Here is a 56448-nt window from a genome sequence, read left to right on the forward strand (position 1 = left end):
TTCTCAAATGGGCCCTGTTGTTCTTCGTGATCTCGGTTGTCGCCGGCATTCTCGGTTTCACCGGAGTCTCGGCGGCTTCGGCCGACATCGCGCGCATCCTGTTCTACATCTTCCTCGTGATCTTCCTGGTGCTGCTGATCCTCGGGCTCACAGTGTTCAGGGTATAGCGCCTCAGGCGGCCATGCATGGCCGTTCCGGGATGGTGCCGCGCACCAGACCCGGAACGGCCAGACGCGGAGGTGGTCAGGCGGCGACTTCCTCGATCCTGACCTTGTCGGGATAGAACGCCAGATAGCCGGAGATCTCGGTCATGGCCGGGAACGGCGTCTCGTAGCTCCAGATCGCGTTGTCCAGCGTCTTGCCGTTGGCGAGGATGCTGAAATAGCTGGCGTCGCCCTTGTAGGGGCAGTGGGTCACCCGCTCGGTGCGCTGGAGCAGATCCATTTTCGCGTCCGTCCGCGGGACGTATTGGACAGCCGGGTAGCTCGCTTCTTTCAAGGTCAGCGCCTTGGTGGTGTCGGCGATGACCATGCCGTCGGCGAAGACGCGCACCCGCTTTGGATTCGCGGTAATGGTGATCGGATGATCCGGTCCCGGAAGTTTCATGATCGATCGGCCTCCAAACGCCGCAGGGTGTTATGCTGTGGCAGGCACAAGGTCGCCACAGCCGGTCATTCGCCGCGTGCAATGCGGCGTGCTCGGCCTGTCAGGCCGCGCCCAAGATATAGTCGCTCAGGAGGTGACCCCGGAAGCGGTTCGCGCTAAAATTTCGCCATCACGGTCGCGCGAGAGGGCCTTGATTCGATCTGCTCAATCGGCACGAATGGGGCCACCATTGAGCGGCGCAAGCTTTGAGGAGACAGACCGGGATGCCGATGGACGCCCACGATATCGAAGCCATGATCAAGGCTGCGATCCCCGACGCCGAGGTGACGATCCGTGATCTTGCCGGCGATGGCGACCATTACGCTGCCACCGTCATTTCCGAATCCTTTCGGGGCAAGTCTCGCGTCCAGCAGCACCAGATCGTCTACCAGTCGCTGCGCGGCCAGATGGGCGGCGTCCTGCACGCGCTGGCACTACAGACTGGCGTGCCGGAGCAGCATTGATCGACCCGATCAGGCCGCCGCGCCAGCATGTACCTGAGGGAGGAGAGATGGCGGCCGAGAATTCGACCGGGGCGCTTTTCCGGGTGCTGCGGTCGAACGAGCAAAGCCGTGTCACCTCCGTCGAACTGTTCTTCGATCTCGTCTTCGTCTACGCGGTGACGCAGATTTCCCATTTTCTGCTCAGCCGTTTTACGCCGGTCGGAGCGGTGCAGACGGGATTGCTGTTTCTCGCGGTGTGGTGGGTGTGGGTCTACACCGCCTGGGTCACCAACTGGCTGGACCCGGCAAAAGCCCCCGTTCGCCTGCTGCTGTTCGGCATGATGTTGGCTGGCCTCGTCCTGTCGATGGCCATGCCGCGGGCGTTCGACGACCGGGGGCTGTGGTTTGCCAGCGCTTATGCGGCGATGCAGGTCGGCCGCACCCTGTTCTGGGCGCTGGCGACTCCAGCGCCGCGCCGTAGCGCACGGGCGAACGCAATCCGCATCCTGTGCTGGCTCAGCACGTCCGCCATATTCTGGCTCCTTGGCGCTTTCGCCCACGGCGATCAGAGGCTGCTGCTCTGGGGTGTTGCGATCGCCATCGAATACGTCTCGCCTTCGGTTCGTTTCTGGATCCCCGGCCTTGGCGCCTCCACCATGGAGGACTGGACCGTCGACGGCGGCCACATTGCTGAGCGCTGCGCCGGCTTCATCCTCATTGCGCTGGGCGAGACCATCGTCATGACCGGGGCGACGTTTGCGGACATCGATTGGACCGAGGCCAGCGTTGCCGCCTTCTTCTGCGCCTTTGTGGGCTGCGTCTCCATGTGGGGGATCTATTTCAACCGTGGAGCCGAGGCCGGCTCCGAGTTGATCTCACGCTCGAGCGAGTCCGGGCGCATTGCGCGTTCTGCATACACCTATCTGCATATGCCGATCGTGGCCGGGATCATCCTGACGGCCGTGTCCGACGAGATTGTCCTCAAGCATCCGACGGGGCATTCAGACCTCAACACGGTCGCAACGACGATCGGCGGCCCGTTCGTCTTCCTGCTCGGGACCATCCTGTTCAAGCGCGAGATCCGTGGAATTCTGCAGCTATCCCACGGCGTCGCCTTGATCGCGTTGATCGGGTTGGGATGGTTCGCGCCCGGGCTGTCGCCGCTAGCACTTTCAGCGCTGACCAGCGCGCTGTTGGCGATCGTTGCGGTCTGGGAGACGCTGTCGCTTCGGTCCAAGCCGGAGCCTCATGCCTCCGCGACCAGCGCTTGAACCGAGAACATCTTCGCCGCATCCGTCCAAACGCTCCGTACCGTCCAGCTCGAGCTGCGCGCCAGCGCAGCAAAGCGCTCGATGCTGTATTTGTAGCTGTTCTCGGTATGAATGCTTTCGCCTGCCCGGAAGTGAAGGCTGGTGCCGAGCAGCCGCACGGTCTGCGGCTTCTTGGCGATCAGATGCATCTCGATCCGATGCTGTTCGCGGTTATAGATGGCGCGGTGGACAAAGGCCGACACATCGAAATTGCCGCCGAGCTCGCGGTTGGCGCGGACCAGCAGATTGAGGTTGAAGCGGGCTGTGACGCCGGCTGCGTCGTTATAGGCGGCGTGCAGGACGCGCTCGTCCTTTTCCAGATCGACGCCGACGATCATCAGCGCGCCCACGCCAAGGATCTCGCGCGCCGAGCGCAGGAAGCGGTAGGCCTCATGGGGCTCGAAATTTCCGATGGTGGAGCCCGGGAAGAAGCCGACCTTCGGAAGGTCCTTGATCGCGTCGGGCAGCTTGAACGACGTGGTGAAATCCGCAGTTACCGGATGTACGGTGAGGGCCGGAAAGTCCTGCCGGAGAGCTTCGGCTTGCGCGTTCAGGAATTCGCCGGAAATATCGACGGGAACGTAAGCTGAAAAGGTGCAGCTTTGCAGCAGCAGCCGGACCTTGGTCGTGGCGCCGGCGCCAAATTCGATCAGCGCCGCCTTCTCAGGGATGATCGCCGCGATATCAGCCCCGCGATCGCGCAGGATGCCGAGTTCGGTGCGGGTCGGATAATATTCCGGCAGCCGCGTGATCTGCTCGAACAGCTCCGAGCCGGCGGCGTCGTAGAAATATTTGGGCGACAGCCGCTTGGGTTGGTCTGAAAGGCCGACAACGACATCGCGCGCAAATGCCGAGGTCTGCTCGTCCGGCAGATGAGCGTTGGCCAAGGCAGACATGTGCAAACTCATGGATACTCTCCTCAACGCGCAGTCGGACGCGCTGTGATGGAAAATCGAGACGGGAAGAAGACGGCGATCCTCAGGCGTAGTCGGCGAGCCGCAGCCCCGTGAATTGCCAGCGGTGGTGCGGATAAAAGAAGTTGCGATAGCTAAGACGGCTATGGCCAGCCGGAGTCGCAAGCGAGGAGCCGCGCAACACCAGCTGATTGACCATGAACTTGCCGTTGTACTCGCCGAGCGCGCCTTCAATGGCGCGGTAGCCGGGATAGGGCGCATAGGCGCTGCGGGTCCATTGCCAGACGATGCCGAAAGCATCGTTGAGCTGGTTGGCGCGCGCGGCAACCTCCCATTCCATCTCTGTCGGCAGATGCCTGCCGCTCCAGCGGGCGAAGGCGTCGGCCTCGTAGTAGCTGACGTGGCAGACCGGCGCGTCGGGATCAACCGGCCGGAGACCGCCGAGCGTCATGATCTTCCATTCGCCCTCGACTTTGTACCAATGGCCGGGCGCCTGCCAGCCTTCCTTGGCGACGGTGGCAAAGCCGTCCATGAGCCACAGCGTCGCGGTCTCGTAGCCGCCACTGTCCATGAAGGCGAGCCACTCGGCATTGGTGACGAGATTGCGCGCGAGTTTGACCGGGCCGACCAAGGTGCGGTGTGCGGGCTTTTCATTGTCGAAATGGAAGCTGTCGTCGGCATGACCGATGGTGTGGATGCCTTCAGGCAGGACTGCCCATTCCTCGGCACTTCGGTGCGACGGCGGAAGCCGCCAATGGATGTCATAGGCCGGCGCGACCGGGTTTTGCGCAAAGGCATGCAGGATGTCGGTGAGCATCAATTCCTGATGCTGCTGCTCATGGTTCAAGCCGACCTCGATCAGCGGCGCGACAGCCGCCAGTGTCGGCGCATCGGCTTCGCTCAGGAAGTCGACCACGGCGGCATCGACGTGGTGGCGATAGGCACTGATCTCCTCCACCCCAGGCCGGGTGATGAGGCCGCGCGCGCCACGGGTATGGCGCGGGCCGGCGCTGACGTAATAGGAGTTGAACAGGAATGCATAGTCGGGATGGAAGGGCTGGTAGCCTGGGCAATGCGCGGCCAGCAGAAACTGCTCGAAGAACCAGGTCGTATGGGCGCGGTGCCATTTGGCCGGGCTCGCGTCGGGCATTGACTGGACCACCTGGTCCTCGGCGCTCAAGGGTGCTGCGCGGGCTTCGGTCTCGCCGCGGACCGCCAGATAGGCCTCAACAAGATTTTGGACGAAGGACTCGGAGCCGGGCGCGGGCGGGGCAGCAATCGACGAACGCGCGGTCGCGGCGGAGGCTGGACTGGTCACGAGGGTCTCCGTTTGGGTGGAGAAAACGTTGCTCCCGGGAACAAGTTCCTGGCAGTCCGTCCTAGATGGGGGCTTGGTTGCAGGATAAAACCCTCGAATCCGCTATTATATTGTTACCATCAGCCTATCGATTTCGGCCCGCCCTTTGCATGCCAGCTCCGCGGCATTTTACTTTGGCGAAACAACCATTTGAGCTACATATAGATTCAGTGACGGTTGGCCGGGGACCGAGCCCGTCCGAGACGACCCAGCGGCAGGGGCCGCCAGGCGCCCCAAAGGAAGCGAAGATGAGCATCGAGCAATTCATTGACAATGAAGTGAAATCGAACGACGTCGTGCTGTTCATGAAAGGCACGCCGCAGTTTCCGCAGTGCGGCTTCTCGGGCCAAGTGGTGCAGATACTCGACCATGTCGGGGTCGGCTATAAGGGCCTGAACGTGCTGGAGTCTTCCGAACTCCGCAACGGCATCAAGACCTATTCGAACTGGCCGACCATCCCCCAGCTCTATGTGAAGGGTGAGTTCGTCGGCGGCTGCGACATCGTCCGCGAGATGTTCCAGACCGGCGAACTGCAGCAGCTGTTTGCCGACAAGGGCATCCCGGCGGCGGCCTCCGCCTGAGCTTTCCGGTCCGCAAGCTCGGCGCGACCCGATTCGAGATCGTCGTCGCCGACATCACGCGCTTGCGCGTTGATGCCATCGTCAACGCGGCCAACACCTCGCTGCTCGGCGGCGGCGGGGTGGATGGTGCAATCCACCGCGCGGCCGGCCCTGAATTGGTGATGGAATGCCGCCAGCTGCACGGCTGCAAGACCGGCGATGCCAAGATCACGAAGGGTTACCGCTTGCCGGCCGCCCACGTCATCCACACCGTTGGGCCGGTCTGGCAAGGCGGCGAGCGTGGCGAGGACGGATTGCTGGCCTCCTGCTATCGCCGCTCCATCGAATTGTGCCACGATCGATCCCTCGCTTCGGTGGCGTTCCCTGCGATCTCCACCGGCGTCTATCGCTTTCCGGCCGCCCGCGCTGCCGGCATCGCAGTCCACACGACACTCGAAGCGATCGAGCCCGAGACCTCGCTGGAGTACATTGTATTCTGCTGCTTTTCGGAAGAGAGCGCTCGCCTGCATGATCAGGCGTTCGGTGAGGCGGTCGCCAGCGGCGCGCGCTGAGTTGCGCCGGTAGGATCGCCCCAATGGCGAACGGAGCATCCATGATCGAGCGGCTGGCGTCCCAATGCCTGGTGCTATGTGCGATCATCGCATTCAGCATTGGAGCTGCGTACGCAGACAATTCGTCCGCGACAACGGCGCGGCATTTCGATGCTCAGCGGCTGGAGAAGGTTGAGGACTATTTTCGTCGCGAGGTTGCGGCCGGCCATATTCCTGGCGCGGTGGTACTGATCCAGCAGCATGGTCGACCGGTGCTGCTGCAGAGCATCGGCGTACGCGACGTCGCCACGGGCGCGGCGATGACGCCGGATACGATCTTCCGCATCTATTCAATGTCGAAGCCGATCACATCCGTAGCTGTGATGATGCTGGTCGACGACGGGCGTCTCAAGCTCGGTGATGACGTGGCGAAATACATTCCGGCGTTCGCGGAGGTGAAAGTCGCGGACATGGCGCGCGACGGCAAGACCGTGCAGTCGCTGCAACCTCTGGCACGCCCGATCACCATCGAGGATCTGCTGCGTCATACCTCCGGCATCACCTACGGCTTCTATGGCGAGACCGCCGTGCGCAAGCTCTATGCGACCTCGAACCTGTTCGACGACGATATCGATAACGCGACGTTTGCGAATCGCTTGGCGAAGCTGCCGCTGGCCGAGCAGCCGGGCACGGTGTGGGACTACGGCCATTCCGTGGATGTGCTTGGCCGTGTCATCGAGGTGGTCTCGGGGCAGACGCTCTATCAGTTCGAACAGGAGCGGCTGCTCGATCCGCTCGGCATGCACGACACCGGGTTCTCGCTCGCCGATCCGGACAAGCGCGGCCGTGTGGCCGAGCCGCTGCCGCAGGATCGTTTCGATGAACCGATCGCAGGCCTCGACGATCCCGTCCGTCCCAGGAGATGGGAATCCGGCGGCGCCGGCATGACCAGCACCCTCGGTGACTATGCGCGCTTTGCGCAAATGCTGCTGAACGTTGGCACGCTCGATGGTCGCCGCTATCTGAAGGCCGAGACCGTAGCCTCGATGACGCGCGATCATCTCGGCCCGGAGATCGCGCACGACGATTTCTACCATCCCGGACCGGACAGCGGCTTCGGACTCGGCTTCGCGGTGCGGATCTCCGCCGCGCCGCCGTTCACGTCAAGGGAATATCGCTGGGACGGCGTCGGCGGCACCTTCTTCTTCATCGATCCCAAGGACGACATGTTTGCGGTCGTGATGATGCAATCACCGACGCAGCGCGGCCGCATCGAGATCGAGACGCGGCGCCTGATCTATGAGGCGCTCACGCCGTAAGCCGCGGCCTTACGCCGCGCGTACGATCTCCCGGACGTGGCCGATGGTTTCCTCGATCATCGCCGAGGTCACGTCGAGATGGGTGCAGGCGCGGATGCGGCCGTCCATCATCGCCAGCAGCACGCCGTGCTTGCGCAATTCACCGACCATCTTGTTACCTGGAACTCCCGCGCCGTCAGGCTTGAAGAAGACCAGATTGGTCTCGGGCTCCTGCACCGCGATGCCGTCGATCTGCGCCAGCCCGCGCGCCAAGGCGCGCGCATTGGCGTGGTCCTCGGCGAGGCGGTCCACATGATGATCCAGCGCATGGATGCACGCGGCTGCGGCGATCCCGGCCTGCCGCATGGCGCCGCCCAGGCGCTGCTTCCAGCGCCAGACCTCGTCGATGAAATCGGCGCTGCCGGCGAGCACTCCGCCGATCGGCGCGCCGAGCCCCTTGGAAAAATCGATCCAGGCCGAATCCCAGCCGGCCGCCATTTCGGCGGCAGGGATGCCCGTCGCCACGGTTGCGTTCAGCAGCCGTGCGCCGTCCATATGAGTAGCCATCCCGTTGGCCTTCGCGATCGCGACGATCTCGTCGAGCGCGGCCTTGCTCCAGATCGTGCCGCCGCCGATATTGGCGGTCTGCTCCACGCTGACCACCGTCTGTGGCGGCTGATAGCGGGTGCGCGGATGGAGTGCGGCGCGGAATGTATCCGGCGTGAACTGGCCGTCGTCGCCCTTCAGCGGCATGATCTGGAAGCCGCCGAGCGCGGCGTGCGCGCCGCCCTCGCGTGAGATGATATGCGCGGTCTCGTGCGCCAGGATCTCGTCGCCCGGGCGGCAATGCACGAGCGTCGCTGCGACGTTGCACATCGTGCCTGACGGCATGAACACGGCCGCCTGCTTGCCGAGCAGGCCCGCAACGCGTTCGCACAGCAGATTGACGGTCGGATCATCGCCGATCTGCTCGTCGCCGACCTCCGCGCGGGCCATCGCATCGCGCATCGCCGCGGTTGGGCGCGTCTGCGTATCCGACAAGAGATTGATACGCACCGGCGGGGCGTTCGGATCGCGCGGGGGAGGGGTGTAGATCATGGGAAATCCGCTTCACGCTTCAGGCTGCAAGCGGCGGATGTAGCCATATATCGAGCCGGCGGGAAGGGGCAGCTTCGAATGGCACGGCGACCAGAGGCGGCGCCTCGGCGTAGTCGAACAGCCAGGGTTCCAGCCGGCTTTGGCGCGACGGCGAAAGATAGAAAGAGCTGCTCATGTCCGGCGGCCGTTGCCGCCGCACGTTCCAGCCGACGTTCAGCGCGGCCCAGCCGACCAGCATGGTCCGCCATTCATCCGCCACCTCGCGCGCATCATCAAAGCAGTGCAGAAGCTCGAGCGCGTGAGGATCGTAAGCAAGCCTGGGGTCGGTGAACGTCAGCCCACTCTCCAGATGCCGGATGAGGTGGACGGAGGGGTCGGTCTGAACGTGCCAGGCGGACCGTTCAAGAATGTCAAAGACCGTCGAAGGAAAGGTGCCGTCGTTGAACCGGTAGCGAACCCCGGAAAGACGGCCCCGTAACGGTGGCGGGGCTCGCAGCGACGGCAAAGGCGGCGCGTTGACCGCGCCAGTCATGACAGTGCCAAAACAGATACTGCGCCTGTTGAACCCCATGGCGAACGCCCCGCTACTTCACAAACGCAGACATTGAATCACGGGACGGATACGCTGTCAGCGGGGGGTAAGGCGATTTCGTGGCAACTGTGGCATTCGGGAATCGGTCGCCGCGTCAGCCCTTCGCGCAAAGAGCTCCTCACGCAAAAAGGCCCCGGCTAGCCGGGGCCTTTCACAACTACAATTGGGCGGTGAGTCCCGCCGATCAAGATCAGCGCGAATAGAATTCGACGATCAGATGCGGTTCCATCTGCACCGCGAACGGCACGTCGGACAGGCCGGGAATGCGCACGAAGGTCGCAGTCATCTTGGAGTGATCGGCTTCGATGTAATCGGGCACGTCGCGCTCGGCGAGCTGGCTGGCTTCGAGCACCACGGCGAGCTGCTTGGAGGCTTCCTTGACCTCGATCACATCGCCGGGCTTGAGCATGTAGCTTGAGATGTTGACCTTGCGGCCGTTCACCTTGATGTGGCCGTGGTTGATGAACTGGCGCGCGGCGAACATCGTCGACACGAACTTGGCGCGGAACACCGCCGCGTCGAGCCGGCGCTCCAACAGGCCGATCAGGTTCTCGCCGGTGTCGCCCTTCATGCGGCCGGCCTCGACATAGATGCCGTGGAACTGGCGCTCGGAGATGTTGGCGTAATAGCCCTTGAGCTTCTGCTTGGCGCGCAGCTGCACGCCGAAGTCGGAGAGCTTGCCCTTGCGGCGCTGGCCGTGCTGGCCTGGGCCGTATTCCCTGCGGTTCACGGGGCTCTTCGGGCGGCCCCAGATGTTCTGGCCCATGCGGCGATCGATCTTGTACTTCGCCTCACTACGCTTAGTCATCGCGTCCTCTTTAGGTCTCAAGTCGTTTGGGTTTGAGGAAACGCGCCCTCCTGTGTGCCCGAAAATCTCAGGTCACCGACAGGCCCGACCCCTAAGCTGGTGAAGGGACGGACCACGGGTCGCGAAACGCGTCGCGGGCCGAAACGGCCCGCGAGCAGGGCGGTTTCTAGGCGAGAAACCGGTGGTTTGTCAAACCCTTCAGCTCCCATTTTGAGCCGAAATCGCGCCTGAGGCGCCCGATTTCGCCGGCTTTTGGCCGTTTTGAGCCCAAAGCCTGCCCCTCAGCCGCCGCGCGCCCGCACCGCCTTCGGCTCGGCCGTACGCAAGGCCCGCAGCTCGGCGGCGATGTCGGTATTGAGCACCTGTTCCAGCCGGTCGAACGTCCGGGCGATCAGCGCCGCGTCCGTCACCCGGTGATCCCATCGAATCACCGTGGCGATGCTGCCGTCGGGTTTGGCGATATCGAAACTGAGGACATACGGGCCCGGGCTCAACGCGTGCAGCTCGCCTCCGCCATAGGCCGCGACCCCGGTGACGGCGAAATTGCCGAACCAATTGCCGCGCTGGCGGCCGAAATTCAGCCCGATCCGCCAGGCGAGCCGCCGGAACGGCCAGGGCAGCTGGGTCGCCCGCATGATCTTGCGGAACATCGGCACCTCGGCGATCGGCGCCTCCTTGGCATTGCGGATCAGCCGGTCGATGTCGGTGAGCGCATGCCGGTCCGGTTCGCACACCCGCTGCGGCAGCACGCAAGGCTCGCCCTCTTCGACCCGGGCAATGGCGACCATCGCCACGTTGCGCGGCAGCTCGTAGAAGCAGGGCCGGGGCCATTTGGCGTAGACCGTCCGCAGGGCCGGCTCGTCTCGCGCCACGATGGCGAAGGCCTTGACGAAGATCGCCGCAAAACCGGGCGGCCGGGCCAACAGGCTGCGGGCTTCGAGCAGCGGCCGGATGTTCAGGGTACGCGCCAGCGACACGAATGGCACGTCGGACGACGCATGCATCAGGTCGATGATCAGGCGGCGCGGCGGCGATATTTTCCTGCTCGTTCCGCGCATTCCTGGTCCGGACTCCCGAATGGCTCGTTATGGTCTGGCCGGTCGCCTGCCGGCGAGATAAGGCCTCGCTAGCTAGCGTTTATGGTGCCTGCGTGGCAAGCGGCTTCGTCTTGCCGGTCAGGACAAATCGCCCCGGGTCTTCAACCCGTTAATGTGCCTGCGCTGGTCCCGTCGGGAACTTTCCGCGGAGCCGCAGGCAATCGGGTAGGGGCAAGACCAGTTCCTCAGCGTCTAATTCCCTCAAAGCTCGCCGCTATGCCGCGCTGAAACAGCGACCAATCGAAGCCGAGCGCCAGCGCCACGTAGCCGCGCGCGATCATTGCGTTTGCCTGCTCGGCGGTGCGCGCCACCCCACCGATCGGCACGCCGCTTCGCAAGATGCCTTGCTCGGCGCGGGCCATGAGCTCCTGCACCTGCGGATCGTCGATCAAGCCACGCTTGTTGATGGAGGTGGCGAGATCGCCGGGGCCGATCACGGCAATGTCGATGCCTGGGGTGGCCATGATCTCGTCAATGCGCTCTACCGCCTCGACATGCTCGATCGTGATCATGCAGATCATGTCGTCATCAGCGCTCGCCATGTAGTCAGCCATCGACACGTTCCAGCGGAACGGGGCGTGGAACGGCCCCCACAGCCGCTCGCCGCGGGGTGGGTAGCGCAGGCTGCGCACCGCCTTCTCGGCGTCCGCCCGGCTTGAGATCATCGGAAAATTGATACCGAGCGCACCGATGTCCATCGGCGCCTTCGCCAGATGCGGCTCGTTGGCGGCGACGCGCGTAAGCGGCACGCAAGGCGTGCCTGCTGTCGCCATGATCATGCCATGGGCGGTTGAGAGGTCGATCGGCCCGTGCTCCAGATCGACGATGATCCAGTCCAGCGACTGCGCCATGATGCGCACGGTCTGGATGCTCGGGATGGTGGCAATGGCGCCGAAGGTCGGGCGTCCCTCGCGCCAGGCCTGCTTGAGATGATTGAGTGGCGGCGTCGACATGGGAGGCGCAACTCCAGGTGATCAGGCCGGCACGCGGCCGCCAAAAAATGGCGTCAGGGCTCCGTTCAGCCGATGCGACTTGTTTGACGTAAAGATCAGGGTCGCGCCGGGCTGATCGGCCTTGGTGCCGGCCGGACCCATGAGATCCGATACGCGACGGGCGATCGCCGGCGCCGGATCGATCCAGGCCACCGGCCAGGGCGCGAGCCGCTGCAACCGGTCCAGCAGCAGCGGGTAATGTGTGCAGGCGAGCACGATCGCGTCAGTGCGATCAGCGGGATCGCCGGCATCGCCGACGAAACATGGCGCGATCTCGGCGGCGATGTCGCCATCGGCAACGCTCTCGCCGCTGAGCGCTGCTTCCGCGAGCGAAGCCAGTTCGGGCGAGCCGACCAGCGTGACCTCGCAGCCCTGGCCAAAATCGCGGATCAGCCCGCGCGTATATTCGCGCGCCACTGTCGCTTTGGTGCCAAGCACCGAGACGCGCTTGGTCGTCGATTGGGCGCAGGCGGGCTTGATCGCCGGCACGGTGCCGACAAACGGTGTGGCGTAGGCGTCGCGCAGCTGCGCCAGCACCTGCACCGAGGCGGTGTTGCAGGCGATGACGACCAACTCAGGCCTATGGGCCGCGATCAGTTCGCCCATCAGCGGCACCACGCGGGCAATCAGCGCCTCCTGGCTGTGGTGTCCATAGGGGAAGAACGCGTCGTCGGCGACATAGACGTAATGCGCGTCGGGCTGCGCCTGGACCACCTCGCGCAGCACGGACAGGCCGCCGAGGCCGGAGTCGAAAACGAGAATCGTGGGATGATTTGGCACGGTGATGGATTGTAGCTGATTGGACAGAGGGATTCAGCGAGTTTTTCTGCGGGATGAGTAGGGACAATTTCTGTCTTCGCCCGGCTTGACCGGGCGATCCAGTATTCCAGAGGCGGATATGCTTGAGCGGAGAGGCCGCGGCGTACGGGATCGTCCGCTTTCGCAGACGATGACCGCGGAGATTGTGGCGGTAAGGCCGCAACATGGCAAACAATCTCATCCTCGCGCAGCTTTCGCGCCGAGTCTTGCTGATCTCAATCACCCTCTGAAACGAAGAGGGTGCAGGGAAGGCCGGATGCAGGGCCAGCACCCATGGCCCGCCTGCAAAGAAAAAAGCAGGCGGCAGTGACCACAGGTACGGCCGAACACCGGCCTTCCCTGCGCGATGGTGTGACGGCTTATACGTGATCTCCCCGGGGACCGGCTCTCTTGCCCCCGTAGCGGCGATGCGCCAAGGCGCATCGCGCAGGTCTCAGCACCGGGAGACCAGGACCACACGACTTCGCCGTGCGCATCGGATCGTTCGTCGGCATGATCGCTCACGCTGCAACCCGACACGCCCACCGCATCCCGCACCCAACGTCCGTGACGACCGCGATACGCCCCTCAGTGAGGCAGGATGGAGCGAAGCATACACGATTTCTGAAAAAACGAAAGAGAAATCTTCGATTGGACTGAATTATGTTCCAAGTACGCTCCTGAACTGATCGGCAATAGAGCCTGAGGTCATCACTTCTTGCGCGTGCGAAATTCCCGCTGATAGCAGACGCGCAAGCCGGCGTTTTTGGGCTCCTGACAAAGCGTGGACGAGTACGGGTTCGTATCTTCAGGCGGATAGTGTTCTAGTATCACGTTCAGTGACTGCACCATGTCCTGCTGCCCGTCGGCCCGATCGGCGATCCGTTCGAACATGTCGGGCAATAGCGGCTTCAGAGCCTGGTAGGTTTCCGACGGCAGCCTGTTGGTCTCGATCGGTGCGACAAAGGCGTGCTGCTTCAGCGCCATTCGGATCAGCTCGATATCGTCCTGCTTGAGTTGTCCGGTCTTGAGCCTTTCATTGACGAAGCTTGCGACGAGTTTCGACTGCGTTGTTGGAATCAATCCGCCAACGCCGTAGTCCTGCTTCAAGATGGCATTGACCGTCGCCCGGTCATCCTCCGATGTGGGCGCAGCTGAAAGACGGGCCGGTTTGGACCCCGGCGCCACCGGCAAGCCATAGCGGCGATTGATCATCTCAAAGGGATCAGCGCTGTTGTTCGCAAACGGCTCGGTCGCCGCGGTGAGGCACAGACTCGGAATTTCACCTCCGCCACATCGCCTCGTCGTAAAGTAGAACGGAACGTTCGCATAGCTCGCATGCAGCGCCGTCCTGATCTCGGCCGGAACGGCCTTGCCGTCATGCTGCTCGGCGATCGTGATGGTGGTCGGGTCGGCTTCGACGTTGGCGAATGCGATATTCAGATCCGGACGCAACTGGCCATCAGCACCGCGTACATCGAGGGGTTTGGACACTGATACGAGGACATCGGCTTCGCAGTGATCGATGGTGTCTTCGATCAAGCAGCGGCCGCCGACGACCTCGTGAACGAATTCAGGTGCGATCAGGCTCAGCGTGTCGGGACAGCTTTCGCGATGTTCGAGGTGAAATCTCCTCCAGCGTGGCAGCCATGTGACGTGAACCATCCGATGCATCGCCCCGTCAGGCCCTCTTTCATTGGTCTCGGTGTTGATCATCCGGGCATTGCGCGAGTTGTGATCGCGGATGATGACGTGGTCGATATGCCCCTTGAACAGCAACTGCTGGCAAAGATCCGCGCAAGGCGGCGGAGGGGTTGGATCCTGGCTTTCGGGCTGCCGCCAGTTCATCCAGTAATTGTCCCGCTCAGGATATGGCAGTTCAAAGGAGCGCGGCTGAAATGACGATGGTACTGGTTTCGAGATATCTGACGCGAGTAGTTTCTCGAGCTGCCGTTGGCTGAGGTCATGCGGCAAAAGCGCAGCCGCGACGAGCGTGATCACCGCTACCGTGGCGCCGAGCAGGTTGTTTCCAAGAAACCGGGCTAGCAGATATCCGGGTAGCGCTGCCAGTGAATAATAGAGCAGCGTGGGAGCTGCGATCAGCGTCTGACCCGGGAGGATGAACAGCAACAGGCCGAACGTGATCATTCCCGGTATGAGCGCGATCAAGGTCAGCGCCACCAAAACACAAAAGTAAATGCCGACGGGGCGCGACATCAACGGCAGCGCATTGAAACGATCGGAAGGAGACGCAAGGTCCGACACGTGGCTTCGCTCCGCGCCAAAGGTGTCCGTCTGCGTGGCCGGCTCCGTTCAATTAGGTAGCACCTGCTGATTTCGTCAAATTTTTCCGCCCTGGATGCTCAATTTTGCCTGAAACGGAGCAATTTCCGACTCGCACGTTAGCTGAACTTTAACGATGCGGATACGGATGCGAGGGCCAACGATACTCGCGTAACATTTGAGGCGCAGGCCGCTGGCACGGAGCTCGAGTCCCGACGCGCCGTGCGAACTGCTGCCGGAATTTGCGCCCAGCAGATGCTTCAACCGAGATTTAGCCGGATGCCTTTACCGTCCACCAAGAATCATTTATCGATCGTGAACAGCAACCTTGACGTGCGAGTGATTCTAAGCGACCCATCAGATCTTACGCGACTGGTGCTCGGTTCAATGCCGATGGCGGGAGCAGCAGAGCCTTAGTTGTAACATCAAACGCGTCAAAGAACCGCGGTTTCGGGACGGATGCAGTCCGTCCGCTAAGAATCATCTCCTGCTCGTAAGAAATCAATTGTGACATGCAAATGAAACGTCGCGAACGCAGGGCGACCGCCAAGCAAGGCAAGCCCGACCCGAATGTTCGCGCGAATAACAACTTGGCCGCGGTCCATGCCGAAGTGGTCGACAAAATGCGAGCAGGGCGGTTTCTCGAAGCCCAGCTCCGCTGTCGGCAGGCGCTCGAAGCCACCCCCGAAGACGCCGAACTTCTGCACTTGATGGCGTTGGTCTACCTCAACGCGGCCGAATTCGATCATGCGGTGGAATGGGCATCGCGCGCCATCAGGAAGGATCCCAAGCCATCCTATCTAGCGACGCTCGGCACCGCATTGCAGCGCTCAGGGCGACTCGAAGAGGCCTCGCAGGTCTTAGACAAGGCAGTTCAGTTGAAGCCGGATGACGCGGCGCTTTGGGTCAGTCTTGGCGGTGTTCTCGAAGGGTTGAAGCGACTGTCTGAGGCGGCGTTATGCTTTCAGCACGCGCTCAAGCTCGATCCGCATCATCTCGCGGCCGCATGGGGCAGCGCTGCTACCTTGCAGCAATTGGGAAGATTAGAAGAGGCGCTCGTTGACTGTGATCTGTGCGAGCGGTTGCAGCCGAACGATGCTCTGACGGCAACTCTGCGGTCGATGTTGCTGCGAGGCTTGAAGCGGTTCGAAGAAAGTCTGGCCGACGCCCGGCGGGCGCATTCCCTCGATCCAAAGAACCCTGACTTTTGCGTCAACGTCGGTGATGCCCTTTTATGGCTCGATCGTGTGGAGGAAGGGCTGGAGTGGTTCGAACGGGCGCTCGAACTTCGGCCATTCTTGTTGTCAGCGCTCGAAAGCAAAGGTAGGGCGCTGAGGAGGTTGCATCGCCTCGTTGAGGCGACCGCGGTGTACCATCAGCTCAGGGCCATCGATCCGACCAATGCCCGCCTCGAGTTTGCCTTGGCGACCCATCACTTATGGCTCGGAAATTTCGAGGCCGGATGGAGGGAGCGCGAAGCCCGCTGGCGCGTTCCAGGCCTTCCGATACACTTTCCTGACGGTCCTGGGGCACTTTGGCTGGGCGAGGAAAGCATCGCGGCAAAGAGCATCCTGATCTATTCGGACGAAGGGCTCGGCGACGCCATTCAATTCACGCGCTATGTGCCGCTGCTGGCCGCACAAGGAGCTCGCGTCGTTCTCGTGGTCCAGGACTCGCTGCAAGACCTGTTGTCGACCTTGCCTGGCGTCTCACTCTGTCTCCCACATTCGAGCTCGACATTGCCGCCTGTGGACTTTCGTTGTCCTGCCACAAGCTTGCCGCTCGCGTTCAGGACGATGCTCGACACCATTCCGCCGCCGATCCGCTTATCCGCACCGGCCGATCGGGTGAGCGCTTGGGACGAGCGCCTCGGTCCGCGCGACAGGTTGCGCGTCGGCCTGGTATGGTCCGGCAGTCTGACGCATCCCAACGACATGAACCGGTCGATTGCCTTGCAGTCGCTGACGCCGATTTTGGATGTCGGCGCGACCTTTGTCAGTTTACAGAAGGATCCGCGTCCGGATGATCAGGCTGTGCTGCGCGAGCGGCCGGAGATCATCGACCTGACGGCGCAGCTGACGGATTTCCGCGAGACGGCCGCTCTCGTATCCTGCCTCGATCTGGTGATCACCGTGGACACCAGCACGGCCCACCTTGCCGCGACCATGGGCTGTCCGACCTGGATCATGCTGTCCCGCACGCCTGATTTCCGCTGGCTGGTGGACCGTGACGACAGCCCCTGGTACCCCGCTGTCCGGCTGTTCCGGCAGACCGAAACTCGGGAATATGGAAGCGTGATCGAACGCGTCCGTGCCGAACTGTTTGTGGCGGTCGGGCGCGCCGGTGACGGAGCGAAGCAGTCGTAGCGACTAAAGCGGTTGCGCTTGGCGCCAGGTCCGACTGCGCGGGTGCGCACGGGCCCTCATTGTTCAAGCTGATATCTCCGCCGCTACGTTATCGCTCGCCTTCGTGCAAGCGCAGCAAATGCTGCGATGGGGCAACGGGCGACATTCGCGAACGATGGCGGCCTTCTAACTAATCTCAAACAGTCCTCAGTACCTAGCCGTGCTGGAGCAGGCGCGGCGCGCCCGTCTGGACCAAAAGTGTGCTGGCACAGCGACCGGACCCGGCGTCAGCGGCGGACCAGCCAGCTGCCGATGGCGTCTCCCCAACGGCGCCCGGCAAAGGAGACAACAAGGATGACAAGGGACGGCAGGGTCAGCTTGAGGACCACGAGGCTCATTCGTGCGGCACTGCTTCCTCGGCTTTGCGCCGGGTGGCCACTGCAAGGGCGAGACCGATAAGGATCAGGACGACGCCAACACCGAAAAGCAGGCCGAGCGTGTCTCCAAACATCACAGCGGCCGCCGCTATGCCGAACACAGGCTGGAGATATTGGACGCTCGCCGCGACCGGAGCCGAAACAGTTTTCAGGATGTATAGCCACAGGAACAGCCCTGCGACACTGACCGCCACCCCGAGGTAAGCGGCCGCAGCAACGACCCCAGCCGTCAGATGGACCTCGCTGTGCGACATCTCCCAGGCACACCATGGCATCAGCGCGAGAAACCCGAAGAGCGTGCTCCAGGCCGCCACGGCGGCGGTGTCATACTCGCGCGTAAGTTCGACGCTCCAGACGTAGTAGAAAGCGATCGCGACGGCCGATAGCAGCATCCAGAAGGCGCCTACCACATCGGACGAAACCACCGAGCCGACCGCCTGATTGCGTCCGAGCGCAACCAGACCGATGCCGGCGAACGCGGCCAGCAGACCGAACTGCTGACGGCCGGTGACCCGCTGTCCCAGTCGAAGAGCCGCGAACGCCACGACGAAGATGGGAATCGTGGCCGAAATGATGGTGCCGACGGAGGCGGTCGTACCCTGGATACCGAATGCCTGGGCTACTTGGCCGACGCCGATTCCCAATATGCCGAGGGCAGCCGCGCGAGGAAGCGCCCTCAAGGTGAGCGTCGGCTTGCCGATCCTGCACAGGAAGAGCAGCAACACCGCAATGGCGAAGCGCATCGCGGTCAGCGTCAGCGGAGGAACCGACTGAAGGCCGTACTTGGTGACGGGGATCGAAAGGCCCCACATCACCGCTAGCAGCAACATCCAGGCGATACCTCGCACGGAAAGGCTGCTTGATGGGACCGACGCGGGGCGTTCGAGCCGAAATTCTTGCATGCGGCGAGTTTAGCGCAAGGGCCACTTTTCAAGATTTCTTTTTTGAGGTGAAATTCACGCTGCGAGCGCCTTATAGTGACCTGATGAAGAAATCCAGAGCCAAAAAGAGCCCTGTTGGCTTTCAAAAAAGAAAGCCGACTGAAACCGAGTCTCTCGCGCTTGACGAGATCGACAAACGGATCCTGCGGGCGTTGCAGCAAGATGGGCTAGTGGCGAATCAAGTTTTGGCCGACGAAATCGGGTTGTCGCCGCCGGCCTGCTTAAAGCGCGTGCGCCGCTTGCGGAGCGCGGGCGTCATTGAGCGCACGATAGCGCTGCTGTCGGCCGAAGCTATAGGATACCCGTTGCTTACCGTTGTGCGTCTCAAGCTCGACGGCCCTACGGAGGCGATGATGCACACGTTCGAAGCGCGAATGATGGCTTCTCCGCGCGTGATGCAATGCATGTTGATCGCTGGCGATACCGATTACATCTTGCTGGTCCGCAGTCGTGATGTGGCGCACTACCAAGAGTTTGCGCGGCGTATGTTGAAGGTCGCTCCCGGCGTTCGTGCCTACACCAGCGAGATTGTTCTGGCCGTGACCAAGTCTACAACAGAGCTCCCTGTTGATCCCTGATCACGAACAAGTCGGCGACGGATCAATTTCGACGGTTTCGGCGAGGGGTGTCGGTTGCTTGATGTCTGCTTGTCCCGATAAGCGTCGAACCGGGCCAGGAATGCCAGTGGGCGCGTACTCATAAATCTTTGTCGATGTCTGCTTCGCTTCGTTATCGACCGCTTCGTGCAAGCGCAGCAAATGTCGCGATGGGCCACGACCGGAAATAACTTCAAGCTCGACAGGCCTCGCAGGATATGCGTTCATGATGGTCAAAGCCAAAGAGGAGCAGCATGGCGATTGAGAGTTGGCTGGCGTTTGCAGGGGCTTCCGCAATCCTTCTGGTGATCCCGGGGCCCACCGTTCTGCTCGTGGTCTCCTATGCGCTAGGGCAAGGATGGCGAACCGCGCTGCCAACGGCGGTCGGCGTCGCGCTTGGTGACTTCACCGCTATGACCCTTTCCATGCTTGGCGTCGGCGCGTTGCTCGCGACCTCAGCGTTATTGTTCACGGCGTTAAAGTGGATTGGCGCGGCTTACCTAGCTTGGCTCGGTATCAAGCTATGGCAGGCAGGAGGTTCGTTGAATGCTGTGCCGCGAACCGACCGGGTCTCGACGCTCAAAATGCTTGGTCACGCTTGGGTCGTGACTGCACTCAATCCCAAGAGCATTACGTTTTTCGTCGCTTTTCTTCCGCAGTTTCTAAGTCCCACCATCAGTTTTCTCGCTCAGATGACCATTTTTGAGGCCACCTTCCTCACGCTAGCCTTCGCCAATGCATTCGGATACGCGCTGGTTGCGTCGCGTGCGCGCGGGCTCGTGCAGAGCTCGAGAGCCATCAGCATATTCAACAAGGCAGGCGGTACGCTTCTGATTGGCGCAGGCGTAGCGGCCGCGGCGGTCAGGACGGCTCAGAACTGAGTGCATTCGGCGTGTGCTCGGGGGTCATTTTCGACGGATTCGGCGAGGGGTGTCGGTTGGTTGATGTCCGCTTCTGCCCATAAGCGTCAAACCGGGCCGGAGGGCCGGTCGTGACGTGCTACGACAAGCTGGCAGCGAATGACCTCGCTTTCTCGAGAGTAGGCGGATTTGCTTTAGTTGCGACATTTGCTGATTGTCGGGAGCTTTAGGACGCGCGAAAATCCGGCACACTCATCTCTGTTACGATGCGAAATTGATGAAAGGTAGGATCGCCGGATCCCGACCGGGCCAGACCAGGTCGCGAGAAAGGCCGATTATTTCTCTCACGCATTGGAATGACCATATCTTTGTCCGGCCAAAGGACAGTTGATAGGGTGTCGTGACAAGGATCATGCCAAATGTCGTCCGTTAATCTGACCGGCTCGCGCGCAACGTTGATTGCGAATATTATTGCTTCTATCGTGGCTTTTATGATCGCCGTTGAGGTAACCTATATTGAGGATGTGCAGTTTGGTCATGTGTTGCCGAACGACACCTTTCTCTGTTTCTTCCCCGCGATTGTGATGTTCTTAGTCCGGAGCGAGCCACTTTCCTATTTATTCCTTTTGATATATTCGATCATTTCCATCGATTTGTTATTTGTAGCGCGAGATCTCTTTATTGGGATTTCTAGATTTTCCAAAGGAAATGATCCGCTATTGGTTCTCGTCCTATTCGCGATGGTGACAGGGGCGTGCCTAATTGCATATTTCCTTATCAGTCTCATGAGGCTCGCAATCTCATCATCTAACAAGTGAGGTACTTAGTTGACGTGCTTGCGTGCACGGCTGAAAGCAACGGTCGGACGATCGACAGCAGCAAGCAATTTTTCAACCGAATCGAAGAGCTGACCGGGCGGCGTACTCAATCGAGCACGCGCTCCGCCGCCGCCACTGCGCGGTCGACATCGGAGCTGCTGGTCTGCCAGTTGCACACGGAGACGCGCATGCAGCGCTGGCCGCGCCAGGTGGTGCCGGCAAAGAAGGCCTCGCCCGAGGCCGTGATGCGCGCGGCGATGTCGTCGGTGCGGCGATCATGGTCCTCGTCGGTTGCGCCGGGCCGCTGATCAAAGAAGCGGACGAGGCCCTGATTGATCACGGGCTCCCGCATCACCAGCGCGTGGGCATGGGCGCAGCAGCGCTCGATCAGCTCGGCCACGCCGGCGCGCCCGAGCTGGCGCAGCGCGGCGTAGGTCGGAACGCCGCGGCCGCGTCGCGACCATTCCGGATTCCATTCGACCTGGTCGCGCGCATCATCGACGAACTGCGTGTAGCTCGCCCGATGCGAGAAGGCGCTGCGATGCGCTTGCGGATCGGCCACGAACGCATAACCGCAGTCGAACGGCGTGTTCAGCCATTTGTGGCCGTCATTGGTCCAGGAGTCCGCGCCGTCAACGCCGCGCAAGAGATGACGATGCTTCGGGCTCGCGGCAGCCCACAGGCCGAACGCGCCGTCGACATGGACCCAGGCCCCGTGGCGGCGCGCAAGCGGGATCAACTCGGCGACGGATCGAAGGCGCCGATGTTGAGGTCGCCGGCATGCAGAACCACGATGGTCGGTTGCGACGGCGCGGCGTCGAGTGCGCGCGCGAGCACATCCGGTTCGAGCCGGCCGCTGCTGTTGCAGGGCAGGGCAGTGATCGCCCGCTTGCCGAGACCGAGCATGCGGACGGCGCGTTCGACCGAGCCATGCCGCTCGCTGCTGGTCAGGACGCGGATCGGAGGCGCCCCAGTGAGGCCGTGCTCCTCGACGTCCCAGCCGGCGCGCGCGAGCAGGCGATGACGAGCGGCCGCAAGGCAGGTGACGTGAGCCATCTGAGTGCCGGTGACGAACGCGAAGCTTGCGGTTTGCGGCAGGCCGAACAGGTCCTTCAGCCAGGCGCCCGCGATCTCCTCGATGACGGCTTCCGCCGGACCGCAGGCGTGGATCGCGGCGTTCTGATCCCAGGTCGAGACCAGCCAGTCCGCCGCGAGCGCGGCGGGCAGGGTGCCGCCGATCACCCAGCCGAAGAAGCGGCCGCCATTGCAGCCGAGAAGGCTGCCCTCGGCGTCGCGCACGAGATCGTCGATCACCTCCGCTGCATCGGTGCCACTCTCCGGCAACGGCTTGCCGAACCGCGCGCGGAGCTCGGTAAGACCTGTCGTCGCGTTGACCGGGGCCGTCTCGGCCGATGAAAGATGCGCGAGCGCATGCGTGAATGCTCGTTGCAAAGCGCGTTGGAAGGATTGGTCGCTCGACATCGTCATCCTCTTGCATGCTGATCCGGATCGCGCTCAAGTAAGCATTATGGTCCCAACGCGGCTCGCCGGAATCGGACTCTGTCCCGGCCCGCGATGCTGGAGAGCCATGATGCTCGATGCGACGGAATGCGAACGTGCGCGCGTGGCGCGGGATCGCCGTTATGACGGCCGCTTCTTCATTGGCGTCAGGACCACGCGGATCTATTGCCGCCCTGTCTGCCCGGTCCGGCCGGCGAAGGCCGGCAATGTCGGCTTCTATCCGTCCGCCGCGGCGGCGGAGGCCGCGCGCGCCCTGCGCCTGATCGATCGCGGCGCGCTCGATGACGGGAGCGTCGAGCAATTGGCGGCACGTCTGGGAATCGGGACACGCCATCTGAACCGGCTGTTTCAGCGGCACCTGCATGCAAGCCCAATCCAGGTCGCGCAGACTGCGCGCGTGCAGCGCGCCAAGCGGCTGCTCGACGAGACGGATTGGCCGATCACGACGGTCGCGTTGCAAGCGGGCTTCGGCAGCCTGCGGCGCTTCAACGCCGTATTCGCAGCGGTCTACCGGCGCCCGCCAAGCGAGATCAGGAGGGCGCGCCGAAGCTGATCCGCCTCATCACCGGCATGGTGACAAGACCGACAAGCCACATCTCATCAACTCATGATTTTCATCGCCAACCCGGAGCTCCGTCCGCGCACTCCGCCACGCGCCCGCCGGCGTGCATGCAGGCGCGATAGAGCGAGGGTTCGACGAAGCGGCCCGCCCAGATGCCGCGGCCGGCGCGGCGCGCCGCCAGCTGATTGGGGGCATAGGCGCCGTGCGAATATTGCGGCTCCTCCACGGCGAGCCCGCGCGACACCAGCATCTGGCCGAGATCGATGCCTTGGGCTGTGCAGCGGGCAACGATGCGGCCATAGCGATCGCCGTCGACGGGCGTGCAGCGGACGGTCTTTCCCTTAGTGATAGTGTACAGCGCCAGCGCAGCCTGCTGGCCGCAGCGATAGGGACGGCGGTCGCGGCCGCGGCAGGTCTGCGTGCTCTCGGGCGCGTCGACACCCCAGAGACGGATGCGCGCGTCATGGATATCCAGCGTGTCGCCGTCGACCACGCTGACCTGTCCGATCAGAGCTCGGCCGACCAGATCGCGCGCATAGGCGGGCAGGGCGTGGCAGACGATGACGAGCGCGCAGGCGATGCGCTTCAATTGGTCGAGCAAATCCGGACCTCGATCAGCGCTGGAAGCTCAGCTTGCCCAGCCGCGCGTGGCGTGCCAGCGCATGCGCGATCAGCCTGTTCATCAGCTCGGGCTGGGGCAGGCCGGTGGCCTCCCACATTCTCGGATACATGCTGATGTTGGTGAAGCCCGGCAGCGTGTTGACCTCGTTGACATAGACCTCGCCGCCGCTGACGAAGAAGTCGACGCGCGCCAAGCCCTCGCAGCACAGCACGCCGAACACCTCGACGGCGAGCTTCCGGATGCGTGCGGCCAGAGCCGGGTCCAGCTGCGCCGGAACGTGCAGCGACGCGCCGCCGGCATCAGTGTACTTCGCGTCGTAGGAATAGAAGCCGTGCTGCCCGGCCGGGACGATCTCGCCGAGCTCGGAAGCGCTGACCTCGCCGCCGGCATCCTCCAGCACCGCGCATTCGATCTCGCGCACCGGCGCGATGCAGCGCTCGATCAGGATCTTGCCATCGAAGCGCAGCGCGAGCTCGCAGCTCGCCGCGAACTCCGCGGCATTGCGCGCCCGGGAGATGCCGACCGAGGAGCCGAGATTGGCCGGCTTGACGAACAGCTCGCCCGCGCCGGTCGCGCGTACCGCGTCGTCGTAAGAGAGCGGCGCCGCGGCGGTCATGGCGATGTAGGGCACGATCGGCAGGCCGGCATCGCGCAGCAGGCGCTTGGCGACGTCCTTGTCCATCGACGCTGCCGATCCCATCACGCGCGCGCCGACATAGGCGACGTCGGCCAGCTCGAGCGCGCCCTGCACGGTGCCGTCCTCGCCATTGGGACCGTGCAGGACCGGAAACACGACATCGAAAGCGGTGAGCTCGCGCATATCAGTCGCACCGCTTTCGACGACCAGCGCGCGGCCCTGGCCGCCCGGCAGCAGCACGAGAGCAGGCCCGTCGGATGGAATGACCAGCGCCGGGCTCGTCTTGTCGTTGGCCGCATCGGCGACGACCCAGCGGCCATCACCGGTGATCCCGACCAGCGTGACGTCATAGCGATCGGGGTCGAGCGAGCGATAGATGTTGGCGGCTGACGCCCTGGAGACGTCATGCTCCGCAGAGCGTCCGCCGAACAGGATAGCGACCCTCGTCTTGCGCTGTGTCATCTCGTTCTTCTGGATTGCGGTACGTTGCGTGGACCCGTTTACAGGAAAGGCACGAGTGCCGCAATTGACGCCGGCATCGCGGCGTGACCCGCGCATCTCGGCGCTCTCGCCGGGCTGGTTCTCTCGAGCGGAACTAGGCTGTGCCCGATACGGCGAGGCGCAATCGCCACGTTGCCGGCCGCAATTGCCGCTCTGTCCGATTTCTACAATCCGTTCGGCGCCGGTTCGACCTAGCGTCTCGGCTCTGAGCTTCGCCGGTCCCGTCGGAATTGCAGCGGATCGGTGCGTAAATTGGAGAGTCGCATGTCACGCATTGCACTGTATACGTTCGGCATTCTCAACGCGGCCGCGAAGTCGGATGAGCTCGCGGACTTCCGGGCCGTGGCGCCCGCGGTCTATGGCGAGGCCGAGAGATCGGAAGGTTTCATCGCACATGCGGTGTCGGCGCGGCCCGACCTCTACGGCAAATCCAGGCTCGGCCAGGATTTCGGTCCATGGGGCGTCTATGTCGCGCCCCGCTTCTACCAGCCCAGCGGCGGCGACGACGACGGCACGATGATCGCGACCCTGTCACTCTGGCAGGACACGGACGCGGCATGGAGCTTCGTCTATGGCGGGCTCCATCGCGGCGCATTGCGCCGGCGCCGCGACTGGTTCAAACCGCCGGAATGGCCGGGCTACGTGTTGTGGTGGGTGCCCCACAGCATCGTGCCGACCTGGCGCGAGGGCGCCAGCAAACTGGAAGCGCTGCACGACGATGGACCGCGTGCCTCCGGCTTCGACTTCAGCCATCGCTATGACGCCGACGGCCAGCCAGACCTGCCGCCGATGCTGGCAGTCCGCTCGGCGTGACATTCGCGACCAGACTCAGCGTGCCGGCAGTGTCATCGCGATGACGCCGGCGAGCACGCAAGCGAGCCCGAGCCAGGCGGTCGGCGAGAGCCGCTCACCCAGCACGATGACGCCGATCGCGACGCCGATCGGCACCCGCAGATAGGACTGCGCGGTGGCGCCGATCGAGCCAAGCGTCTGCAGCAGGCGAAAATAGATCACGAGCGCAAGCGCGGTCGAAAACACCGACAAAGCGAGCAGGGCGAAGGTCGAGCGCTGCGATGGCGCGAGGCTCCAGGGATGATCAACGAGCAGCGCGAGCGGAATGAGGACGGCGCTGCCTGCGAGCAGCGAGCCGGCCGCCGGCAGCATCGGGTCGAGGCCCTTGAAGCCTTTGCCGACGATCGCCGCACCGGCATAGCAGATGGTGGCGGCGACGATCGCAAGCTGCGCCCAGAGCGCGTGACCCAGCCCCGAAAGCGCCTGCACGCCGATGATCAGGCAGATGCCGGCGAGGCCGGCCACCACGCCCACGAGCTTGCGCGACGTCACCGGCTCATGATGCGTCACGCAGACGGTCAGCAGGAACGTGAAAATCGGCGAGGTCGAGTTCAGGATGGTGGCAAGCCCGGCGTCCGTCACCTGCTCGGCCCAGGCGATCAGGGTGAAGGGCACCACGCTGTTGAGGCCGGCCTGGACGACAAAGCGCCGCCACATCGCGGCATTGCGCGGCCACGAGATGCCGCGGGCGCGGATGAGGCCTGCAAGCAAGAGCCCGGCGATCAGCGTGCGCGCCGCGATCAGCGTGACCGGCGGGATGGTCTCGACCCCGATCCGGATGAGGGTGTAGGACGCGCCCCACAGCGTGGAGAGCGCAAGCAGGAGCACGAGCTCGCGCGCGATGGAAGGCTGGCCGGACATGGCTGTAACGCTCGTTGCTGCGGTGGCTCAACTGTTAGCCGCCCCCGCGCGCACGACGTTTCGATGCCGGTCGAACAACGGAAGCCAAAGCGGTGCGCTGGCGAGCGGGGATCTAACTTCGCCGAGGTGTCATTGCGAGGAGCCAAAGGCGACGTAGCAATCCAGACTTCCAATTGGGCTCTGGATTGCTCCCGCCATCGTCCTTCGGGCTATGGCGGGACAAGTCGCTTCGCTCGCAATGACGACAGCTATTGGCGCCAGAGCGGGTCGAGCCGGACTAAGCCGCCGGCATGCTCTTCTCGACCAGCCGCACCCAGTAGGAGGCGCCGTGGGTTAGCACGTCGTCGTTGAAGCGGTAGGCCGGATGGTGCAGTTCGGCGCCGGGCCCGGTGCCGATGAAGACGAAGGCGCCGGGGCGCTCCTCAAGCATGAAGGCGAAATCCTCGCCGCCCATCCGCGGCACCGCGCGGTCGTCGACGCGATCGGGGCCGGCAATGTCGCGGGCGACGTCGGCGGCGAACGCGGCCTCGCGCGCGTGGTTCATCGTCACCGGATACATCCGCGTGTAGATGGTCTCGGCCGCGCCGCCATAGGCGCGCGCAGTCGCGTCGGCCACTTCGGCGATGCGGCGCTCGACCAGATCGCGGATCTCCGGATCGAGCGTGCGCACGGTGCCCTTCATCTCGACGGTCTCGGGGATGACGTTGAACGCCGTGCCGCCATGGAAGGCGCAGATCGAGATCACGGCGGATTTCAGCGGATCGACATTGCGCGCGACGATCGACTGCAGCGCATTGACGATCTGCGCGCCGATCAGGATGCTGTCGACCGCCTTGTGCGGACCTGCGCCGCCATGGCCGCCTTTGCCGGTGACCTTGATCTCGATCGCATCGGCTGAGGCGAGCATCGCACCCGGCGAGAGCGAGAAGTGGCCTGCGGGAAGGCCCGGCATGTTGTGCATGCCGTAGACCTCCTGGATGCCCCAGCGCGTCATCAGCCCGTCGTCGATCATCGCCTTGCCGCCGGCGCCGCCTTCCTCGGCCGGCTGGAAGATCACGACGACGGTGCCGTCGAAATTGCGGGTCTCGGCGAGATGTCTGGCCGCGCCGAGCAGCATCGCGGTGTGGCCGTCATGGCCGCAGGCATGCATCACGCCGGGTGTCTTGGAGGCATAGGGAACGCCCGAGGTCTCCTCGATCGGCAGTGCGTCCATGTCGGCGCGGAGGCCAATGGTCTTGCCGGAGGCCGTGTTGCGGCCGCGGATCACGCCGACCACGCCGGTGCGGCCGATGCCGGTGACGACCTCGTCGCAACCGAAGGCGCGAAGCTTGTCGGCGACGACGGCGGCGGTGCGATGCACCTCGTAGAGCAGCTCCGGATGTTCGTGGAGATCGTGGCGCCAAGCCGCCATGTCGTCGGCGAGCGCGGCGATGCTGTTGATGATGGGCACGAGGAATACAACTCACTGTCTGGGATGAGATCGCGGGCAACTATGGCCCGGCGGTCCAGAGGAAGCAAGTTTCAGGCCGTGCCAGGAATTTCGCAGCCAGGAATCTCGCAGGTGCTCAGGCGGGTGGCGACGGCGGCACGCGCGGATATTTGTTCTCGGGCGCAACGATCAGGCGGAAGGCGCGCAGCCGCGGCTCCCGCCAGTCCGCGAGGAACGCGCCGCAGATGGTGCATTCAGCGCGCCCGGGCCGCCCGGCGGCCGACAGCGACTCCGCGACCTCGTAAGAGGCGCCGCAGTGCGGACAGGTGATGCTGGAGATCTTCATGCTACGATCCTCGCCAATCCGGATGCATGTGTGCTCCGATTCCGGAGTTCGCACCACCCCACCGGCATCCGCACCTGTGAACTTGAAGAGCGGGTGATGAAACCGATTGGGCTTCAAATTCGCCGCGCGCGCATTGAACTGGATCAATGTGCGCGGTCAACAGGCGACGTCGACACTTGCGACAGCAAGCGCGCCCTGGCGGACGTCACGTCTCCGTGTCGTCGGACCAGGGCGTCGCGGATTTGGCGAAGTTGCGCCACGCCTGGCGCAGGGGTGCTTCGACGCCGAGCATGGCGTGTGCCTGCCAGCCGGTGATGGCGGCGGCTGCGATCGCGCCATCGGTCGATGTCAGGTCCAGTCCGGACAGCAGAGCCGCAGTGACCGCCATGTCGTTATAGTGGCCGAGCTCTTCCTGCAGGTCGGCGAGCTTCTCGGAATATTTCTTGGTTGTCTTGCGCTCGGCATAGAAGGGCAGCAGGAAATCGACGCTGTAGCGCAGTTTCTTCAAGGCGAGCCGCACCCGGTGACGTTCCTCCGCCGGCAGCGCCTTGAAGTGTCGTCCGCGCTTGAGCACTTTCTGGTGCCGCTCCGAGAGAATGTGACCGGCGAAGCCGATCGCGGGCTCGGCCAGTTGCCCGAGCGTCTCCGGCGTGACGTCGGCGCGCCAGCCGCGGGTCTCGATCCATTCGCCCAGCCCCAGGATGAAGGTCGCACAGCGGCGGTCAGCCAGCGCATGGCGCAGCTTGCGATAACCGAGATTGCGTTGCTTTTCGGCGAGCTCGCGCAAGGTGTCGAAGCCGGCAATGGTCGGACAGCCCTCGGCGATGGCCGGCAGCGTTGCGGTGAGGAACACGTCCCAGTCGCGCGCCGCCGAGAGACTTTGCGCCAGCCACCGCGCATCCGTCAGCAGGCTGGTCAGCTTGCCGTTGGTGCCGACAGGCTGCATCAGGTGCAACGCCGCGCGCAGGCGGCGCAACGAGACGCGCAACTGATGCACGCCTTCCGGGTTGCGGCCGTCTTCCGCTGACGGCATCGCCTGCAACAGATGGTGGAAGCAGCCGCGCAGGATGCTGGCGAAGGTCTCGTCGAGCGACACCGCCGGATCAAGGTGGAGCTTGCGCGGCTTCTCCGCGCCGGGCGGCCGATCCGCGGCAAGGTCATAGCCGCGGGCGGACTTGCTGCGGATCGAGGGGCGCAGCCTGCCGTGCTCGGACAGCTTGAGCGCGATCTCGTAGATCGCAGCCGGACTGCCGCTCTTCAACTCTAGCTCGATCTCGCTGACTGGAGCGCTGCGCTCGCCGGCCGAGAGGGCGCCGTGATCAAACGCGATCTCGACCGTGCCGGACGGCAACGCGATCAGGCGCGTGTGGCGATGGACCTGGGCGACGAACACCGTCTCGAGCGCAGCGGCTTGCAGTTCGCCCCGCAGCTCCTCGGGAATCAGTGGCGTTGCCAGCGCAAGGTCGGGCGCGAGCGAAGGCACTGTAGCCTCCCACTCGCCACGGCGCAGCGGGTCGTTGCTGCGCTGCGCCTTCACGGTCTGCACGAAACGGGCACCGCTCTGGCGCACCCGCAAGCTCAGGCCATTGCGCCACAGCGTGCGCTCGGGCGTGTCGTAGTAAACCGACTTCAGATGTTTGCGCGTGCCCTTGTTGCGCGCATGCGCGGTGATCACAGCAGCGTCGTTGAAGTCGGCCAGTTGATCGGGATCAACGAGCAGCTTCAGCTCGATCTCGCTCCCGGGCGTAGCCGGGTTGGGCAGCACGACATCGCTTGTTGTCGCGGGCGACGGTGTGCTCGGAGCATCGCCCGTTGCGACAGGAGCAGCTTCAGCCTCAGACGCTGCGGCAGGCTGCTTCGCCGTCGCGGAGAGATCCTGGTCGGGCATGGCGCCATTGTGGCGCGGTGCGGCGTGGTCGGGTCCAGGAACAGCGTGAGCGCTGCCGCGGACCGATGTCGTCGCATCAGAATCGGGCATGATGAGTCTGTAACAGTTTCATGACAGCTACCCCCAAGCTATAGCCGATACGCTCGCAAAGTAACAGACGAAACATGCCGGCAGATGACGGCTGTGATCCAGTTGTGCACGCTGTTGCGCGATGCGCTTTTTGTCAGACACATCAGCGGCGTAGATGGACGTCGGAGCCGGACCTGCGACCGATCGGCGCAAGCCGTGCGAAAAAGGAAGGGTGTGCAGAAAAAATTGCCGCTGGTCGCTGAGGCCCTTTCATGAACAGAGCGAGCAAATGTTGCGCCGGAACACCAGAGCGCTGCGCAGGTCCGGCCCGCGCTGCCGGAACCTGACGTCAGCTCCGAACATTGCATCTGGGAATGCGTCTCACATGACGTGCGCGTGCCGCTGATCTGTATTGGAGGCGTTGATGGCAGGGGATGGGGCCGGTGCTGCCGATCGTACGAGCGCAGTTGCCGCGTGGGCTGCGCACGGGGACCGATTGCGATCCGCGTCGATGCGCCGTCTCTTGATGATCATCAATCGCGGCAGCCGTGTCGGCGGCGAAGCGGCCGGCGTCGCCGTCTCGCGGCTCACCGCTGCAGGATTTGATCTCATGATCTCGGCCCCGCACAGCCCGCGCGAAGTAGCACCCTGGATCGAGGCGCATGCCGATGGCGCTCAAGCCGTGGTCGTGGCCGGCGGCGACGGCAGTCTCAACGCAGCTGCGCCCGCGCTGGTCAAGACCGGCTTGCCGCTCGGCATCATTCCGGCCGGCACCGCCAATGATCTCGCGCGCACGCTCGGACTGCCGGACACGATGGAAGCTGCAGCCGACGTGATTGCGACGGGTCACCAGCGCCAGATCGATCTCGGTGATGTCAATGGCCACATGTTCTTCAACGTCGCGAGCCTCGGTCTTTCCGCCGAACTCGCGCGACAGCTGACGCGCGAAAGCAAGCGCCGGTTCGGCCGCGCGAGCTACGCGCTGACCGCGTTGAAGGTGCTGCTCAATGCGCGCCCGTTCCGCGCGATGATCGTTTCCGACGAAGGCGCGGCGCGCGTCAAGACCTTGCAGATCGCCGTCGGCAATGGCCGTTACTACGGCGGCGGCATGGCCGTGGAGCACAGTGCCGAGATCGACGATTCCCATCTCGATCTCTATTCGCTGGAGATCGGCCAGGTCTGGAAGCTGCTGGCGATGGCCTATGATTTCCGCAAAGGAAGACACGGTTTGTGGCGCGAGGTGCGGGCCACGCGCGGGCCGGCCTTCGAGGTCCGCACCCGCAAGCCGCGGCCCATCAACGCCGACGGTGAGCTCGTGACGTTCACGCCGGCCCGCTTCTCCGTGCGGCCGAAGGCGGTCAGCGTGTTCGTGCCTGCGCCAGTGCAGTCGTGATCACCGGCGCGGGAAGGTTGTGCCGGTCATGGCTGTGGCTTCGATCTGCCGGCGACAGGCCACATCCGCGCCAGTGTCTCGTCCTTCAGCACGAGCGCATGCCAATGCGTGGCTGCGATGTGCAGTCCAACCGCAACATAGACCAGGTAGGCGAGCGTATCGTGCGCGATCTCGCCGTTATGCGCGACCGCCTTGTCGCCGGCAAACAGGCGCGGCCAGCTGAAAGTGCCGAAATATTTCAGCGAGTAGCCGCCGGCGGAGGAGAACATGTAGCCGGTGACGGGCATCGCGAACAGGATGAGATAGAGCGCCCAATGATTGAGCCGCGACGCAAGCAGCACCATCGGCCCGAACGATCTCGGTTCGGGCGGCGCTGAAGTCCTCGCGCGCACCAAAACCCGCAGGATGGCGAGAAAGAGCAGCGTGATGCCAAGCGATTTGTGTACTTCCAACAGTTCGCGTCGCGGCGAGGTGCCCGGCGGCTGCAGTCCGCAATAGAGCCCGATCAGCATCGCCGCGATGAACAGCGCCGCCGTGGCCCAATGTATCCAGCGCAGCAACGGATCGTAGGCGGCGGTCTCCGGCATCATGGCATCCTCAGCACGAACGAGTCTGCGAGGAGCCATAATGCGCCGGAGACAGCAAGTCGAAGCGCCGGAGGTCGATGAGATTGCGTCGGACAACCTGCTGGTAGTGATCTGTCGTCACATCTGGGTGACCACAGTTGGCGCCGAGGTCTGAACTGAGCACGGGATATTCATGCGTCCCGACCCGCCTGGATTGTCCCGTCGAATCGGATGAACCACGTCGCGTACGACCCGGTCAGAGCGATCAGGAACGGGGGCGGCAGCGGCGGTCGCGCAAGGGCGTGATGACGACGTCAGTGCTGCGCGGGCGTGCCCTGCATGAACAATTGACGCCGCAGCGATTTCGGACCGTCCTTGCGACCAAGTGGCACAGATCTCTTGTCCCGGACGCAGTGCGGCACGAAGTGACGCACTGCAGAGCCGGGACCCAGAACAGCTGGCGGCAACCATCAGAATTTTCTAGAACAAGAGATGCGTTGTCGGGAGAGCGCTCTCCGCCTCGCGGCCGTCTTTGACATGCTCTCTGATGTACATCCTAATACGACTGGGTCCCGGCTCTGCCGTGCAGCACTGCGTGCCGCACCGCGTCCGGGACACGAGCAGCGAGAGCTCCGCGATAAGACGGATTGCGGATATGTATCCCGCTCGGGGCTGATCTGAGCTCCCGACCCGCTCTTCCCAAATCTGCTCAGCCCGCGGTGCCGCGCATCATTTCGCATTGGCCGATGTCGACGACCATCCAGTACTTCAGAGGTCGGCTGCAACCATCAGAATTGCGATCACGCCGCTCCGAACACCCGCCCGAAGATCGTGTCGACGTGCTTGAGATGATAGCCGAGGTCGAACTGCTCGTCGATCTCGGCGTCGCTGAGATACTTCTTCACGTCGGCGTCGTTCTTCAGCAGCGTCTTGAAGTCGCCTTCGCCGCGCCAGACCGGCATGGCGTTGCGCTGCACGAGCTTGTAGGCGTCCTCGCGGCTGGCGCCTTTCTGGGTCAGCGCGATCAGGACGCGCTGCGAATGCACCAGGCCGCCGAGGCGATCGAGATTCTTTGCCATGTTGGCGGGATAGACCAACAGCTTCTCGATCAGGCCGGCGAGGCGCACCAGCGCGAAGTCGAGGGTCACGGTGGCATCGGGGCCGATCATGCGCTCGACGGACGAGTGGGAAATATCGCGCTCGTGCCAGAGCACCACGTTCTCCAGTGCCGGGGTCACATAGCCGCGCACCATGCGGGAGAGGCCGGTGAGATTCTCCGACAGCACCGGGTTGCGCTTGTGCGGCATCGCCGACGAGCCCTTCTGCCCCTCGGAGAAGAACTCCTCGGCCTCAAGCACCTCGGTGCGCTGCAGGTGACGGATCTCGGTCGCCAGCCGCTCGGCTGACGAGGCGATCACGCCGAGCGTGGCAAAATACATCGCGTGACGGTCGCGCGGGATCACCTGGGTCGAGATCGGCTCGGGCGTGAGCCCCATCGCCTTGGCGACGTGCTCTTCGACCCGCGGATCGATCTGCGCGAAGGTGCCGACAGCGCCCGAAATCGCGCAGGTCGCGATCTCCTTGCGCGCGGCGACCAGCCGGTCGCGGGCGCGGGAGAACTCGGCATAGGCATAAGCGAGCTTCAGCCCGAAGGTGACGGGCTCGGCATGGATGCCATGAGAGCGGCCGATGGTCGGCGTCATCTTGTGTTCGAAGGCGCGCGTCTTCAGCGCGGCCAACAGGCGGTCGAGGTCGGCAAGCAGCAGGTCGGCGGCGCGGGTGAGCTGCACGTTGAGGCAGGTGTCGAGGACATCCGACGAGGTCATGCCCTGATGAACGAAGCGCGCCTCGGGCCCGACGATTTCGGCAAGATGGGTCAGAAAGGCGATGACGTCGTGCTTGGTCTCACGCTCGATCTCGTCGATCCGCGCGACATTGAAGACGGCGTCCTTGGCCTTGTCCCAGATGGTCCTGGCGGCGTCCTCGGGAGTCACGCCCAATTCCGCCAGCGCGTCCGCCGCATGTGCCTCGATCTCGAACCAGATCTTGAACCTGGTCTGCGGTTCCCAGATCGCGGCCATTTCGGGACGGGTATAGCGGGGGATCATCGGCGGCTCCGAAGCGAGGCGGCCGGGGAGCGAACAGCAGCCCGGCGAGATTGTTTTTACGCTGCGCTTTAGCAGAGCGGGTTTGGCGAGACAAACAGGGCCGGTCAAAGAGGTGAGGAAAGACTCTTGCGGACTATAATACCAATCACCGAATGTTGAGTAACAGATATTGAAATCTGTCAGCGAGAGATGCTATATCAGCTTCCCAAGGCACTGATACTGAAGTCACTCCGGCTCGCTGGCCATCGACCAGGGGTCAGAGCACGTTAAGGACGCCATCGATGAGGTTTGAAAGATTTTTTCCCAACGCACAGTTCGAGCACTGGCTCAATGAGCAGGTTGCCCGTCACCTGGAAGCTCAGGCTGCGACGTTCCGGCCCGCGGATCGCAAGGACATGGGACAATTGATCCATGTCGAGGCGGCTCCGGCGAAAGAGGGTATGGTGCGCGCATGAACGAGGCTGTGGTTCTGACATCCGAGCGAATCCTCGAAGTTACCGAGGATGTGTTGCGCCGTTATGGGCTCGCCAAGGCCACGGTCGTTGACGTGGCGCGGGCGCTCGATGTCAGCCACGGCAGCGTCTACCGGCATTTTCCGAGCAAGGCGTCGCTGCGTGAAGCAGTGGCGAAGCGCTGGCTCGATCGTGTCAGCGAGCCTCTGGCGCAGATCGCCGCGGAGTCGGGGCCGGCACCTGTGAAGCTGGAGCGCTGGCTGCGGGAGCTGGTCGACGCCAAATACAGACGGGTCTCCGAAGATCCCGAGATGTTCGCGACCTACCTGACCCTGGCGCGCGAGGCGTGCAAGGTCGTGAAGGCTCACAAGGAGCAGCTGGTCGTCCAGGTCCAGCAGATCCTGTCCGAAGGCGTCGAGCAGGGGACGTTCCGAGTCGACGACGTCAAAGCGGCCGCCGGCGCGATCTTCGACGCCACCAGCCGCTTCCATCATCCGGCCCATGCCGACGAATGGAAGGATCCGGCATATGCGGCGCGGTGGGATGCCGTGCTGACGCTGGTGCTTCGTGGCCTGGAAGCCTGCCCGCGCTAGATTATTCCGACCGAAGCTATAGCTCGGTCAGCCCGCTGGCCACGGCGAGCCGCACCAATTGCGCATCCGTCTGCGCGCCGGTCTTGGCCTTGACCAGATAATGATAGTTCTGGACCGTCTTGACGCTGAGATGGAGATTGGCGGCGATCTCTTCGGTGGTGAGGCCCGCGGCGAGCTGGCGGAGGATCTCGATCTCACGGTCGCCGAGCCGGTCGAGCATCGTCTGCGCGCCGTCGAGACTGTCGGCGGCCAGCGCATGGGCAACGTCGTCGCTCAGCGCCCGCTCGCCACTGATGACGCCGCGGATCGCCCGCACCAGCGCCGCCGGCTCGCTGCTCTTGGTGACATAGCCGCTGGCGCCGGCATTGAACGCGGCCTTCACCAGCGCCGCTTCGCCATGCATGCTGAACACGAGGATGCGGGCTTGGCCGTCGCGCGCGCGGATGTTGCGGATCGCCTCGATGCCGCTCGCGCCCTTCATCGAAATGTCCATCACCACGACATCGGGCGCATGCGCCTTGTAGGCGGCGTAGGCCGCTGCCGCGCTGTCGGCTTCGGCCACGACGGTAAAGCCGTCCTGGCTTTCCAGCACCCGCCGATAGCCCTGCCGGACCACCGGGTGGTCGTCGACCAGCAGAATGGTGAGGCGGGTCGGCTCGGACATCGTGGGCGGCTCAGGCGGCAAGCGGGATGGTGGCGGCGACGCGAAGCCCATGCGCGGCACGTGCAATCGACAAGGAGCCGCCGACCGCGGCGATCCGTTCGCGGATGCCGGTCAGGCCAAAGCCCTTCGATTGCGACAGCTGCGCGGTATCGCCGCCGCCATCGTCTTCGATGCAGATCACGAGCGCGCCGTCGGGGCCGCTGCGCCGCTCGACCTTGAGCGAGATCTCGCTGGCCGTGGTGTGCCGCAACGCATTGGTGAGGCATTCCTGGGCGACGCGATAGGCGGTGACGGCGACGGGGCCCTGGATGTCGGCGAGATCGCCCTGCAGGTCGAGCCGGATGGTCGGCCGGGCCGCATGCTGGCAGTTCTCGGTCAAGGCGACCAGGCCGGCCGTGAGCCCGAGCTCCTCGGCGAGCGGCCGGCGCAGCCGGCTCAGCGTGCCGCGCAGGCAGGCCATCAGATGGGTGACGGCTTGCGTGATCATCCGCGCATCCTGGGTGGCGCGCATCTCCCGCGGCGTCGTTTCCGTCTCGATCGTGCTGGCGAAGGCGAGGATGGCGGTGAGGTTCTGCCCGAACTCGTCGTGCAGTTCGCGCGCCAGCGCCCGCCGTTCCTCGTCTCTGATGTCAAGCAGCCGCTCGGTCAACGCGGCCCGCTGCTCGGTCGCCTGCGCCAGCCGGTTGCCGAGCTCGGTCACGGCCTGGCCGATCATCGCAAGCTCCATCGAGCGGAAGCGGGGCAGAGCGGGGCGGTGCTCGCCCTCTGCCATGCGTTGTAGCGCGGTGACGATGGTGCGGGCCGGCGCCAGTGCATGCGCGATCGCGAGCGAGGCCAGCAGCCCGATCGCAAGCGCCATCGCGAGTGCCACGCCAAAGCTGTCCTGGATGCGCTGCCAGGCGAGCTGGATCGCAGCCTCGGGATCGGCGATCGCCGAGACCGTGCCGGCGGTGGTGGTGCGGGCGCTGATCGACTGCGCGACCGCACTGTGGTCGCCGAGCAGTCTCTGCACCAAAGCGGCGAACCAGCGCGGCGGTGCCTCGCCCAATCCCTTGCTCTGGCCGCAGAGCGGCTTCTCGAAGGCGGCCTGCGGCTGGAACTGTATGCAGATCCCGGGCGCGATCAGCTTCATGGTCTCGGTGGTGCGCCAGTCCGGAACCGGCAGCAGATGCTCATGGTTCCTGCTGCTGTGCAGCAAGAGCTCGCGCCAATACAGCGCTTCCAGTGCGTGCGACACCCGTTCGGCCGAGGCGGCCGTGGCGCGGTCGACACTGCGATAGGCATCGACAGTGACCCACGCAGCCGCCGCGGCCACGCACAGCACGACAATCAGGGCCAGGCGGGCGATGAGCTGAAGCACCAGGCGCATGCGGTCCCTCCACCTTGGATTTGCCGACCGTAACACACCGGCTGACTCCGCCAAGCGGAAGCACTGCAGCAAAGCCGAGATCGGGAAATTTGCCCAACGCCTTCAGGGCATATCTCTTTGGACGGCGCCATGGGGCTCTGCTTAACTTGCCACCGCGGTTCGCACGCAGGGTTGTGCAGCGGAATCTTAAGGGGAGGTGGAACGCATGAGCGCGGTCAGCAGTATCGAGGGGCCGACGGCCGTTGCCGATGCGCCCGAGCGCGGGCCGCTGTTGCTGTGGATGATCTTCACCGGGTTGTCGGTCTTCGCCGCGGTGCTGCTGTGGCGCTATGGCCTGATCCATCTCATGCTGGCCTCGGACCGCACCTACATCTCGAGCGTGATCGTCGTTCTCTACGTCGTCACCTGCGTGCACTGCTTCTGGCGCACCCGCGTCATTGCGCGCGAGGCGGACGCGGCGCGGCGTTGCCGCGCGATCCTCACCACGGGCGATGCCGCAAAAGTCCTCGATGCCAATGCGCGCGGGCTTCCCGCGGGACTCGTGAGCGATCACATCCGAAGCCTGGTGACCAAGGCCGACACGCAACGCGGGGGGCGCATCGACCAGACCCTGCTGCTGCGGACGCTGGCCGATCGCCTGCGCGGCTCCAACGGCTTCGGCGGCTTCGCCTCCGACACGCTGATGAAGCTCGGCCTGCTCGGCACCATCATCGGCTTCATCATCATGCTGGCGCCGATCGCCGGCCTCGACGTCTCCGACAAGCTGGCGATGAAATCCTCGATGGGGCTGATGAGCGACGGCATGGCGATTGCGATGTATACGACGCTCGCAGGGCTGGTCGGCTCGATCCTGGTCCGCATCCAGTACTACATGCTGGATGCAGCGACGCAGCGCGTGTTCTCCGACGCCGTGATGCTGACGGAGACACGGGTCACGCCGCTGCTGGAGCGTCCCTGATGATGGACGATTTCGGGCTCTATCCGCGTGATGAGCAGTTCGATCCGTTCAGCGTGATGCTGTTCAAGGCGCTGCAGATCGTCGCGTTCTTCTTCTTCATTGCGGTGCTCGCGATCTCCCCGGACGCCAAGGACGGCAAGGTCGACACCAAGGCCGAATTCATCATCACGCTGGATTGGCCGGACAATCACCCTGATGATCTCGACCTGTTCGTGCAGGACCCGCTCGGCAACATCGCCTGGTACCGGCACCGCGAGGCTGGCTTCCTCACGCTCGATCGTGACGATCGCGGCGGCGCCAACGACTTCATCCTGGTCAACGGCATGAAGATCCCGTCGCCCATCCGCGAGGAGATCGTGACGGTGCGCGGCATCGTCGCCGGCGAATACACCGTCAATGTCTCGCATTTCCAGGCGGTGGCCGGAACGCCGGTGGATGCCATGGTCAAGGTGCAGAAGCTCAATCCGACCGCGCAGGTGATCTTCGACGACAAGGTGACGCTCGACCACACCGGCGACGAGAAGACGGCGCTGCGCTTCCGGCTCGACGCCGAGGGCAAGGTGGTGGACGTGCAGCGCCGGCCGAAATCGCTGCTCGAGACCTTCCGGAACGTCCGCGCCAATGGCGCCGACATCGATCCGAAAACCGGCGTGAGGATGTTGCGGCAGTGACGAACCTGCAGACCGTGATCCTGATCCTGTCAGCATGCTACGCGCTGATCGGCGCGCTCTTGCTGCTGGTCCTGGTCTATGCCCGGCTGCCCTGGCCGGCCAAGGCCATCGCCGTGATCGTGACCAGCGCGTTCTATGTCGGCAGCTTCGTCGGCGCGCGCGGCCTGATGGGATGGGCCAGCATCGACCCGCTGCCGCCGCGCTTCAAGCTCTTACAGACGCGGATCGTCGACCCGCATACGGTGGACGGTGATCCGGGCTCGGTCTATCTCTGGGTCGAGACGCTCGACGACGACAACCGGCCGAGCGGGGTGCCGCGCGCCTATCGCCTGCGCTACAGTGATACGCTGGCCGAGAAGGCCCAGCATGCCTCCGACCAGATCGCGGCCGGACATCCGCAGGGCGGCCGCGCCGCCGATTTCGGCACCGGCGAGGGCGGCATCATCGACGCCGCACGCGAATACATCCTGCCCAAAACCATCCTTGAAACCTCCGGCGGCGATCCTTCCACCGGCGAGTTCAAGGCGGCAAAACAGGCTGGCGACGGCGTCTCGTTCACCCCGCTGCTGCCGCCGCGCATGCCGCCCAAGGACGAGCAGCAATAGGGGTCGACGATGCGGTCCCTCTCCACCGGCGCCTTCGTGTATCCTGCTTGATATTGCTCAACTCCCGTGCGAAGGGCGCGGGTAGGGTGGCGCAGGAGGAAGCGGGTGCTGCTGGCGTTTTTCTCGGACATCCACGCCAACCGTCAGGCATTTGCTGCGTGCCTGGAGGCGGCGCGCGCCAAGGGAGCTGAGCGCTTCATCTGCCTCGGTGACATCGTCGGTTATGGCGCCGATCCCGAATGGTCGGTCGACACCATCATGGCGCTGGTCGAGCAGGGCGGCCTCGCGGTGCGCGGCAATCACGACAATGCGGTGGCGGTCAGCAGCGAAAACATGAACGCCGAGGCGCAGGCCGCGATCGAATGGACCCGCGGCCGGCTCAGCGCCGCGCAGCGCCGCTTTCTCGCTGAGCTGCCGATGATGGTTCCCGACGACGACCGGCTCTATGTCCATTCGGAGGCCTCGAGCCCTGCGCGCTGGCGCTACGTGCAGTCGACCGCCGACGCTGCGCGCAGCATGATCGCGACGGATGCCCAGGTGACCTTCTGCGGCCATATCCATCGTCCGACGCTGTATTCGATGTCGGTGACCGCCAAGATGACGAGCTTCATCCCGACCTCGCATGCGCCGGTCCAACTCTTGCGCGGGCGGCAATGGCTGGCGGTGGCAGGCTCTGTCGGTCAGCCGCGTGACGGCGATCCGGCGGCGTCCTTCGTCACCTACGAGACCCAAACGCGTGAGATCACCTACTGCCGCGTGCCTTATGACATCGAGACGGCGGCGGCGCGCATCCGGGCCAACGGCCTGCCGCCCTGGCTCGCCGAGCGGCTTGCGATCGGACGGTAAGCGCCATGCCGAAATCCGCACTCCAGCCCGGCGCCGTGATCGATGGTTTCACCATCGGCGAATGCGTGCATGCCGGCGGCATGGCGACGTTGTGGAGCGTGACCCATGCCGACATCGCTTCGCCGCTCCTGATGAAGGTCCCGCGCGTCGCGGAGGGTGAAGACCCGGCGGCGATCGTCAGCTTCGAGATGGAGCAGATGATCCTGCCGAAGCTGTCGGGCCCGCATGTGCCGGCCTGTTTCGGCACCGGCGATTTCGCTGCCCAAGCCTATGTCGTGATGGAGCGCGTCCCCGGCGATACGCTCTACAAGCGGCTGCCAGAGCTGCCGCTGCCCTATGAAGAGGCCCGGGTCCTGGTTGCGAAGATAGCAACGGCGCTCGCCGACCTTCACCGTCAGCACGTGATCCATCACGACATCAAGCCGTCGAGCATCATGTTCCGGCCCACGGGCGAGGCGGTGCTGATCGATTACGGGCTGTCGTGCCACCGGCATCTGCCTGATCTCCTGCAGGAGGAATTCCGGCTGCCCTACGGCACCGCGCCCTACATGCCGCCGGAGCGGCTGATGGGGACGCGTTCCGATCCACGCAGCGATTTGTTCGCGCTCGGCGTGCTGCTCTATTTCTTCACCACGGGCATGCGGCCGTTCGGCGAGACCGAGACCTTGCGCGGCATGCGGCGCAGGCTGTGGCGCGATCCCTATCCGCCGCGACAGCTGAAGAGCGACTATCCGCCCTGGCTGCAGGAGATCGTGCTGCGCTGTCTGGAGATCGAGCCGGTGTGGCGCTATCCGACCGCCTCACAGCTCGCCTTCGATCTCGGCCATCCCGACCAGGTCAGGCTGACCGCGCGCGCGGAGAAGACCAAGCGCGATCCGCTCACCACCGTGTGGTGGCGGCGCTTCAACCGCGGGCTGGTCCAGCCGGAAACCAAATCGGACGTCGCTGTGCAGCTTGCGACGAGCCCGATCGTCGCGATCGCGATCGATGTGGCTGAAGGCGCCGACGAACTCAACGGCGCGCTGCGCGTCACCGCAGATCGCATCCTGGCGACGCTGCCATCGGCGCGGCTCGCCTGCGTCAACGTGCTCAAGCTGGGCCGCATCACCATCGACCGTACGCTCGACGAGCAGGGCAACAACAAGCATATCGACCGCATGGTGGCGCTGAAGCACTGGGCCTCTCCGCTCAAGCTCGACGCCAGCCGTTTGACGGTCCACGTGCTGGAGGCGATCGATCCGGCCACCGCGATCCTCGAATTCGCGGAAGTGAACCACGTCGATCACATCATCATCGGCGCGCGGCGGGACTCCGTCTTGCGCGCGCTGCTCGGCAGCGTCTCGGCCAAGGTCGCGGCTGAAGCCAAGTGTACCGTCACCGTGGTGCGGCCGCCGCGGCTTGTCGCGCGCGCGGAGGAAGCCGCGGATGCAGCGACGACGCAGGCCGCGTCCTGAGCAAGATTCCTCATATTGCAGTTTCACAAGCGCCGTCATTCCGGGGCAGCCCGCGCGACAAAATGGCAAAGCCATTTTGCGCGGAGGGCTGAGCCCGGAATCTCGAGATTCCGGGTTCGATGCTGTCGCATCGCCCCGGAATGACGATGAAGCAGGCTATGTCTCGCGTTAGTGACGCAGTAAGACAACCGGCTGCCTTTACGCGAAAGTTTTGTGATGGAGGAACGCGCGGTCGCCCCGGCGCGTCATCGCGGCGTAGAGAGGACGCCGCATGCTTGCTTCACTCGCACCGGGCTCGTTCGCGACGCTGACGATCCTGGCGATCTGTTTTGTCCTGGTCTTGATCTTCGAATTCTCCAATGGGTTCCATGACACGGCCAACGCGGTTGCGACCGTGATCTACACCAATTCGCTGAGCCCGCCGGTCGCGGTGGTGTGGTCCGGCATCATGAATTTCATTGGCGTGCTGGCCGGCGGCATCGCAGTCGCCTATGCGCTGGTCGAGCTGATACCGCCGGAGGTGTTGACGCCGCCGGACGGAACATTGGCCGCGGGCATGCTGGTGTCGGTGTTCGCGGCCGCGCTGATCTGGAATGTCGGGACTTGGTGGCGCGGCATTCCCAATTCCAGCTCGCATGCGCTGATCGGCTCCTTGATCGGGATCGCGCTCGAGGTCTGGCTCACGGGGCGCGGCAGCATCGGCGCCGATTGGGCGTAGGCCGTGAGCGTGCTCGGCTCGCTGTTGGTGTCGCCGCTGCTCGGCTTCGTGCTGGCGCTGGTGCTGTTCCGGATCGTGCGGCTCATGCTGCGCCAGGATGAGCTCTTCCAGCCGCCAAAGCCTGACCAGCCGCCGGTCGGGTGGATGCGCGCGCTGCTGATCCTGACCTGCACCGGCGTCTCCTTCGCGCATGGCACCAATGACGGGCAGAAGAGCATCGGTCTGATCATGCTCACCATCATCGGCCTGATGCCCGCGACCTATGCGTTGAACCACGAGATGACCGAGCGGCAGATCAAGCAGATCGCGGGTGAAATGCCCGGCGCGGCCGAGTTGATCGCGCGTGCCGACGGCGACCGGCGCGAGAAAGGATCGGCGGCGGCGAAAGCGCTCGGCGCGCAGCTCTCCCAGATCAGGACCATCGCCGACATTCCGCCGCAACAGCGCCCGGCGCTGCGTGACGACCTCAACCAGACGCTCGCCGCGCTTCGCGATGTCGTGGACAACAAGGCGGCGGCTGGCGCCGACCGAGCCTCGGCGAAGCAGATCCACGATCAGCTGATGCGCACCGTCGAATATGCGCCGTGGTGGGTGCGCGTGCTCAGTGCCTTGTGCCTCGGGCTCGGCACGATGGTGGGCTATCGCCGCATCGTCACAACGCTCGGCGAGCGTCTCGGCAAGACACCGTTGCAGCCAGCGCAGGGCGGCTCCGCCGAGCTCGTCGCCGCCGGGCTGATCACCTATGCCGGCTTCGGCGGCTATCCCGTCAGCACCACCCACGTCGTGACCGGCGGCATCGCCGGTACCATGGTCGGCTCCGGCGCCGGCGTGCAGCGCAGTACGATGTGGCTGATTGCGGTGGCCTGGATCCTGACCTTGCCGGCGACCATTGCGATCTCCTGCGGGCTGTTCTTTCTGCTGTCCTGACTTGACGGCAAAAGCGGCAGGAGAGGCCGCAAAATGAGGCGCGGCCCACGTTGCTTTTCGCGAGTTCCCCATCCAGAGTGACCCATTCAGCCGGCGCGACCATGCGCCGCAGGGATTCAGGGGGACTTTCATATGACGGCGACGGATGCGGCAATTGCGGGTGCCACACGCGGCAGAGGCAGCCTGTTCGGCTCGCTGTTCGTCCAGGTGGTAGCAGCGCTTGTTCTCGGCATCCTGATCGGCGTCGTTGCGCCGGAGATGGGGCAGGCGCTGAAATTCTTCAGCGATGCCTTCCTCAAGCTGATCTCGATGGTGGTCGCGCCGATCGTGTTCTGCGTGGTGGTGCACGGCATCGCCAGCGCCGGCGATCTGCGGAAAGTCGGCCGGGTCGGAGTCAAGGCGCTGGTGTACTTCGAGGGCATGACCACGATCGCGCTGGCCTTCGGCCTGGTACTGGCGCTGATCTTTGGCCCCGGCCACGGCATGAACATTGACGTCAGCAAGCTCGATCCGAAGGTGCTGACCAGCTTCGCCGACAATGCGCACAAGCTGCAGGGCGGCGGCTTGAGCGGCTTCATCCTCAATATCATTCCCTCGACCGCGTTCGATGCCTTCGCCCGCAACGACGTGCTGCAGGTGCTGTTCTTCGCGGTGATCTTCGGTGTCAGCCTGGCGCTGGTCGGCGAGCCCGCCAAGCCGGTTGTCACTTTCATCGACACCACGGCCAAGGTGCTGTTCCGCGCCATGGGCCTGATCGTGCGGGTGGCGCCGCTCGGCGTGCTCGGCGCGATCGGCTTCACCGTCGGCAAATACGGCATCGGCTCGCTGCAGCAGCTGTTGACGCTGGTGGTGCTGTTCTATCTCTCGGTCGCGCTGTTTGTCGTGATCGCGCTCGGCACCGTGATGCGGTTGGCCGGCCTGAGCCTGTTCAAGTTCCTGCGCTACCTGAAAGAGGAGCTGATGATCGTGCTGGCGACCGCATCGTCCGATGCCGTGCTGCCGCAGATCATGCGCAAGCTTGAGGCGATGGGCGTCAAACAGGAGGTGGTCGGCCTCGTCATCCCCACCGGCTATTCGTTCAACCTTGATGCGTTCTCCATCTACCTGACGCTCGCGGTGGTGTTCATCGCACAAGCCACCAACACGCCGCTGTCCATCCCCGATCTCCTGCTCGTGCTTGGCGTCTCGCTGATCACGTCGAAGGGCGCGCATGGCGTGCCGGGCTCGGCGATCGTGATCCTGGCCGCGACCTTGAGCGCGGTTCCCGCGATCCCCGCCATCGGCCTCGTGCTGGTGCTGTCGATCGATTGGTTCGTCGGCATCGCCCGCGCGGTCGGCAACCTGATCGGCAATTGCGTGGCGACCGTCGTGGTGGCAGCCTGGGAGAACGATCTCGACCACGCCAAGGCGGTGGCCGTGCTCGACCGTGGCAGCTCGGACGAGGTGGAGTATCAAGGCGTGTGATTTGGCCGTCTCGCGTGACGCTCCGTGCGCGAGACAGCGTTGGAAATGACGGACCTGTAGCCCGGATGAGCGCAAGCGACATCCGGGGGCGCACGAGCCGCACGGAGACCCGCATGTCGCTTTGCTCATGCCGGCTACGTACTGATCTTTATGCGTGGAGCAGGCTCACCGGAACGGCCGCAACGCCATGTGGCGGTTGGCGTCCTTGTAGAGCAAATAGCGGAAGCGGCCGGGGCCGCCGGCGTAGCAGGCCTGCGGGCAGAAGGCGCGTAGCCACATGAAGTCGCCGGCCTCGACCTCGACCCAGTCGCGGTTGAGCTTGTAGACCGCCTTGCCTTCGAGCACGTAGAGCCCGTGCTCCATCACATGCGTCTCCAGGAACGGGATCACAGCGCCGGGTTCGAAAGTGACGATGTTGACATGCATGTCGTGGCGCACGTCGAGCGGATCGACGAAGCGCGTGGTGGCCCAGCGGCCATCGGTGTCGGGCATCGCGACGGCCGGGACGTCGGCCTCGTTGGTGACGAAAGCGTCCGGCGTAGGAATGCCCGGCACGGCCTGATAGGCCTTGCGGATCCAATGGAAGGTCGCAGGGCCCGTACCGGCGTTGCGGAGCGTCCATTGGCTCGCCGGCGGCAGGAAGGCATAACCGCCGTGGCGCAGGCGATGCTCAACGCCGGCCAACGTCAGCGTGATCTCGCCGCCGACCACGAACAGCACACCCTCGGCCTCGTTGTCGGGCTCCGGCTTGTCGCTGCCGCCGCCGGGCGCGACCTCCATGATGTACTGCGAGAACGTCTCCGCAAAGCCGGAGAGGGGGCGTGCGATCACCCAGACCCGAGTCTTGTCCCAGAACGGCAGCGCCGAGGTGACGATGTCGCGCATGACGCCCTTGGGGATGACGGCGTAAGCCTCGGTGAAGACGGCGCGCCCGGTCAGAAGGTCGGTCTGCGGCGGATGCCCGCCGCGGGGAATGAAATAGGGCTCGTCCATTCTTATGCTCCAAAGGCTGCCAAGAGTGGCGCGCCGCGTGCCATCATGCCGGCATCAGCGACAGCGGCTGATCCAGCCACACTTCCTCGAGATTGTCAGCACCGAGGCGGTCGACGACCAGGAAGCGCTCGCCTTCCCCCAGCACCAGCAGCGGATGGTGCCAGGCATTGCGCGCATAATTGACGCCTTGCCGGCCGCTGGCGGTAAAAGCGCGATAGCTGGAGGGATCGCGCGGATCGTCGCACACCAGCACCAGCCAGGGCTTGTCCTGCAACGGCATGAACAGCTGGCTGCCAAGCGGGTGCCGCTCCATCAGCTTGATCTCGATCGGCTGCGGGCGCGGTTTCGCTTCAAACAAACTGATGTTCACCGCGGCGCCGCCGCTGGTCACGTCGATAGTGGCAAGGCCGTTGAAACGGCGCGCAAAACCCTGGTTGATCTCGATCGGCCCAGCACCGTCGATCTCGACGACGTCGCCGAACCGTGCGAACGCCGCCTTGGTCAGGGGCTCCGGCTTGATCTCCACCATGCCCGTCTCAGATCGCCTCACCGCGGGCCTGCGCCGCGGCGCTGCGGATGGCGGAGATATTGTTGCGATAGGAGTCCATGGTGCCGCCCTTGAACACGGCAGATCCGGCGACGAAGGCGTTGGCGCCGGCCGCGGCGAGCGGTCCGGACACTTCAGGCCCGACGCCGCCATCGACCTCGATGTCGATCGGCCGGCCCGCGACCATCGCCCGCAGATCCTGGATCTTGCCGATCGCGGACGGAATGAAGGCCTGGCCGCCGAAGCCCGGATTGACCGACATGATCAGCACCAGGTCGATCATGTCGAGCACATATTCGATGACATTGAGCGGCGTCGAGGGATTGAGCGAGACGCCGGCCTTCTTGCCGAGCGCGCGGATCGCCTGCAGCGAGCGATGCAGATGCGGGCCGGCTTCGGCGTGGACCGTGATGTGGTCGCAGCCGGCCTTGGCGAAGGCCTCGAGATAGGGATCGCAAGGGCTGATCATCAGATGCGCGTCGAACATCTTCTTGGTGTGCGGTCGCAGCGCCTTGATGACGTCGGGCCCGTAGGAAATGTTCGGTACGAAGTGGCCATCCATCACATCGAGATGGATCCAGTCGGCGCCGGCGGCATCGACCGCACGGACCTCTTCGCCGAGCTTGGAAAAGTCGGACGCCAGGATCGAGGGCGCAATGACGAGCGGACGTGGCGTGAAGGCTTGGGTCAAGGCGTTGTCTCCCGGCGAACTGACATTGAGAGCGCCCTAACATGCAGGCGGTGTTCCGGCAACGCGGCCCGGCAAAATCTACCCGCTGCGGCACGAATTGCCCGGCCTGTCGTGCGCGTCGACCGAAAAAATATCGGGACAAATCAATCCTTTGGCCGGCCGCTTGGCCTTGGCACGACACTTGCGAAACATTTGGCAACGTTGATTGCCGCGAGATGCTGCGGCGTTGTTTTCGGAGTCCTGCCATGTTGTTTGCGCTTGGGGCCGCTGCGTCGATCCTTGACAGCCTGCAGTCGTTGGGCTCGTCGAAGTCCGGCTCGGGGCAATCGAACGGCTCCGGCTCGGGCCCGTTCGATTTTCTCGGAGGCTCCGGCTCGGCAAGTTCGTCGGCGAATTTCACGCCGTGGCAGCCGAGCACCGGCGGCTCGGTGCAGATCTCGCCGACGACCATGAGCGCCCTGATCTCGGCGCAGAGCCAGTCCGGAACGAGTGCATCGGGGACGACATCCTCCAAGGATCCGCTGCAGGACCTGTTCTCGCAGATCGACGCCAATGGTGACGGGCAGATCAGCAAATCCGAATTCGAGAATGCGCTGGGCGCTGGCGGCACCAATGTCGCGAATGCCGACAGCGTGTTCGGCAAGCTCGACAGCAATGGCGATGGCAATGTCAGCCTCGACGAGCTGAAATCGGCGCTGAAAGGCGGCCATCATGGCCACCATCACGCCGCGAGCTCCGAGGACAGCAGCGGCTCCGGCAGCAGCGGTTCGAGCAGCGATCCGCTGATGCAGGCGCTGTCGGGCGCATCCAGCAGCTCGACCAGCAATAGCGACGGCTCGACGACGACCACCATCACCTATGCCGACGGCTCCAAGGTGACGATGACGCTGCCGGCGGCATCGACCAGCGCGAGCTCGGCGACCTCGTCGTACAATCTGATCGAGAAGCTGATCCGGCGTGAGTCGAACGCATTGTCGAGCTCCGCGTCCTCGACCGCCGCGGTCAGTGCCTGAGTTCGTCAGCGGCCGAACCGGTCCTGCCAGGCCGGCAGCGCGCCGGCAAAGGGCAGGGCGGTCGCGTGGTACACGCCGCGCGCGATGGCCCGCGCCAGCACGTTGGCAGCGGTCATGCCGAGCGCGCTCAATTCGACCAGCGGTTCGATCGGCTTTTCGCAGGTGGCGGCCGCAAACACCACATCGCCATCGAGCGGCAGATGCACCGGATAGATCGCGCGCGCCATGCCGGTCTGCGCCATCATCGCCAGCCGCTTCGCCTGCGACTTGGTCAGGATCGCGTCGGTCACGACCACTGAGACCGTGGTGTTCTCGGCAGCAGTCGCCGCCGGGCCGCCCTTGATCCGCATCGCGAGCATGTCCGGCGTGAACGAGGTGGGCAGGCCGCGGCCGCCGAATTCGCCGTTCATCTCGAATGGTGCTGCCCAGAACCACGGCCCGTCGCCGACCGTGACGCTGCCGACCGCATTGACCACCGCAAGGGCCGCGACAGTGATGCCGCCCGCTGTCAAGGCCGAGGCGGAGCCGAGCCCGCCCTTGAAATTCGCGGTCGTGGCGCCGAGGCCGGCGCCGACACTGCCGAGCTTGAAGTCGGTGTCCGCCGCGGCGGCAGCCGCGTAGCCGAGATCGCGGTAGGGCGCAAAACGTCCCCACGCCTTGTCGCCGCCGTTCAAGAGATCGAAAATGATCGCTCCCGGAACGATCGGGATCAGCGCATCGCGCACCGCAAAGCCGCGTCCCTGTTCGGCAAGCCAGGCCTGCACGCCGCCGCCGGCATCGAGGCCGAAGGCCGAGCCGCCGGACAATGCAAGCGCGTCGATCCGCTCCACGGTGTTGACTGGATCGAGCACGGCGTCATCTCGCACCCCAGGACCGCCGCCGCGGATATCGATGGCAGCGACCGCTGGTGCATCGAACAGGATGGCGGTGACGCCGGAGGCAAGCTTGGGATCGTCGGCGTGACCAACGCGCACGCCTTTGACATCGGTGAGGAGGTTCTTCACGGGACGGTCCCTCGGCTGCAACCTGTCTGCTCGATAGCGCAACGCCGGTCGGAGCTCAACGTTCGAGCGCGACCCGGATCATGCGCGCCAGCTCGCCCTTGCGATAGGGCTTGGCCAGGAGCAGCACGCCGGCGTCGAGCCGGCCGTGATGGACCACGGCATTTTCAGTGTAGCCGGACGTGAACAGGACCTTGAGCCGCGGACGGTGCTTGAGCGCCTCATCCGCAAGCTGGCGGCCGTTCATGCTGCCAGGCATGATCACGTCGGTGAACAAGAGATCGACCTCGTCACCACTGTCGATGATGTCGAGCGCCTCGGCGGCATTCGCCGCCGACAATGTCGTATAGCCCAGGTTCGCAATCTGGGTGACCACGTATTTGCGGACCAGCTCGTCGTCCTCGACGACCAGGATCGTCTCATGCCCGCTCTGGATCTCGCGCGACGCCGGCGGCGCGGCCGCAACGGGCTTGGCGTCGGATCGCGGCAGATAGAGCTTGACGCTCGTGCCGTGATCCACCTCGCTGTAGATCTTGATGTGCCCGCCTGACTGCTTGACGAAGCCGAACACCATGGAGAGGCCGAGGCCGGAGCCCTTGCCGACCCCCTTGGTCGAGAAGAAGGGATCAAACACTTTGTCGAGATGGTCTGGGTGAATGCCGGAGCCGGTGTCACTGACCGCGACCATCACGTAGTCGCCAGCAGCCACTTCGCTGTTGGCCCGGGCGTATTCGTCGTCCAGCGCGACGTTGCGGGTCTCCAGTGTGAGCTTGCCTCCCTCCGGCATCGCGTCGCGCGCATTCAGGGCCAAATTGAGCACGGCCGACGTCAGTTGGTTGGGATCGACCAGCGCGCTCCAGGCATCCTCGGGCAACACCGAGACGATCTCGATATGCTCGCCGAGCGTCGGCCGCAGCAGTTTGGCAGCGTCGAGCACCAGCGCATTGACGTCGAGATCAACCGGTTGCAGCGGCTGCTTGCGCGCAAAGGCAAGCAATTGCCGCGTCAGCTGCGCGCCCCGTTCCGCGGATTCGTCGATCATCGTGGTGATCGAGGCGAGATGTGGTTGTTCGGCGACCGCATCGGCCAGGATGCCGACCGTGCCGGTGATCACAGTCAGGATGTTGTTGAAATCATGCGCTACGCCGCCGGTCAGCTGACCGATCGCCTCCATCTTCTGCGCCTGCCGGAACTGTGCTTCTGCGGCGCGCTTCTCGGTGAGATCGCGGCCGACGAAGAAATAGCGTTGGACCGGGTCCGACCAGGTCGCGATCCAGTTCAGGACCACGCCGCGTCCGTCCCTGTGCGTGAATTGCGCTTCGAAATTGTGAGGCTGCCGTCCTGCGCGGGCGGCACGGACTTCGCTGCGCGCGGCATCGAGATCGGCGGGACGAATGAAATCGGCGCTGTTGCGGCCGATCATTTCATCCGGATCGTAGCCGAGGATGGAGAGCGAGCTCGGGCTCACCTGCATCAACCGGCCGGACGGATCCGTGACCAGGATCAGGTCCTGCGATGTCTCGAAGATGCGCTGGCGTTCCTCGATCTCCCGCGAAAGTTCGCGCTGGGTGCGCTTGCTCTCGGTGATGTCGCGCGCGACCTTTGAGGCGCCGATGATCGCGCCGCCGGCATCAACGATCGGCGAGATGCTCAAGGAGACGTCGAGCTGCTCGCCGTCCTGGTGGATGCGCACCGTTTCATGATGCTGGATCTTCTCGCCGGCGACGATGCGCGCGAGCATGTCGTCGACTTCGGTGCGCCGATCGGGCGGCACGATGAGCTCGATATGCCTGCCGATCGCTTCCACCGCGCGGTGGCCGAACAGATGCTCTGCCGCGCGATTCCAGGAGGTGATCTTGCCGTCGAGCGATTGGGTGATGATCGCGTCATTGGAGGATTCAACGACAGCGCTGAGCAGATGTTCGCGCTCGGTGAAGCGCGCGCGTTCTGAGGCTGCCTGCAGGCGCAGCCGACCGAGCAGCCGCGCCAGCTTGGCCTGGAGCTGGATATTGTCGACGAGAAGCATGCCGAGCACGAAGCTGGCTGCACCGAGGCCGTAGAGGCGGCCGGCATAGTAGCCGAGATCGAAGCGCCCCGCGTTGAACAGGGCTGAGAGACCGATGTCGAACAGCCAGGCACAGAGCACGACCATCAGCCACAGATCCAACACGCTGTGCGGGCGCTGCAACCACAGCGATACTAGCGCAACGCAGGTCACGGCACAGATCGCCGCAACCACGACGGTCAGGTTCCAGGTGGTCAGGTCCTGGTCGATCAGGATCGGAAGGTGCTGCTCCCACGCGAGCGCTGCCCAGCTCAGGACTGCGACCGAGGCGACCACCGCAGCAGCGCCAAGCAGGATGGACCGCGCCGCCGAGCGGCTGAGGCGATTGCCATCCTTGTCCCCGCGCAGCTCCACATAGGCCAGCACGAACAGCGGAAAGCCGCCGTGCCAGATCATGTAGATCCAGACGGCGGCCTGCGAGCCGGCGCCGAACAGTCCGGTCGGCGTGAACAGGCCGGGAAACACCAGGGTGTGGACCGTTGTCGCCGATGCGGTGAACAGATAGCCACAGGCCAGCACCAGCAATGCACGTGAGCGCAGCAGTGCAAATTGTGAGAACAGCAGGATCGCGGTGACCACATCGTTGAGCGCCAGCGCGGACTGGTAGCTCGCGATGAATGCGGGCACCGGCGTGAGCGGCAGCTTTGCAAACGGGACGGCGAGCGCGAATGCGATGGCCGAAGCGGTCACCACGAGCAATGCCGCGGTCTGATCGCGGCGCGTGGCGGGAGCTGTCGAGAGAAAAATGTCGTGTTCGTTTCGGGCGGTCTCCATGACCCCTTCCTGCGGGCCGGCGATACGCGCGCCGAGGTCCAGCTGCGTCTCCGCCTGCCCTTCGTCTCAATCAATTGAGGTTACATTTTACCGATCAAAATCTTGTCCTATGTGAGTGCCATACAATGCGGTAACTGCACCTTTACCCCAGGTCGCATAAAAACCCTTAGTTGTATCTAAGTTGGCTTCGTCGCTGTAGCAATTCGACAAAATGCTGGAGCCGTTTATGCCGCGTATTCTCGTTGTCGACGATCAGAAAGATGTACGCGCGATGATCAGCATGGTGCTGCGCGTGAATCACTTCGACGTCGTCGAAGCCGCGAGCGCTTCCGCCGGCCTGCAAGTCTTTCGGGAAACGCCGTGCGATGCGGCAATCGTCGACGTTTTCTTGGGTGACGCGAATGGTCTCGACCTGGTCGCGAGGCTGCGCGAGATTGTTCCCGATCTGCCGGTTGTCGCGGTCTCCGGCATGACGGCCTTTGATGGTGCCGCGCTGTCCGAAGAGCTGACCCGCGTGGTCTATCTGCAGAAGCCGTTCCGACCGGCAGAGCTGATGCATGCCGTCGCTGCCGCGCGAACTGCCGTCGCGCAGCCGGATGCGAACGGAACGACGATCGCAGCCTCGGCCTGACGATCGCTTCCAAGCTCTCGGTCCAAGTTCCTGTTTCGGAGATCTTGTTCCAAGATCTTGCGCAAAAACGAAAGCGCCCCGGCATGCCGGGGCGCTTGACGTTTGTAGCTACGGTTGGAAGCTGATCAAGACCCCTTCTTGACTAAGAACCCTTGGGGTTGATCTCGGCGTAGTTGCCGCTGGCGTCCCACTTGTAGACGACGTAGTCGAGCTGCTTGATGTCGCCCTTGGAGTCGTATTGGAGCTTGCCGATCACGGTGTCCCAGGAACCCGCCTTGATGGTGTCCATCACCTTCTTGGCGTCCGTGGTTCCGGCCTTCTTCGCCGCCTGCGACCACACCTGCATCGCGGCGTAGGTGTAGAGCGTGTAGCCTTCGGGGTCGATGTTCTTGGCCTTGAACTTATCGACGATCGAGGCGGCCGTCGGCTTCTTGCGCGGGTCGGGGCCGAAGGTGAAGAGCGTGCCTTCGCCAGCAGGCCCGGTGATCGAGGCATATTCCTTGTCGGCCATCGCATCGCCGGCCATCAGGATCGTCTTGAGGCCCTGATCGCGCATCTGGCGCAGGATCAGACCGGCTTCCTGGTGATAGCCGCCGACATAGACGAGATCGATGTTCTCACGCTTCAGGCGCGAGACGATCGCGTTGAAGTCCTTGTCGCCCTTGTTGTAGGACTCATAGAGCTTCTCGGTGACGCCGGCCTTGTTGAGCGCCTTCTTGGTCTCGTCGGCCAAGCCCTTGCCGTAGGTGGTCTTGTCGTTGAGGATCGCGATGTTCTTGCCCTTGAAGTTCTTCGCGATGTAGGCGGCGGCAACCGCACCCTGCTGGTCGTCACGGCCGCAGACACGGGCGACGTTCCAGAGCTTGCGCTCGGTGAAGGTCGGATTGGTCGAGGCCGGGGTGATCTGCAGCACGTTGCCGTCGGCATAGGCCTCGGAGGCCGGGATCGACGACGACGAGCAGTAATGTCCGGCGACAAACGGAATGCCTTGGCCGGCGATCTTCTCGGCGACCGATCGCGCCTGCTTGGGATCGCAGGCATCGTCCTCGGTGTCGAGCGCGAGCTTCTTGCCGAGCACGCCGCCGGCAGCATTGATGTCCGCGACCGCCATCTCAGCGCCGTTTTTCATCTGTCGTCCGAACGCGGACTCGGTGCCGGTCATGGGACCGGCCACCGCAATGGTGAGGTCATCCGCCAGCGCTGCCGTCGAGAGCGCAAGCGTCGCGCCCAGAGCCAAGCCGAAGAGTTTGAGTGGTTTCATGAGAAATCCTCGCATGATCGATACGGACGTCCCGGGACGGCCGGGTTGGAAGAGCGCGCGCATTGTGGCTGATTTTACCACGAAGTCACCGGCTAATTTCGGGCAGATGACGCTGGTAACGAAATCTGCCGGATAGAGACCTTAGCCGTGCCGGCCGCCTTCGAGATAGGCGGCGCGGATCTCCGGCCGCTGCAGCAACTCAGCGCCGGAGCCGGCCAGCGTAATCAGGCCGTTGACCAGGACATAGCCGCGATGGGCGAGTTTCAGCGCATGATTGGCGTTCTGTTCGACGATCAGCACCGTGAGCCCATCCTGCCGGTTGAGCGTGCGGATCGCGTCAAAAATCTGTCGCGCGATCAGCGGCGCCAGACCGAGCGAGGGCTCGTCCAAAAGTAGTAGGCGCGGACGGCTCATCAGGGCGCGGCCGATTGCCAGCATCTGCTGCTCACCGCCGGACAGGGTGCCACCACGCTGATCCATCCGCTCCTTCAACCGCGGGAACAACGCAAACACGCGCTCCAGGCTGATCGCGCGTTCCGCCTCGCTGGTCTCGGTGGCGTCGGCCCCCATCTGCAGATTTTCCGCCACGCTCATGCGCGGAAAGATGCGCCGGCCTTCCGGCGACTGCGCGATCTTGAGCCGGGCGATCTGATGGGTCGGCACCTGGGTGATGTCGGCGCCGTCGAACAGGATCTGGCCCGAGCTCGCGCGCGGCCGCCCGAAGATCGTCATCATCAAGGTCGACTTGCCGGCGCCATTGGCGCCGATCAGCGCCACGATCTCGCCAGACTTGATGTCGAGATCGACGCCCTTGAGCGCTTCAATCTTGCCATAGGCCGCACGCAGGCTGCGGATCGCGAGCAGGGGGGCGCTCACGCCTGGGCCTCCATCACGGCGGCGGCCTCTTCCTCGTCGGTGCCGAGATAGGCCGCGATCACCTTCGGATCGTCTCTGATATCGCTGGGCGCGCCCTCGGCGATCTTGACGCCATAATCCATCACCACGACGCGATCCGAGATTTCCATCACCACGCTCATGTCATGCTCGATCAGCAGGATCGAGGTGCCTTGATCGGCGCGGATCGACAGCAGCAATTCGCTCAACGCGCCGCTCTCGCGCGCATTGAGGCCCGCGGCCGGTTCATCGAGGCAGAGCAGCGCCGGTTCGGTGCACATCGCGCGCGCGATCTCCAGCCGGCGCTGGTCGCCATAAGCGAGATTGCCGGCGGCATCATCGGCGCGATCCAGCAGGCCGATGCGCTTGAGCCAGAAGGTCGCCCGCTCGATCGCCTCGCGCTCGGCGCTGCGCCAGGAGGGAACACCGAACAGCCCGAGCACGGTGAAGCCCGAGGCGCGCATCAGCGCATTGTGCTGCGCGACCATCAGGTTCTCCAGCGCAGTCATGCCGGGGAACAGGCGGATGTTCTGGAAGGTACGCGCGACCTTGGCCAACTTGGAGATGTTGAAGTCTTTCAGCTTCTGCATCTCGTAGCGGGCGCCGTCCTCATGCGTCAGGCAGATCGCGCCTGATGTCGGCTTGTAGAAGCCGGTGATGCAGTTGAACACGGTGGTCTTGCCGGCCCCGTTGGGGCCGATCAGGGCCGTGATCTGCCGGCGTCCTGCGGTGAAGGACAGATCGCTGACGGCGACGATGCCGCCAAAACGCATCGTCAGATGCTCGACGCTGAGGATCGGAGCGGCGTTCATCCGTGACCCTCCTGGACGAGGTCGGACGAAATTGCCTCCGACTTCTGCAAGTAGACCGTCGGCGCGCGATGGCCGATGATGCCGCGCGGCCGCCAGATCATCAGCAGCACCATCGCGAGCCCGAACACCAGCATGCGGTAGGTCTCAAGGCCGCGGAACAGTTCGAAGCCGCCGATCATCGCAAGCGCAGCCAGCGCCACGCCGAGCTGCGAGCCCATGCCGCCGAGCACGACGATGGCGAGCACGAGCGCCGATTCCTGGAAGGTGAAGGATTCCGGGCTGATGAAGCCTTGGCGGGTGGCGAAGAAGGCGCCGGCGAAGCCGCCGAACATCGCGCCGGTTGCGAAGGCGGTGAGCTTGGTCGTGGTGGTGTTGATGCCGAGTGCGCGGCAGGCGACCTCGTCCTCGCGCAACGCCTCCCAGGCTCGCCCGATCGGCAGCCGGCGCAACCGGATCGTCACCCAGTTGGTGAGCAGCGCCAGCGCCAGGATCAGGTAGAACAGGAGCACGATGCGGTGGGTCGGCGAGAACGGAATGCCGAGCTTGGCGGCCAGCCCATCGGGACCGGGCGTCAGCGGAATGCCGAACAGGCTCGGGCGGGGAATACCGGAGATGCCGTTCGGTCCGCCGGTTAGGCTCTGCCAGTTGAGGATGACAAGGCGGATGATCTCGCCGAAGGCAAGCGTGACGATGGCCAGATAGTCGCCGCGCAGCCGCAGCACGGGAAAGCCGAGCAGCACGCCCCAGAAGGCGGCGAGGATACCGGCGAGCGGCAGGCAGACCCAGAACGACAGGTCGAATGTGGTCGACAGCAGGCCGTAGGAATAGGCGCCGACCGCGTAGAAGGCGACATAGCCGAGGTCGAGCAGGCCCGCGAGCCCGACCACGACGTTAAGGCCCCAGCCCAGCATGACATAGGTCAGGACCAGGATCGCGAGATCGAGAAT

53 protein-coding genes and 2 pseudogenes (1 of these 55 only partly in view) are annotated in these 56448 nt (G+C 64.2%); 24 read left to right on the forward strand and 31 right to left on the reverse strand.

Annotated elements, in window-relative coordinates; translation table 11 throughout:
• Positions 1-167, forward strand: a 167-nt coding sequence (locus BRAS3843_RS39685; RefSeq protein ID WP_035981989.1) for a DUF1328 domain-containing protein, incomplete at its 5' end; no start/stop codon positions are given.
• A 76-nt stretch (positions 168-243) separates the two neighbouring features.
• Here the strand turns inward: BRAS3843_RS39685 and BRAS3843_RS17265 are convergent.
• The gene (locus BRAS3843_RS17265) at positions 244-606 is read right to left on the reverse strand and encodes a DUF427 domain-containing protein (protein ID WP_008970251.1); all 363 of its coding nucleotides are present in this window, start codon (positions 604-606) and stop codon (positions 244-246) included.
• 263 nt (positions 607-869) lie between these two features.
• On the opposite strand from BRAS3843_RS17265, the gene BRAS3843_RS17270 reads away from it, so the two are divergent.
• Together BRAS3843_RS17270 and BRAS3843_RS17275 are read left to right on the forward strand one after the other, a co-directional pair.
• A complete protein-coding gene (locus BRAS3843_RS17270; protein ID WP_008970252.1) occupies positions 870-1109 on the forward strand; it encodes a BolA family transcriptional regulator in 240 nt (79 codons plus the stop codon).
• Positions 1110-1156: 47 nt separating this feature from the next.
• Positions 1157-2359: a low temperature requirement protein A gene (locus BRAS3843_RS17275; RefSeq protein WP_008970253.1), complete on the forward strand. Its 1203-nt coding sequence runs from the start codon at positions 1157-1159 to the stop codon at positions 2357-2359.
• Here the strand turns inward: BRAS3843_RS17275 and egtD are convergent.
• The gene (egtD, locus tag BRAS3843_RS17280; RefSeq protein ID WP_008970254.1) at positions 2335-3306 is read right to left on the reverse strand and encodes an L-histidine N(alpha)-methyltransferase; all 972 of its coding nucleotides are present in this window, start codon (positions 3304-3306) and stop codon (positions 2335-2337) included. The genes BRAS3843_RS17275 and egtD overlap by 25 nt on opposite strands.
• Positions 3307-3376: 70 nt before the next feature.
• A complete protein-coding gene (gene egtB / locus BRAS3843_RS17285; protein ID WP_050886455.1) occupies positions 3377-4591 on the reverse strand; it encodes an ergothioneine biosynthesis protein EgtB in 1215 nt (404 codons plus the stop codon).
• A 326-nt stretch (positions 4592-4917) separates the two neighbouring features.
• Between egtB and grxD the strand changes: the two genes are divergently transcribed.
• From grxD to BRAS3843_RS17300, 3 genes are read left to right on the forward strand one after another with little or no spacing between them, the layout of a single operon-like run.
• Positions 4918-5250, forward strand: a complete 333-nt coding sequence (gene grxD, locus BRAS3843_RS17290) for a Grx4 family monothiol glutaredoxin (protein ID WP_008970256.1) — start codon at positions 4918-4920, stop codon at positions 5248-5250.
• Positions 5247-5801: an O-acetyl-ADP-ribose deacetylase gene (locus tag BRAS3843_RS17295; RefSeq protein ID WP_035981990.1), complete on the forward strand. Its 555-nt coding sequence runs from the start codon at positions 5247-5249 to the stop codon at positions 5799-5801. The genes grxD and BRAS3843_RS17295 overlap by 4 nt, the downstream gene beginning before the upstream one ends.
• Before the next feature lie 23 nt (positions 5802-5824).
• Positions 5825-7099, forward strand: a complete 1275-nt coding sequence (locus tag BRAS3843_RS17300) for a serine hydrolase domain-containing protein (protein ID WP_244425366.1) — start codon at positions 5825-5827, stop codon at positions 7097-7099.
• A 9-nt stretch (positions 7100-7108) separates the two neighbouring features.
• On the opposite strand, the gene BRAS3843_RS17305 is transcribed toward BRAS3843_RS17300, so the two are convergent.
• The 7 genes from BRAS3843_RS17305 to BRAS3843_RS17335 form a co-directional block, all read right to left on the reverse strand.
• Positions 7109-8176, reverse strand: coding sequence for a threonine aldolase family protein (locus BRAS3843_RS17305; protein ID WP_008970259.1), 1068 nt, complete (start codon positions 8174-8176; stop codon positions 7109-7111).
• Between the two features lie 19 nt (positions 8177-8195).
• Positions 8196-8747, reverse strand: coding sequence for a hypothetical protein (locus BRAS3843_RS17310; RefSeq protein WP_008970260.1), 552 nt, complete (start codon positions 8745-8747; stop codon positions 8196-8198).
• A 211-nt stretch (positions 8748-8958) separates the two neighbouring features.
• Positions 8959-9576, reverse strand: coding sequence for a 30S ribosomal protein S4 (gene rpsD, locus BRAS3843_RS17315; protein WP_008970261.1), 618 nt, complete (start codon positions 9574-9576; stop codon positions 8959-8961).
• A 281-nt stretch (positions 9577-9857) separates the two neighbouring features.
• The gene (locus tag BRAS3843_RS17320) at positions 9858-10634 is read right to left on the reverse strand and encodes a hypothetical protein (protein ID WP_008970263.1); all 777 of its coding nucleotides are present in this window, start codon (positions 10632-10634) and stop codon (positions 9858-9860) included.
• A gap of 224 nt (positions 10635-10858) precedes the next feature.
• Positions 10859-11626 carry an aldolase/citrate lyase family protein gene (locus tag BRAS3843_RS17325; RefSeq protein ID WP_008970264.1) on the reverse strand — a complete coding sequence of 256 codons (768 nt, stop codon included), beginning with the start codon at positions 11624-11626 and terminating at the stop codon, positions 10859-10861.
• Between the two features lie 21 nt (positions 11627-11647).
• A complete protein-coding gene (murI, locus tag BRAS3843_RS17330) occupies positions 11648-12445 on the reverse strand; it encodes a glutamate racemase (RefSeq protein ID WP_008970265.1) in 798 nt (265 codons plus the stop codon).
• 729 nt (positions 12446-13174) lie between these two features.
• Positions 13175-14728, reverse strand: a complete 1554-nt coding sequence (locus tag BRAS3843_RS17335; RefSeq protein ID WP_008970266.1) for a prepilin peptidase — start codon at positions 14726-14728, stop codon at positions 13175-13177.
• A gap of 536 nt (positions 14729-15264) precedes the next feature.
• Here BRAS3843_RS17335 and BRAS3843_RS17340 point away from each other — a divergent pair.
• A complete protein-coding gene (locus tag BRAS3843_RS17340) occupies positions 15265-17112 on the forward strand; it encodes a tetratricopeptide repeat-containing glycosyltransferase family protein (protein ID WP_008970269.1) in 1848 nt (615 codons plus the stop codon).
• A 373-nt stretch (positions 17113-17485) separates the two neighbouring features.
• On the opposite strand, the gene BRAS3843_RS17345 is transcribed toward BRAS3843_RS17340, so the two are convergent.
• A complete protein-coding gene (locus tag BRAS3843_RS17345; protein ID WP_277996484.1) occupies positions 17486-18430 on the reverse strand; it encodes a DMT family transporter in 945 nt (314 codons plus the stop codon).
• On the opposite strand from BRAS3843_RS17345, the gene BRAS3843_RS17350 reads away from it, so the two are divergent.
• From BRAS3843_RS17350 to BRAS3843_RS17360, 3 genes are all read left to right on the forward strand, one after another.
• Positions 18391-19047: an Lrp/AsnC family transcriptional regulator gene (locus tag BRAS3843_RS17350; RefSeq protein WP_050886454.1), complete on the forward strand. Its 657-nt coding sequence runs from the start codon at positions 18391-18393 to the stop codon at positions 19045-19047. The two genes, BRAS3843_RS17345 and BRAS3843_RS17350, sit on opposite strands and share 40 nt — an antisense overlap.
• A gap of 272 nt (positions 19048-19319) precedes the next feature.
• On the forward strand, positions 19320-19946 hold the full coding sequence (locus tag BRAS3843_RS17355; RefSeq protein WP_008970272.1) for a LysE family translocator: 627 nt from the start codon (positions 19320-19322) through the stop codon (positions 19944-19946).
• 398 nt (positions 19947-20344) lie between these two features.
• Entirely contained in the window at positions 20345-20743 is a 399-nt protein-coding gene (locus BRAS3843_RS17360; protein WP_008970273.1) for a hypothetical protein, read from the forward strand.
• A gap of 106 nt (positions 20744-20849) precedes the next feature.
• On the opposite strand, the pseudogene BRAS3843_RS17365 reads toward BRAS3843_RS17360, so the two are convergent.
• Positions 20850-22231, reverse strand: a pseudogene (locus BRAS3843_RS17365) (pyridoxal-dependent decarboxylase).
• Positions 22232-22331: 100 nt separating this feature from the next.
• On the opposite strand from BRAS3843_RS17365, the gene BRAS3843_RS17370 reads away from it, so the two are divergent.
• Entirely contained in the window at positions 22332-22817 is a 486-nt protein-coding gene (locus BRAS3843_RS17370) for a helix-turn-helix domain-containing protein (protein ID WP_175361132.1), read from the forward strand.
• A gap of 61 nt (positions 22818-22878) precedes the next feature.
• Here BRAS3843_RS17370 and BRAS3843_RS17375 read toward each other — a convergent pair whose 3' ends face one another.
• Both BRAS3843_RS17375 and BRAS3843_RS17380 read right to left on the reverse strand, forming a co-directional pair.
• Positions 22879-23427 carry a thermonuclease family protein gene (locus BRAS3843_RS17375; protein WP_008970277.1) on the reverse strand — a complete coding sequence of 183 codons (549 nt, stop codon included), beginning with the start codon at positions 23425-23427 and terminating at the stop codon, positions 22879-22881.
• 13 nt (positions 23428-23440) lie between these two features.
• Positions 23441-24547: a D-alanine--D-alanine ligase family protein gene (locus tag BRAS3843_RS17380; RefSeq protein WP_008970278.1), complete on the reverse strand. Its 1107-nt coding sequence runs from the start codon at positions 24545-24547 to the stop codon at positions 23441-23443.
• 303 nt (positions 24548-24850) lie between these two features.
• Between BRAS3843_RS17380 and BRAS3843_RS17385 the strand changes: the two genes are divergently transcribed.
• Positions 24851-25399 carry a DUF3291 domain-containing protein gene (locus BRAS3843_RS17385; RefSeq protein WP_008970279.1) on the forward strand — a complete coding sequence of 183 codons (549 nt, stop codon included), beginning with the start codon at positions 24851-24853 and terminating at the stop codon, positions 25397-25399.
• A gap of 15 nt (positions 25400-25414) precedes the next feature.
• On the opposite strand, the gene BRAS3843_RS17390 is transcribed toward BRAS3843_RS17385, so the two are convergent.
• From BRAS3843_RS17390 to BRAS3843_RS17405, 4 genes are all read right to left on the reverse strand, one after another.
• The gene (locus BRAS3843_RS17390; protein ID WP_008970280.1) at positions 25415-26299 is read right to left on the reverse strand and encodes an EamA family transporter; all 885 of its coding nucleotides are present in this window, start codon (positions 26297-26299) and stop codon (positions 25415-25417) included.
• Positions 26300-26576: 277 nt separating this feature from the next.
• Entirely contained in the window at positions 26577-27749 is a 1173-nt protein-coding gene (locus tag BRAS3843_RS17395; protein WP_008970281.1) for a M20 aminoacylase family protein, read from the reverse strand.
• A gap of 115 nt (positions 27750-27864) precedes the next feature.
• Complete coding sequence (locus BRAS3843_RS17400; RefSeq protein ID WP_008970282.1) at positions 27865-28074, reverse strand: MJ0042-type zinc finger domain-containing protein; 210 nt, start codon at positions 28072-28074, stop codon at positions 27865-27867.
• A 205-nt stretch (positions 28075-28279) separates the two neighbouring features.
• Complete coding sequence (locus tag BRAS3843_RS17405) at positions 28280-30052, reverse strand: CYTH and CHAD domain-containing protein (RefSeq protein WP_008970283.1); 1773 nt, start codon at positions 30050-30052, stop codon at positions 28280-28282.
• A 490-nt stretch (positions 30053-30542) separates the two neighbouring features.
• Between BRAS3843_RS17405 and BRAS3843_RS17410 the strand changes: the two genes are divergently transcribed.
• Positions 30543-31424, forward strand: coding sequence for a lipid kinase (locus BRAS3843_RS17410; protein ID WP_244425368.1), 882 nt, complete (start codon positions 30543-30545; stop codon positions 31422-31424).
• A gap of 26 nt (positions 31425-31450) precedes the next feature.
• On the opposite strand, the gene BRAS3843_RS17415 is transcribed toward BRAS3843_RS17410, so the two are convergent.
• Positions 31451-32011 (reverse strand): cytochrome b, encoded by a 561-nt coding sequence (locus tag BRAS3843_RS17415; RefSeq protein ID WP_244425370.1) that lies wholly within the window; start codon positions 32009-32011, stop codon positions 31451-31453.
• Between the two features lie 779 nt (positions 32012-32790).
• Positions 32791-34098: an adenylosuccinate lyase gene (purB, locus tag BRAS3843_RS17420; RefSeq protein ID WP_008970286.1), complete on the reverse strand. Its 1308-nt coding sequence runs from the start codon at positions 34096-34098 to the stop codon at positions 32791-32793.
• Positions 34099-34379: 281 nt separating this feature from the next.
• On the opposite strand from purB, the gene BRAS3843_RS41570 reads away from it, so the two are divergent.
• Both BRAS3843_RS41570 and BRAS3843_RS17425 read left to right on the forward strand, forming a co-directional pair.
• Positions 34380-34553 (forward strand): hypothetical protein, encoded by a 174-nt coding sequence (locus tag BRAS3843_RS41570; RefSeq protein WP_008970287.1) that lies wholly within the window; start codon positions 34380-34382, stop codon positions 34551-34553.
• A complete protein-coding gene (locus tag BRAS3843_RS17425) occupies positions 34550-35143 on the forward strand; it encodes a TetR family transcriptional regulator (protein ID WP_008970288.1) in 594 nt (197 codons plus the stop codon). Before BRAS3843_RS41570 ends, BRAS3843_RS17425 begins: the two co-directional genes overlap by 4 nt.
• 16 nt (positions 35144-35159) lie before the next feature.
• Here BRAS3843_RS17425 and BRAS3843_RS17430 read toward each other — a convergent pair whose 3' ends face one another.
• Positions 35160-35807 carry a response regulator transcription factor gene (locus BRAS3843_RS17430; RefSeq protein WP_008970289.1) on the reverse strand — a complete coding sequence of 216 codons (648 nt, stop codon included), beginning with the start codon at positions 35805-35807 and terminating at the stop codon, positions 35160-35162.
• A 10-nt stretch (positions 35808-35817) separates the two neighbouring features.
• Positions 35818-37176, reverse strand: coding sequence for a histidine kinase (locus BRAS3843_RS17435; RefSeq protein WP_008970290.1), 1359 nt, complete (start codon positions 37174-37176; stop codon positions 35818-35820).
• 205 nt (positions 37177-37381) lie between these two features.
• Between BRAS3843_RS17435 and BRAS3843_RS17440 the strand changes: the two genes are divergently transcribed.
• The 7 genes and pseudogenes from BRAS3843_RS17440 to BRAS3843_RS17470 all read left to right on the forward strand — a co-directional run bounded on the left by BRAS3843_RS17440 (position 37382) and on the right by BRAS3843_RS17470 (position 44819).
• Positions 37382-38134 carry a MotA/TolQ/ExbB proton channel family protein gene (locus BRAS3843_RS17440; RefSeq protein WP_008970291.1) on the forward strand — a complete coding sequence of 251 codons (753 nt, stop codon included), beginning with the start codon at positions 37382-37384 and terminating at the stop codon, positions 38132-38134.
• On the forward strand, positions 38134-38805 hold the full coding sequence (locus BRAS3843_RS17445) for a hypothetical protein (protein WP_008970292.1): 672 nt from the start codon (positions 38134-38136) through the stop codon (positions 38803-38805). Before BRAS3843_RS17440 ends, BRAS3843_RS17445 begins: the two co-directional genes overlap by 1 nt.
• Positions 38802-39410 carry a hypothetical protein gene (locus tag BRAS3843_RS17450; protein ID WP_008970293.1) on the forward strand — a complete coding sequence of 203 codons (609 nt, stop codon included), beginning with the start codon at positions 38802-38804 and terminating at the stop codon, positions 39408-39410. The genes BRAS3843_RS17445 and BRAS3843_RS17450 overlap by 4 nt, the downstream gene beginning before the upstream one ends.
• A gap of 105 nt (positions 39411-39515) precedes the next feature.
• Positions 39516-40256, forward strand: coding sequence for a metallophosphoesterase family protein (locus tag BRAS3843_RS17455; RefSeq protein WP_008970294.1), 741 nt, complete (start codon positions 39516-39518; stop codon positions 40254-40256).
• 5 nt (positions 40257-40261) lie between these two features.
• Positions 40262-41710: a bifunctional serine/threonine-protein kinase/universal stress protein gene (locus BRAS3843_RS17460; RefSeq protein WP_008970295.1), complete on the forward strand. Its 1449-nt coding sequence runs from the start codon at positions 40262-40264 to the stop codon at positions 41708-41710.
• 271 nt (positions 41711-41981) lie between these two features.
• Positions 41982-43355, forward strand: a pseudogene (locus BRAS3843_RS17465) (inorganic phosphate transporter).
• Between the two features lie 132 nt (positions 43356-43487).
• Positions 43488-44819: a dicarboxylate/amino acid:cation symporter gene (locus tag BRAS3843_RS17470; protein ID WP_008970298.1), complete on the forward strand. Its 1332-nt coding sequence runs from the start codon at positions 43488-43490 to the stop codon at positions 44817-44819.
• 165 nt (positions 44820-44984) lie between these two features.
• Here the strand turns inward: BRAS3843_RS17470 and BRAS3843_RS17475 are convergent, their stop codons facing one another.
• The 3 genes from BRAS3843_RS17475 to rpe are packed head-to-tail and all read right to left on the reverse strand — an operon-like array spanning position 44985 to position 47050.
• A complete protein-coding gene (locus BRAS3843_RS17475; RefSeq protein WP_008970299.1) occupies positions 44985-45812 on the reverse strand; it encodes a bifunctional allantoicase/(S)-ureidoglycine aminohydrolase in 828 nt (275 codons plus the stop codon).
• A gap of 43 nt (positions 45813-45855) precedes the next feature.
• A complete protein-coding gene (locus tag BRAS3843_RS17480) occupies positions 45856-46341 on the reverse strand; it encodes an ureidoglycolate lyase (protein ID WP_008970300.1) in 486 nt (161 codons plus the stop codon).
• 7 nt (positions 46342-46348) lie between these two features.
• Positions 46349-47050: a ribulose-phosphate 3-epimerase gene (gene rpe, locus BRAS3843_RS17485; protein WP_008970301.1), complete on the reverse strand. Its 702-nt coding sequence runs from the start codon at positions 47048-47050 to the stop codon at positions 46349-46351.
• A 245-nt stretch (positions 47051-47295) separates the two neighbouring features.
• Here rpe and BRAS3843_RS17490 point away from each other — a divergent pair, with 245 nt between their 5' ends.
• Complete coding sequence (locus tag BRAS3843_RS17490; protein WP_008970302.1) at positions 47296-48063, forward strand: EF-hand domain-containing protein; 768 nt, start codon at positions 47296-47298, stop codon at positions 48061-48063.
• A 5-nt stretch (positions 48064-48068) separates the two neighbouring features.
• On the opposite strand, the gene BRAS3843_RS17495 is transcribed toward BRAS3843_RS17490, so the two are convergent.
• Together BRAS3843_RS17495 and BRAS3843_RS17500 are read right to left on the reverse strand one after the other, a co-directional pair.
• Positions 48069-49067 carry a P1 family peptidase gene (locus tag BRAS3843_RS17495; protein ID WP_008970303.1) on the reverse strand — a complete coding sequence of 333 codons (999 nt, stop codon included), beginning with the start codon at positions 49065-49067 and terminating at the stop codon, positions 48069-48071.
• A 55-nt stretch (positions 49068-49122) separates the two neighbouring features.
• Positions 49123-51903 (reverse strand): PAS domain S-box protein, encoded by a 2781-nt coding sequence (locus tag BRAS3843_RS17500; protein WP_008970304.1) that lies wholly within the window; start codon positions 51901-51903, stop codon positions 49123-49125.
• Positions 51904-52129: 226 nt separating this feature from the next.
• Here BRAS3843_RS17500 and BRAS3843_RS17505 point away from each other — a divergent pair, with 226 nt between their 5' ends.
• The gene (locus BRAS3843_RS17505; RefSeq protein ID WP_008970305.1) at positions 52130-52534 is read left to right on the forward strand and encodes a response regulator; all 405 of its coding nucleotides are present in this window, start codon (positions 52130-52132) and stop codon (positions 52532-52534) included.
• A gap of 142 nt (positions 52535-52676) precedes the next feature.
• On the opposite strand, the gene BRAS3843_RS17510 is transcribed toward BRAS3843_RS17505, so the two are convergent.
• The 4 genes from BRAS3843_RS17510 to livM form a co-directional block, all read right to left on the reverse strand.
• Positions 52677-53795 carry a branched-chain amino acid ABC transporter substrate-binding protein gene (locus BRAS3843_RS17510; RefSeq protein ID WP_008970306.1) on the reverse strand — a complete coding sequence of 373 codons (1119 nt, stop codon included), beginning with the start codon at positions 53793-53795 and terminating at the stop codon, positions 52677-52679.
• A 141-nt stretch (positions 53796-53936) separates the two neighbouring features.
• Positions 53937-54671: an ABC transporter ATP-binding protein gene (locus tag BRAS3843_RS17515; RefSeq protein WP_008970307.1), complete on the reverse strand. Its 735-nt coding sequence runs from the start codon at positions 54669-54671 to the stop codon at positions 53937-53939.
• Positions 54668-55501: an ABC transporter ATP-binding protein gene (locus BRAS3843_RS17520; protein WP_008970308.1), complete on the reverse strand. Its 834-nt coding sequence runs from the start codon at positions 55499-55501 to the stop codon at positions 54668-54670. Before BRAS3843_RS17520 ends, BRAS3843_RS17515 begins: the two co-directional genes overlap by 4 nt.
• Positions 55498-56448, reverse strand: partial view of a high-affinity branched-chain amino acid ABC transporter permease LivM gene (gene livM / locus BRAS3843_RS17525; RefSeq protein ID WP_008970309.1) — the 3' portion only. 336 nt of this gene lie beyond the right edge of the window; 951 of the gene's 1287 nt are visible here — the last part of the coding sequence; the start codon falls outside the window, past its right edge; the stop codon is at positions 55498-55500. The genes BRAS3843_RS17520 and livM overlap by 4 nt, the downstream gene beginning before the upstream one ends.

Origin of the sequence: Bradyrhizobium sp. STM 3843 (assembly GCF_000239815.1) — a bacterium.
Classification (GTDB): Bacteria; Pseudomonadota; Alphaproteobacteria; order Rhizobiales; family Xanthobacteraceae; genus Bradyrhizobium.

Bases quoted from the DNA above. Each gene is read 5' to 3' on its own strand.
- BRAS3843_RS17265 (WP_008970251.1), bottom strand. From the start codon at position 606: ATGAAACTTCCGGGACCGGATCATCCGATCACCATTACCGCGAATCCA.
- BRAS3843_RS17270 (WP_008970252.1), top strand. From the start codon at position 870: ATGCCGATGGACGCCCACGATATCGAAGCCATGATCAAGGCTGCGATC.
- BRAS3843_RS17275 (WP_008970253.1), top strand. From the start codon at position 1,157: ATGGCGGCCGAGAATTCGACCGGGGCGCTTTTCCGGGTGCTGCGGTCG.
- egtD (WP_008970254.1), bottom strand. From the start codon at position 3,306: ATGAGTTTGCACATGTCTGCCTTGGCCAACGCTCATCTGCCGGACGAG.
- grxD (WP_008970256.1), top strand. From the start codon at position 4,918: ATGAGCATCGAGCAATTCATTGACAATGAAGTGAAATCGAACGACGTC.
- BRAS3843_RS17300 (WP_244425366.1), top strand. From the start codon at position 5,825: ATGGCGAACGGAGCATCCATGATCGAGCGGCTGGCGTCCCAATGCCTG.
- BRAS3843_RS17305 (WP_008970259.1), bottom strand. From the start codon at position 8,176: ATGATCTACACCCCTCCCCCGCGCGATCCGAACGCCCCGCCGGTGCGT.
- BRAS3843_RS17310 (WP_008970260.1), bottom strand. From the start codon at position 8,747: ATGGGGTTCAACAGGCGCAGTATCTGTTTTGGCACTGTCATGACTGGC.
- rpsD (WP_008970261.1), bottom strand. From the start codon at position 9,576: ATGACTAAGCGTAGTGAGGCGAAGTACAAGATCGATCGCCGCATGGGC.
- BRAS3843_RS17320 (WP_008970263.1), bottom strand. From the start codon at position 10,634: ATGCGCGGAACGAGCAGGAAAATATCGCCGCCGCGCCGCCTGATCATC.
- BRAS3843_RS17325 (WP_008970264.1), bottom strand. From the start codon at position 11,626: ATGTCGACGCCGCCACTCAATCATCTCAAGCAGGCCTGGCGCGAGGGA.
- BRAS3843_RS17340 (WP_008970269.1), top strand. From the start codon at position 15,265: ATGAAACGTCGCGAACGCAGGGCGACCGCCAAGCAAGGCAAGCCCGAC.
- BRAS3843_RS17350 (WP_050886454.1), top strand. From the start codon at position 18,391: ATGGGACCGACGCGGGGCGTTCGAGCCGAAATTCTTGCATGCGGCGAG.
- BRAS3843_RS17345 (WP_277996484.1), bottom strand. From the start codon at position 18,430: ATGCAAGAATTTCGGCTCGAACGCCCCGCGTCGGTCCCATCAAGCAGC.
- BRAS3843_RS17355 (WP_008970272.1), top strand. From the start codon at position 19,320: ATGGCGATTGAGAGTTGGCTGGCGTTTGCAGGGGCTTCCGCAATCCTT.
- BRAS3843_RS17360 (WP_008970273.1), top strand. From the start codon at position 20,345: ATGTCGTCCGTTAATCTGACCGGCTCGCGCGCAACGTTGATTGCGAAT.
- BRAS3843_RS17370 (WP_175361132.1), top strand. From the start codon at position 22,332: ATGATGCTCGATGCGACGGAATGCGAACGTGCGCGCGTGGCGCGGGAT.
- BRAS3843_RS17380 (WP_008970278.1), bottom strand. From the start codon at position 24,547: ATGACACAGCGCAAGACGAGGGTCGCTATCCTGTTCGGCGGACGCTCT.
- BRAS3843_RS17385 (WP_008970279.1), top strand. From the start codon at position 24,851: ATGTCACGCATTGCACTGTATACGTTCGGCATTCTCAACGCGGCCGCG.
- BRAS3843_RS17390 (WP_008970280.1), bottom strand. From the start codon at position 26,299: ATGTCCGGCCAGCCTTCCATCGCGCGCGAGCTCGTGCTCCTGCTTGCG.
- BRAS3843_RS17400 (WP_008970282.1), bottom strand. From the start codon at position 28,074: ATGAAGATCTCCAGCATCACCTGTCCGCACTGCGGCGCCTCTTACGAG.
- BRAS3843_RS17405 (WP_008970283.1), bottom strand. From the start codon at position 30,052: ATGCCCGATTCTGATGCGACGACATCGGTCCGCGGCAGCGCTCACGCT.
- BRAS3843_RS17410 (WP_244425368.1), top strand. From the start codon at position 30,543: ATGCGCCGTCTCTTGATGATCATCAATCGCGGCAGCCGTGTCGGCGGC.
- BRAS3843_RS17415 (WP_244425370.1), bottom strand. From the start codon at position 32,011: ATGCCGGAGACCGCCGCCTACGATCCGTTGCTGCGCTGGATACATTGG.
- purB (WP_008970286.1), bottom strand. From the start codon at position 34,098: ATGATCCCCCGCTATACCCGTCCCGAAATGGCCGCGATCTGGGAACCG.
- BRAS3843_RS41570 (WP_008970287.1), top strand. From the start codon at position 34,380: ATGAGGTTTGAAAGATTTTTTCCCAACGCACAGTTCGAGCACTGGCTC.
- BRAS3843_RS17425 (WP_008970288.1), top strand. From the start codon at position 34,550: ATGAACGAGGCTGTGGTTCTGACATCCGAGCGAATCCTCGAAGTTACC.
- BRAS3843_RS17430 (WP_008970289.1), bottom strand. From the start codon at position 35,807: ATGTCCGAGCCGACCCGCCTCACCATTCTGCTGGTCGACGACCACCCG.
- BRAS3843_RS17435 (WP_008970290.1), bottom strand. From the start codon at position 37,176: ATGCGCCTGGTGCTTCAGCTCATCGCCCGCCTGGCCCTGATTGTCGTG.
- BRAS3843_RS17440 (WP_008970291.1), top strand. From the start codon at position 37,382: ATGAGCGCGGTCAGCAGTATCGAGGGGCCGACGGCCGTTGCCGATGCG.
- BRAS3843_RS17445 (WP_008970292.1), top strand. From the start codon at position 38,134: ATGATGGACGATTTCGGGCTCTATCCGCGTGATGAGCAGTTCGATCCG.
- BRAS3843_RS17460 (WP_008970295.1), top strand. From the start codon at position 40,262: ATGCCGAAATCCGCACTCCAGCCCGGCGCCGTGATCGATGGTTTCACC.
- BRAS3843_RS17470 (WP_008970298.1), top strand. From the start codon at position 43,488: ATGACGGCGACGGATGCGGCAATTGCGGGTGCCACACGCGGCAGAGGC.
- BRAS3843_RS17475 (WP_008970299.1), bottom strand. From the start codon at position 45,812: ATGGACGAGCCCTATTTCATTCCCCGCGGCGGGCATCCGCCGCAGACC.
- BRAS3843_RS17480 (WP_008970300.1), bottom strand. From the start codon at position 46,341: ATGGTGGAGATCAAGCCGGAGCCCCTGACCAAGGCGGCGTTCGCACGG.
- BRAS3843_RS17490 (WP_008970302.1), top strand. From the start codon at position 47,296: ATGTTGTTTGCGCTTGGGGCCGCTGCGTCGATCCTTGACAGCCTGCAG.
- BRAS3843_RS17500 (WP_008970304.1), bottom strand. From the start codon at position 51,903: ATGGAGACCGCCCGAAACGAACACGACATTTTTCTCTCGACAGCTCCC.
- BRAS3843_RS17505 (WP_008970305.1), top strand. From the start codon at position 52,130: ATGCCGCGTATTCTCGTTGTCGACGATCAGAAAGATGTACGCGCGATG.
- BRAS3843_RS17510 (WP_008970306.1), bottom strand. From the start codon at position 53,795: ATGAAACCACTCAAACTCTTCGGCTTGGCTCTGGGCGCGACGCTTGCG.
- BRAS3843_RS17520 (WP_008970308.1), bottom strand. From the start codon at position 55,501: ATGAACGCCGCTCCGATCCTCAGCGTCGAGCATCTGACGATGCGTTTT.